Raw genomic sequence first — 57,671 nt, forward strand, 5'->3', positions numbered from 1 at the left:
AATGACTACATTTGGTAAACCACAATTTGTTATGGTGTTAAAGCTTGATGGTAGAAAGTTAGCATTGGCCGATGTTGAAAAAGTGAAAGAGGCATTAAATACGGTTGGATTTTATCTTCAAGTTCCACCGCCAGTGACTAACTTATTGGATCAATATAAAGCCGACAAAGCTAGCAGAGTTAATTAAGGTTATTATGCATAAGCGTTTAATATCGGCCGTTGTGGCCTTAGGATTAGGGATTTCCTCAACAGCTTTTGCTGCTGATGAAGGATTTAACGCATACATAAATAAATTAAAAGCTGAAGCACGTTCAAAAGGTATATCTGAACCTATTTTAGATTCTGCTTTTGATGGTATTACTTTTACGCACCGCGCAGTAAAAGCAGACAAGAATCAGCCTGAAAAAAAATTAACTTTAGATCAATATATTCCACGTGCTGTGCCTGATTGGAAAGTAAAACAAGCACGTCGTTTATATCATGAGAATAAAGAGACCTTAGATCGCATTGGTAAAAAATATGGTGTTCAGCCTCGCTTTATTGTTGCGTTGTGGGGTGTTGAAAGTAACTTTGGTAAATTACAAGGTAATTACCATGTTGTGGAAGCATTAACGACATTGGCTTATGAAGGTCGTCGTGAAGAGTTATTCCGTAAACAAGTTATGGCGGCATTACAAATTCTTCAAGAAGGTCACATTACTATTGATGAGATGAGAGGTTCGTGGGCTGGCGCAATGGGTCAGTGTCAATTTATGCCAACCTCTTATTTAACTTTCGCTGTTGATGGAAATAATGACGGTAAAGCGGATATCTGGAATACAAAAGCAGATGTATTTGCTTCTGCTGCGAATTACCTGAAGAAGTCTGGCTGGAATGATAAATATACTTGGGGACGCCAAGTGCAAATCCCATCATCATTATCTGACAGTTTAAAAGGTACTGATGCGGATAAAGGAAAAACGCTAGCACAGTGGCAAGCATTAGGGGTTCGTACCTTATCGGGTGCTAACTTACCACAAGAAGACATTGAAGCGTGGTTAGTTCAACCTGATGATAATCATGGTCGTGCGTATCTTGTTTACGGTAATTACCAAACGCTAATGAAATGGAACCGATCTCACTATTTTGCATTAGCAGTAAGCCATTTAGCAGATAAGATTTATTGATCTAAGTTAATTTCATTGTCATGTTAAATGTATTAAAAGCCAGGCATGTTTGTCTGGCTTTTTTATTGTTGATGTTGGTTTGGGTATTAAAATGGAAAATAAGGGAAAGGTAACTTATACCTTTAGACTATTTATATTTGGGGAGGCGAGATATAGATGCTTTTAACAAGTATAAAAAAAGCCCAACGAGGTTGGGCTTTTCAGTAATGCTTTTAGCGAATTAGATTTCGAAATCTTCTAAAGATTTACCTTCATCTAGTGCTTTCTTAAGTGCGCTTGGCGTACGACCTTGGCCTGTCCATGTTTTTTCTTCACCGTTTTCGTCGATGAACTTATATTTAGCAGGACGTGCAGCACGTTTTGCTTTTGGTGCTTTAGAAAGGCTAGCTAATAATTCTTCTGGGTCGATGCCATCAGCTAATAGCATTTCACGGTATTGAGCTAGTTTTTCATTACGCTCATTTTCTTTAGCTTGTTCTGCAGCTTCAGCTTCAGCACGTTCTTGAACAACGGTAGTTAATTTCTCAAGTGCTTCTTCTAGTTGCTCTAGAGTATATTCACGAGAAAGCGCACGAAGACTACGAAGGTTTAAAAGTGCTTTCATTGCATCAGACATTTTTATATTTCCTGTTATTTTTAACTAACTGTAAATAATAATAGCAGTGTCGAATCATTTATTACAATAGTAATACTTTTATTCTTTATGTCAAAACACTTTAATCGTTATTTCCCTTAATAGTTAATTAAAACAACAATCCTATTTATAAATAAAAGAATAGAGTGAAAAAGATAAATTGCTCGTTAAATAGTTACAAAATGAAACAGCTCATGCGCTTTAGTTCATAATATTTCATCTTCGTTGCTATAATTGAATAAAATTTATTTATGAAAGCAATGTTATTCATTGTGAGATGTTAAAACTTTTCTGTGATGTTGTTGCAAATGATGAAACATTACGTAGAATGTTCGCATCCTTATTGTAAGGTAGAGGTGCATTATCTAACAGTAATTAGCAAGAGGGTGAAACCGATGAGGGTTAATGAAAGGAGCTAATGCCGAAGTAAGCGTGACATCGAATCATCTTACTGGGGTTGCATTGAATAAGTGTAACACTGCCATAGTGTATACATCATATTAACTATGGAGCGCTACTGTGACGAAGGGAGCTTTAAGAGGCTCTTCATATATGGTGATAGCCATCTCCTACAGTAGATCTCCCACCTAATTCGGTTGTCGTTGAGATCATGAATTTAGTCGATTATTCCCATTCATTAGTATCAATCATTCCTCCTGTAGTTGCGCTGGTGCTCGCGATACTTTCTCGTCGCGTGTTACTTTCACTTGGCGCAGGTATATTATTAGGGGCTCTTTATTTAAATGATTTTTCATTTAATCATTCTGCTTCTTATTTAGGAGGAACAATAAAAGGCTTATTCATTTCTGATGGTGGGGTAAACACCTGGAACATGAGTATTGTATTATTCCTCATTATATTAGGGATGATGACAGCACTGTTAACCTTGTCCGGTGGTACACGTGCGTTTGCAGAATGGGCACAAACAAAAATCAAAAGTAAACGTGGTGCCAAGTTACTAGCTGCTTTTTTAGGCGTGTTTATTTTTGTTGATGATTACTTTAATAGCTTAGCGGTCGGTTCTATTTCACGACCAGTAACCGATCGTTTTTATATCTCACGCTCTAAGCTTGCTTATATATTAGATTCAACGGCAGCGCCGATGTGTGTATTGATGCCAGCATCAAGCTGGGGTGCTTATATTATTACTTTAATTGGTGGCATTTTAGTTACCCACGGAGTAACTGAGTACACGCCACTAAGTGCATTCTTAACGCTAGCGCCAATGAACTTCTATGCGATCTTTGCTTTAGCTATGGTGTTTGTTGTGTCTTGGTTCCAGTGGGATATTGGACCAATGAAAAAGCATGAGATGGCCGCCATGCATGGTCGTGGCTTTGATGAGGGCGGTGATGTTGATGAGCAAGCAAAAGATCTCACCGAAGAATTAGAAATAACGGAGAGTGAGAAAGGTAAAGTCGGCGATTTAGTGTGGCCTATTATTATTCTGATTGCCGCTACTTTCTTCTTTATGATTTTCACAGGCTATCAAGCACTTGCAGCAGACGGTAAATCTTTTGCTATTCTTGGCGCATTTGAAAATACTGATGTGGGTAAATCACTTTGTTTAGGTGGTTTATTTGGTCTTGTTGCTGCGATTATTCCAGTGTTCCGTCAGCGTATTGTGTTTAAAGAAATTGCTCGAACATTATGGATTGGTGCTAAATCCATGTTCGGAGCGATTTTAATTTTATTATTTGCTTGGGCGATCGGTAGCGTTATTGGTGATATGAATACAGGTCGTTATTTATCGACCTTAGTTCAAGGCAATATTAGCCCAATGTTATTACCTATGATCCTATTTATCTTATCGGGTGCAATGGCATTCTCGACAGGAACATCATGGGGTACGTTTGGTATCATGTTACCGATTGCAGGGGATTTAGCTGGCGCTACAGATATTGCGTTAATGCTACCAATGTTAGCAGGCGTATTAGCAGGCTCCGTATTTGGTGATCACTGTTCGCCGATTTCAGATACCACCATTTTGTCGTCAACAGGGGCACGTTGTCACCACATTGATCACGTAGCAACGCAATTGCCATATGCGATGTCGGTTGCTTTTGTCTCTATGATTGGCTATTTGGTATTGGGGATGACCGATTCATTACCTGTTGCGTTTATTGCAGCGATTACTACATTCATTATGGTATGTGTGTTCTTTGCGTGGTTGTCTCGTCGAACCTATCAACCAATAGTGAAAAGCTGATTTTTAATACGATGTAGTGAAAGCCCATACAATGTTATGGGCTTTTTTGTAACTAATGTGTAGTTGTTAAGTCTATCACTTTTCATTATGAGTGAATTTCTGTAGCATCGGCGCAGTTTTTTTAAAGCAATCGTATTACTAGGGAATTCTCATGGCCCAGATGTATTTCTATTACTCTGCAATGAATGCAGGGAAATCGACCACATTATTGCAATCTTCGTTTAATTACCGTGAAAGAGGCATGACGCCGCTTATTTTCACCGCTGCTATCGATAACCGTTATGGTGTGGGTAAAGTGACTTCTCGTATTGGTTTAGAAGAAGAAGCTGAGCTATTTAATTTAGAAGATGATTTATTCGAGCGAGTAAAAGCATTATCGAATAAAGGTAAAATTGACTGTGTATTAATTGATGAGTGCCAGTTCTTATCTAAAGCGCAGGTTTATCAATTAACGGAAGTGGTCGATAAACTCGATATTCCAGTTTTATGTTACGGCTTACGTACAGACTTCTTAGGGGAGCTTTTTGAAGGTAGTCGTTACTTATTATCGTGGGCTGATAAGTTAGTTGAACTAAAAACAATTTGTCACTGTGGTCGCAAGGCAAACATGGTGATCCGTCAAGATGAAACCGGTCGTGCTATTGCTGATGGTGATCAAGTTGAAATTGGTGGTAACGATCGTTATGTATCTGTATGCCGATTACATTATAAAGAAGCATTAGGTCGTTAATTATTTAATGATGAATAGGGATAGTCTTCTTTATTTAATCCAGTAATACGTAATTATTGCGAAACAAAAAGCCAGCTTATTTAGCCTGTCTCTTGATCACAAGTCATTGTGTTCAAGAGACTTAGCTAGTTCATATCCTTCAAGGATGGTTTGTAACCTAAACCATCCTTGCCATAATGTCTTTACAGAAGCGCGACCCGTCCGCTTGGTATCTTTCCAACCACCTAACCGTGCAATACTTTTGTAAGCCCACGATATATTTGGTGCTTCTTTGGGCAGCTTTTTCTTCTCCAATTTTAACCACATAAGCTTCCACGCTTTACCTTTTAACACCCGTTCACAACAGCTACTAGATAACTCTTTAGATTCGTTCATAAATCTTAACTGGAGTAAACGAGTAGCAATAAATGCCAAAATAACACTGAGCCTTTCTAAGTTATCTTTACTTTGCATTCTCAGTTGTTCAACTTGCGTGCCTTCACTTTTCCAAACCTTGTGAAAATCTTCTATCAGCCAACGACGCTCATAATAACTGACGATGTTAAGTGCTTCCTCTTTGTTCGTTACAGGCTCTGATGTCAGTAAATGCCATGCGAGCTTGTCGTCACTCTCACCTTGCTCTATACATCCAACATAGTAGAGAGAGATATTATCGAACTCTTTTTTATTAGCGGGAGACTTAAGTGTCACGGGAGCATATTTGATGTCTAGATGAGCCGTGCGAGACTTACGACCGCCTTTTTGCGGTATTTTTAGCTCTTTGCTTCATGCTGATAACAACTTGGAAGCGTAGTCATAAAGACGATTATCATGCTCCTCGATACAGCGACTTTGCATTGAGCGAACGATAAATCGTTGTTGTTGCTCGTGCTTGTAAGTGAGGTACTCGAATAAATCGGCTTCTCTATCACATACAGAAATAACCTCTGACATTTTCTCGCCTAGTCGCTCTGCAACATGGCGAGATGCTTGTTCCCATTTATAACTTTCTTTTTCTTTGTATGGTCGAGTTGCTGGTGTCTTTGACCACGTTTTTCAATATCTCGGGTCCAGCGTTGTTGTTCGATTAAACCAACTACAGTGTGAGTTTCGGGAGCAAAAAGCAATGTTGAATGAACGAACATTGCTCGGTGTCGATTACCTTGATTGGAATGCCCGAGTGTATCTTGTATGCTGTGATGTGAGTAACTTAGAGAAGTGGTATCTTCCAATGCAAGCAGTGTTTGTTGCTCTAAAGCTTCTTGTGCTGTGACATAGAATCCAGCTTCTGCAATATCTTCTGCTTTGATTTGGTCATTACGAATAAAGCGATAAGCCCCTTCCATATCGGCTGGGGAGATGATGAGTTTTGAGATAGGGATACCAGAGAGAGGTAGCTAGAGCAACGAGTCTTTGAGTGCGTCTTAGGTCATTAAGATCGGCTTGACCGAATTGTTTTTGAGCCCAAAGCGTTGGTTCTATATAGGTCATCATAATCATCCTTATCATTGCTTAGATGATCAGATCATGAAACATAAAATTAGTTCAAAAAAATCCCCAAGCATTGGCTTAGGGATTTGTGTATAAGAGACAGGCTTATTTAGCTGGCTTTTTCATAGTAACTGACTCTTGAATTATTGCTTATTGTGACGTTCTTGCAGTTTATTGGTCACATCTAACAACGATAAACCTTGATCTTGAAGCAGTACAAGTAGGTGATAGATCAAATCCGCTGATTCACATACTAATTCCGCCTTGTCACCCGACGTTGCCGCAAGCGCGACTTCAACGCCTTCTTCGCCCACTTTTTGCGAAATACGCTTGGTGCCACGGGCGTAGAGGCTCGCTGTGTAGGAAGACTCAGGATCTGCACCTTTACGACTCGCCAAGAGCTGCTCAAGTTGATGAAGGAAGACCAGTGATGGTGGTTGGGCACCGCTTTCATCAGAATCAAAACAGGTGGTTGTGTTTAAGTGGCAAGTTGGACCAATCGGATCGACTTGTACTAATAAGGTGTCTTGGTCACAATCCAGCTGAATACTTTTAAGTTGCAGCACGTTGCCTGATGTTTCACCTTTGGTCCACAGGCGCTCTTTGGTGCGAGACCAGAAGGTTACTTGCTTGGTATCAAGTGTCTTTTGAAGAGCATCTTCGTTCATGTAGCCAAGCATTAGCACTTGACCACTGGCATTATCTTGAACAATAGCAGGGATCAGTCCGGCTACTTTTTCCCAATTGATGTTGGTTAATAAACTCATAGTCGGATCTCCACATTTTGCGTTTTCAGAAATTGCTTTAACTCACCAATATTGATGATTTGTTTATGGAAAACAGAGGCCGCTAAAGCACCATCAACATTCGCAAGCTTAAAGGCATCGCTAAAGTGTTGCATTTCGCCTGCACCACCAGAAGCAATCAAAGGTACATTACATATACTGCGTACCATGTTGAGTTGTTCTAAGTCGTAACCATTACGGACGCCATCTTGATTCATCATGTTCAGTACGATTTCACCAGCGCCACGACGTTGAACTTCTTCAACCCAATCACGTGTTTGCCATTGGGTTGCTTTGGTGCGGCTTTCATCTCCTGTAAATTGATATACCTGATATTGACCTGTTTCAGCGTCAAAATAGGAATCAATACCGACCACAATACATTGCACACCGAACTTATCCGCCAGTGTAGTGATTAATGTTGGATCTGCCAGAGCTGGTGAATTGATAGAAACTTTATCTGCACCAAATTGAAGAATACGGCTCGCATCGTCGGCTGATTTAATACCACCTGCCACACAGAATGGAATATCAATCACTTCTGCAACGCGAGAAACCCAGCTTTTATCAACAACACGACCGTCACTTGATGCGGTAATATCGTAGAAAACCAGTTCATCTGCGCCTTCTTCAGCGTAACGTTTGGCTAGCGGTACAATGTCGCCAATGATTTCGTGGTTACGAAATTGGACGCCTTTTACAACCTGACCATCACGTACGTCTAAACAAGGAATAATACGTTTAGCTAACATTGTGGTCTCCTTAATTGTTCCAGCATGTAAAGGCTTGCTTGGCAGTAAATTTGCCGTCAAGTAGGGCACGACCGACAATCACACCAGCTACGCCTGAGCCTTTTAATGCCGAAATATCATCCAGCGAGCCAATGCCGCCAGATGATTGAAATTGTACTTGTGGATATTGACGACAAAGATCGACATACAGCTCGACATTCGAGCCAGCTAATGTGCCATCGCGAGAAATGTCAGTACACAGCACGTGTTTTAAACCCACTTTTAGAAAATCGTCGAGTAGGGCTTCAATAGTGACGCCTGAATCTTCTTGCCAACCAGAGACAGCAACAATGCGGTTACCGTCGTCATCAATATTGATATCCAGTGCCAATACAATGTGCTCAGCACCGTATTTTTCCATCCAACCTTTTACCATTTCTGGCTGTTTAACTGCGGTTGAACCTATCACTACGCGTTTAGCGCCAGCGCTTAACAGATCTGCGACGTCTTGTTCTGTGCGTACGCCACCACCAATTTGTACATTGGCTGGTGTGCTTTTGAGTAGTTTTTCAATTAAAAATAACTGACGGGCTTGTGTATCTTTTGCGCCCGTTAAATCAACCAAGTGGAGCCAGTTAGCGCCAGCTTGGTGGTAAAGATTAAATTGCTCTGCGGGATCGACTTTGTATTCTGTTACTTGTCCATAGTCGCCTTGGAATAGGCGTACCACTTGGCCTTCAATCAGATCTAATGCAGGAATAATCATAACAAGTCCTTTTGTTATCGTTATAGTTCGAGGAAGTTTTGAATGAGTTTCGCGCCAGCTTTACTTGAACGCTCTGGGTGAAATTGCACCCCGTAGTAATTGCCGCTTTGTACTGCAGCCGTAAAGCTTTGACCATATTGCGCGCTGGCGATGGTTTTGCCACCTTGCTGCGCGGTATGATCAAATACAGGCATGGCGTAACTATGAACGAAATAAAAATAGCTTCCCGCAGGAATACCTTTAAATAGTGGGTGATTATCTTCCGGTGTAATGGTGTTCCAACCCATATGTGGCAGCGGTAAACCCTCTGCTTGGATTTTCTCTACAGAAGCATCACACAAATCTAGGCAGGGAATAATTTCACTGCCATTTTGACCGTGCTCTTGTGATTCTTTACCAAGTAATTGCATACCTAAACAAATCCCCAACAGCGGTTTAGTCACTTGTTTTACTAAGCTAACTAAATCACGCTGTTGTAGGTTCTGCATTGCTTCACTGGCAGTACCTACACCCGGAAGAAAGAGCTTATCGGCAGCAAGTACAACTTCTGGATCTTTGCTGACTTTCACCTGATAGCCAAGACGTTCAATAGCAAAGCGAACAGAAGAGACATTGGCACAGCCAGTATCAATAATGACGACGCGCTGCTGAGTATTGGTTGCTGTCATTACAACACTCCTTTACTGCTTGGTAGCTCGTTACCTTCAACTTTAATCGCTTGGCGTAATGTGCGCCCGAACGCTTTAAATAGGCTTTCAACGATGTGGTGATCGTTATTACCTGATGACGATAAGTGCAGAGTACAAGCGAGCGTATCAGTTAAAGAGCGGAAGAAATGCGGCACCATTTCCGTTGATAAATCACCTACTTGATCACGACTAAATTGCGCATCAAATTTCAAATACGGACGACCAGATAAATCTAACGCACATTGGGCTAAGCATTCATCCATCGGTAGGCTAAAGCCAAAGCGACCAATGCCACGTTTATCACCTAAGGCTTTTTTCAATGCTTCACCTAACGCAAGTGCGGCATCTTCAACACTGTGGTGATCATCGATGTGTAAATCACCATCAACAGTTAAGGTCATTTGGAAACCACCGTGCGTGGCGATTTGATCTAGCATGTGATCAAAAAAGCCAAGACCTGTTGAAATGGTATTGCCGCCAGTTTGATCTAAATTCACTTTAACGCGAATGTCAGTCTCTTTGGTGGTTCGTATTACTTCAGCAATGCGAGGTTGGGTGGTTAAATCAGTTAAAATCTGCATCCAATTCATGGTTTCAGGATTGTACTGAATACCACGAATTGCCATGTTTTCAGCAAGCTGTAGATCGGTAATACGATCGCCAATGACCGCAGAAGTTTCGAAATCCACACGACCTTGCTGAAGGTACTCTTTGACAAGTCCAAGCTTAGGCTTACGACAACTACAACCTTCGTTATCAAAGTGAGGACAGATCAGTACATCGCTAAATACCACACCTTGTGATTCGAAGATTTCCATCATCATGTTATGTGGTGCGTCGAAATCCGCTTGTGGGTAGCTATCTGTACCTAAACCATCTTGGTTTGTCACCATCACTAGTTTGTAGCCTGCGCTTTGCAAAGCCAGCAGTGCAGGGATCACATTCGGTTCAAATTTAAGTTTATCTAAACGGTCTACTTGAAAGTCTACTGGCGGCTCAACAATTAAGGTGCCGTCACGGTCAATAAATAAAATCTTTTCCTTGCTCACAATCAACGTCCTTATTGTTGTTCTAATTGGCTACGAATAAAGGCGAGCGTTTTTTCACACTCATCACGATTACCTACACTGATTCGTATACAGTTTTCAATTGGAGAGCGGCGTAAAATAATGCCGTTATCCCATAATGCTTTAAATAGTTGATCCGCATTAGGGAATTTAACCAGTAGGTAATTACCGTAGCCATCAAATACGGTTACGCCATCTAACATGCTTAAACCCGCTTGTAAGTAAGCGCGGTTAGCGCTGATATCAAGCACTTGGAATTTTGTTCGTGCTCGACCTGCTTCTGATAGGGCTTGTACTGCAATTTCAGTCACAGGTACAGGCACTGGGTAGGGTGCAATCACTTTAAGCAATACATCAATGATGTCGCTATTAGCAATGGTAAAGCCACAGCGCAAACCCGCTAAGGCAAATGCTTTTGATAGCGTACGAAGAATGACTAAATTCGGGTAGCTCGACAGTAAATCGCTGGCACTTTCTTCTAGGCAGAAATCGATATAGGCTTCATCAACCACGACTAGGGCTGAGTTTGCTGTCATATCTAACAGGGCTTCAATGTCTTTACGTGCTAATAAGTTACCTGTTGGGTTATTCGGGCTACAGACGAAAACAATTTTCACACCATCAAGGTTTTGTGAAATGGCCTCTAAATCTAATTGCCACTTGCTTGTAAGCGGAACAACTTTCGCATTCACATCGTAAGTTTCAGAACTGATGGCATACATGCCATACGTCGGTGGACAATATAAAATACTGTCTTGGTTTGGCTCACAAAAAGCGCGGATCAAAAGCTCAATACCTTCGTCGGCACCCCGTGAGGTTAATACTTGCTCGGGCTTTACATTGGCATAGTCAGCGTAAGCATTGATAAGCTCAGGTGGCTGACATTCGCTATAGCGATTTAATCGTGCAAGGCTAATGTTGTATTCGTTATCAAACGGTGATTCGTTGGCGTTTAACCAAATATCACCGTTACCGCCTAATCGACGGGCTGATTGGTAAGGGGTTAATTCACGTACTGTTTTACGTGCGAGTCTTGCCATCGTCATGATTTATCCCTCACGATTTGCCATTAATTTTTCAACGCGGATTGTTACGGCACGTTTGTGGGCATCAAGACCTTCGGCATCGGCAATCGTTGTTACGGTGTTCGCTAAACCTAGCAGACCATCTGCAGACAGCTCTTGTACTGTCATGCGTTTAGAGAAATCTGCTAAGCCTAAGCTTGAATAGGTGCGTGTATAGCCATAAGTCGGTAATACGTGGTTAGTACCAGAGGCATAATCACCAACAGATTCTGGTGACCAGTTACCTAAGAAAATAGAGCCTGCATTGTCCAGTAATGGCACTAAATCACGTGGCGTACGGGTTTGAACAATTAAGTGCTCAGGCCCATAGTTATTTGAAATCGCAATACACTGCGGTAATGTTTCTGCCACAATTAACAGGCTTGAACCTAATGCTTCTTTTGCAATATCAGCTCGTGATAATTCAGCGAGTTGACGTTGAATTGCATCTGCTGTTTTATCGGCAATGACTGGATCTGGTGTAACCAAAATAACTTGAGAATCAGGGCCATGCTCAGCCTGACTCAGAAGATCTGCGGCAATGAAATCAGGATCAGCATTGCTATCTGCAATAACTAAGACTTCTGATGGGCCTGCTGGCATATCAATCGCAGCACCGCGAAAATCATTACTCACTTGGCGTTTAGCTTCGGTGACAAAGGCATTGCCAGGGCCAAAGATCTTATCCACTTTGGCAACGGTTTCGCTGCCGTAGGCCATCGCTGCAACAGCTTGCGAGCCACCGACGTTGTACACTTCATCAATGCCACATAATTTGGCTACGTATAAGATTTCATCTGCGATCGGTGGTGGAGAGCACAACACGACTTTTTGACAGCCTGCAATTTTAGCTGGCACACCTAACATCAATACGGTTGATGGAAGGGGAGCACTACCGCCGGGAATGTATAAGCCGACAGAGTTAACCGGACGGGTCATTTGCTCACAAATAATCCCCGGTTGGGTTTCAACCCGCAGTGTTTGTTGTTTCTGTGCTTTATGAAACGTACTGATATTGTCGAATGCCTGCTGCAGTGCCACTTTCATTTGGTCGCTGATTCGTGAGCATGCTGCGTCTATCTCATCATTACTCACTTTTAAAGACGCAGGACGAATACCATCAAACTTTTCTGTAAGCTCTAGTAACGCTTCATCACCACGACGACGAACATCATCAATAACACCAGTTACAATCGCACTGATATTGGCGCCATTATTAACGGCTGGTCGAGCAAGTAGCTTTTCTCGCTGACTCTCACTTAGAGATTGCCATACAACTGTTTTCATCGATTACTCCATCATCTTCTCGATTGGCAATACTAGAATAGAGCTTGCGCCTAATTCTTTTAGCTGTTCCATTGTTTCCCAAAATAGATTTTCAGAACTCACTAAATGGATAGCAACACGAGATTTGTCTTCAGCAAGAGGAAGTACCGTTGGATCTTCAGCGCCCGGTAGTAGTAATTTGATTTGCTCAAGGCGATCCGTTGGTGCATGTAGCATGATGTATTTTGATTCTTTTGCTTGAATCACACCTTGCATACGAGTTAATAGACGTTCGATAAGTGCTTGTTTTTCATCATCTAAGGTTTCTGTTGATTGGATCAGAACGGCTTTTGAACGCAGGATAACTTCCGCTTCCTTAAGGCCATTCGCTTCAAGTGTTGCGCCTGTTGAAACCAAATCACAGATTGCATCAGCAAGCCCTGCACGAGGAGCAACTTCCACTGAACCGTTTAGCATACATGTGCTGAATTTCACGCCAAGATCATCCATGTAGCGTTTAACTAGCTGAGGGTAAGTCGTTGCAATGCGTTTGCCGTTAAGATCTTGGGGACCGTTGTATTCGGCATCTTTATCAATGGCAATAGAAAGGCGGCAACCACCGAAATCAAGGCGACGTAGTTTCTTATAATCTGATGGTTCACCACGCGCCTGACGCTCAAGGCTAACTTCTTCTAATTCGTTTTCGCCAATCACACCTAAATCAACCACACCATCCATGATCAGACCTGGAATGTCATCATCACGAACGAGTAGTAAATCGATAGGCATATTTTCAGCGTGGACAACTAGACGCTCACCAACCATATTGAATTTCACACCACAGCGTTTAAGCAGTGTTTGACATTCTTTGCTTAGACGGCCTTTTTTCTGAATCGCAATGCGTAGTCGTTGTGTTTGCATAGTCATTTCCCTGTCCTAATTCACTTAATTCAAAATCTGGTATTAAAAAACCCTCGGAAGTCTATTTCTTCCGAGGGTCTGAATTTGATTATTCCTTGTGACCACTGGAAGAATATGTTGTCTTCCAGGGTGAGGCGTATCCTCCCGAAAGACTAGTCAGGATGGTGATGGATATGATTGTTAGCCATTTGGATACGCATAATTAAATCTCTCTAACGCTTGATAGTGTTATTTTCTTGTTATCCACACTAACTAAGTGTGTTAGATATTGCAACACTATTTTTAACGTTTTAGTGGATTTATTTTTCTTTCCAAAAAAGCTTACGGTGACGTCACAATTGTCAGGTTTTATTTTATAAGATGTTGAGTTTTAAATATTTAAATAGATTTGTATTGAAGATGTTGTCGAGGTGTAAGGTATGTCTTTTCACTATGTTTTTTAGAAAAATAGACATTTTTCGAAACAATAGGCAATAAAAAACCGATCTAAAGATCGGTTTTTTGTTAGTTAGCTGTTAATGGTGATTTTGGCGTAAGTGCTAATTAGCCACAACACTTTTTAAATTTTTTACCGCTACCACATGGGCAAGGATCATTACGACCGACGGTTTTCTCACTTTTAACAGGAGAAGGTGGGGCTGCTTGCTCTACTGGTGGCGGCTCTGGGTATTCACCATCAATGTAAAACCAACATGATTGCCCATTGATTTCTTCTTTTAAAAAGCGAGAGCGCTCTTGAAGAATATATTCACTGCCTGCTTCTTTGTACATGGCTTTAAATTCAACAAAACCTTCGCCACTTTCAGCAATGTCACTGTTAAGAACATCTAGCCCTAACCATTTTAAATTCACTGATTCTGCAATTGCATCACGGTGTTGTTCTGCTTCACAGCTAGGATGGTAAGTTTGAACAACGAAATCAACTAATCCCAGTACATGGGCACTATAACGTGCACGCATTAATTGTTCTGGATGTAATGCTTTAGCATGATCAAGGTGAATTGGTTTACAGCACTCAATCAGCGGTTTGTTACTACCACAAGGACACTGTGACGTATGTTTAGACATGTTTAATTTGCTAGCGTTTGCTCATATTCAGCCGACCATTTTACTGACTCTAAATAGTAATCTGCAATGCTAGATTCATTGATCTTTAATGCGTCACTGTATTTCTTCACTAAAGGCCAGTTAGCCTGATCGTAAGCATCAGTAAGATTTAAAATTGCGCCAAGCGGTCCTACGCGTTTAGTTAAGGCGAGTTTTACTTGCTCGCTTAACGGAAGATGTTTCAATAATTCATCTAATGGCTGGTCTAACAATGAATCTAATAAAGAGAATAGGCCAGTTAAAAATGCCTGATTGCCGTTATCTTTAGGGACTCGGGTGCGATAAAGTTGTTCACAAAAGTGTGCCCGTTGTAACGATAAGTTATACAGTGATGGTGGCTTATTCTCTACCGCATGAGAGGTTGCAACAAAGGTAATAAAGCGTCTTAGCTTTTCTTCACCCAAGAAGATCAGCGCCTGTTTAAATGAAGTAACGGGCTTTGATCGCGTTGATGTCATGGCATTAACGTGACGCAACAACTTATAAGATAAGGTGACATCTGTTGCGATGATTTCTTCCACTTTGTCGTAATCGACCTCTGCCACGCAAATCTCTTTAAATAAACGTAAGGTGGTAATAGAAGAAGGTTTTAAAGATTTACGTTGAATTAATTCAGGTTTGCTAAAAAAGAAGCCTTGGAATAGATCAAAACCTGCATCATAAGCTTGTTGATACTCTTCCTGAGTTTCGACTTTTTCAGCTAAGAATCGAAGTTTGGTTTTTTCTTTATAGAACTTAATAAAGCGAGCGGCTTTCTCTATAGAAATAATGCGGATATCAAATTTGATGATATGAATGTAAGGCATAAACCGATTCCAAGCCTCACTTGGAATAAAGTCATCTAATGCTAAGGTATAACCTTTTTGATGCAGTTGTTTTATCGCTTCAAATAGTTCATCTGTAGGAGAGCAACTTTCCAGAATTTCGATGATAAAGCTTTGTTTTGGGAAAAGAAATGGTGTTCCTGATACAAGTGAATTGTATGGGAAATTTACAAAGGCACGTTTACCTGATGTTAATTGTACCTCACCAGCCGTACTGAAAAAGTTATCGTTAAGAAGACGGTTGGTCGCTTGCTCATCACCAATATTAGGAAAGCAGTTATCCGGACCATCTCTGAACAATAGCTCATAACCGATAGTATGCTTATTACGATTTAAAATAGGTTGTCGAGCAATATATGAAAACATGTAATTCTACAGAAAAAGTTAAAAATTATTTATTTTTAATATTGTTATTATCGAGAAAATCATATCAAAAATTGTTAATTAGCAAAGTGATGGTTTTAACAATATTTAAATAAAATGCGTGCTACAAAAAAAGCCTCATTTAAATGTATGTTTTATGCTCAATCGGAGCTAAAAAGCCTAAGAATTTTTATTGTGAGTATTTGTTGAGCGAATAAAAATGGTCAGGGGTACGTTTTAGCGTCATAATGGCGACCACTATCGGATGCTTGTCATTTATTCTTGAGTTATCTGATTTACCCTTTGAATATACTGTTAAATCCTATTTGTGCAACTTATGTCTATATTTACCTTGATACAAGCGGGATTGCTTGTTGGTGGTAGTGTTTTTATTGTGATGCTGATTAGAGCATGGCGAAGAAACCGGAAGCAGGAAGCAGATACACGTATTATTCCCGTCGCCTTGATTGGTGGTTTTGCAAACTTCTGTGACACCCTTGGTGTTGGAAGTTTCGCTATTATGACAGCAGGTTATAAACAATTTAAGCTTATTGACGATCAGGTACTGCCTGGTACGTTAAATTGCCAAGCCGTTTTAGCGACGGTCGTACAGGCTCTCATATTTCTTACTGCTGTTAATGTCGACTCTGTTACTTTACTTAGTTTGGTTGTTTCAGCCTGTTTAGGTGCGACGGTCGGTGCGCGATTAGTATCGAACTGGGATCGCCAGCTTATTCGTATTGTAATGAGTGGTGCCTTGCTAGTGGTGGCAGGCTTAATGCTAGCGGGTCAGTTAAAGCTATTCCCGCTTGGCGGAACCAGTTTAGGCTTAACAGGATGGAAGTTGGCAGTCGGTATTGCAGGTAACTTCTTATTTGGCGCATTAATGACGGTAGGTATTGGTTTATACGCACCATGTATGACGATGATCTACATGTTGGGTATGAATCCGTTAGCGGCATTCCCTGTGATGATGTGCTCATGTGGCTTCTTAGGTTTCTTCTCGGCAGGTGGTTTCCTTCGCCGTAATAAGATCAATAGCCGAGCTTCTGTTGCTGTAGCAATTACAGGTCCTATTGGGGTGGTGATTGCTGCATATCTAGTGAAATCACTGGATATGAAGGTATTAGCATGGCTAGTGTGTGGCGTGGTGCTTTACACCTCAATTACTATGTATCGTTCTTGGGCTACTGATAGAAAGCAGCTGAAGAAAATGAATGTCGAACATAAGACAGCATAAAAGAAAAGGTACGCTCGATGCGTACCTTTTTTATTGGGACTGACTTTGCTCAAAAGCGCGTGTTTCTAGTTGATAACCATCAGGGGTTACCACAAGTACAGAGCCATGTTCGTACCAATCACCCAGCACAATACGTGTCGCTGGTTTATCATCAACGGTGAGTGAGTGAATATCAGGTCGGTGAGTATGACCATGGATCATTTGATCAACATGGAACTCTTCCATTACACGGACGACTTCACTAGCTGTCACATCCATGATGGATTGGCTTTTCATCTGATTATTTTTGCTACTGTTGTTTCTAAATTTCTCACCAATTTGGATACGTTTAGAAAGTGGGATACGGAAAAATAACCATTGAATAAACTTGTTGTGCACTTTCTTGCGATAACGTTGATACGCTTCATCTTCAATACACAGCGTATCACCGTGTAAGATCAGCGTTGGTTTATCATAAAGATCAACCACCGAGTGCTCAGGTAATAGTTGAACCCCTGTTTGCTGACTAAAACGTTTGCCGATCAGAAAATCACGATTACCGTGAACAAAGTAGCAGGGGATGCCCGAATCTGTCAGTGTTTTAAAAGCCTGTTTGATTTGCTGTAAGAAAGGCGACTCTTCATCATCACCGATCCACATTTCAAACAGATCGCCAAGCACATATAAAGCATCGATATTAGTGGTGTCTTCTGCCATAAAACGCAGAAAACAATCCGTCATATCAGGGCGGCTAGCACTTAAGTGCAGATCTGAAATAAATAGTGTTGTCATATGAAAAAAGGGTAGCAGATAGCTACCCTTGATAAATTAAGAAGACTTATTCTTCGATTGTTACGCTTTCGATAACAACCTCTTCAACTGGCACATCAGAGTGGTAACCGTGACGACCAGTTTTCACTGCTTTGATCTTGTTAACAACGTCCATACCTTCAACAACAGCACCGAATACACAGTAGCCCCAGCCACTCATGTTTTCGCCAGTGAAGTCTAGGAAGTTGTTGTCTTTAACGTTGATGAAGAACTGAGAGCTTGCAGAGTGAGGAGCGTTAGTACGCGCCATTGCAAGTGTACCAGTCTTGTTGCTAAGACCGTTGTTTGCTTCGTTCTTGATTGGTGCACGTGTTTCTTTTTCTTCCATACCCGGTGCCATGCCACCGCCTTGGATCATGAAACCATCGATAACACGGTGGAAAATAGTACCGTTGTAGAAACCATCACGGCAGTATTGAAGGAAGTTTGCACATGTCTCAGGTGCTTGTTCTTCGAATAGGTTAATTTGGATGTCACCAAAATTTGTGTGAAGGGTAATCATGATCTTTTCCTTAATGGAGTATTTTCTTTTAAGAGCCGAATATTAACTTACCATAGCCTGCTCAGACAAACATTACCCGATCAATCGATGACTAATTGCTAAAATAGCATTCATCAAAGGATTTTCCTTGCCAACAAAAGGCATAAAAGGTGTAATTACCTTTCTAAATTTGTACCCCCATAATATGAGTAATGAAGAGACATGTTAAAGATCTATAACTCGCTCACACGACAGAAAGAGGCATTCACCCCAATCCAGCCTGGTAAAGTAGGCATGTACGTCTGTGGAGTAACGATCTACGATTTGTGTCACATTGGACACGGTCGTACGTTTGTATCTTTTGACGTGGTTTCTCGTTACCTTCGCTATTCTGGTTACGATCTTACTTTTGTTCGTAATATCACAGACATTGATGACAAGATCATCAAGCGTGCTGCTGAAAATGGCGAAAGTTGTGAATCATTAACTGAACGTTTGATCGGTGAAATGCATGCGGATTTCGATGCATTAGGTATGAAACGTCCAGACGTTGAGCCTCGTGCGACACAGTTTATTGCAGAAATTATCGCACTTTGTGAGCGCCTAATTGAGCGTGGTTTTGCTTATGTTGCATCAAATGGCGATGTGATGTTTGAAGTGAGTAAGTTTGAAGATTACGGTCGTCTATCTAAGCAAGATCTTGATCAACTTCAAGCTGGCGCACGTGTTGATATCGAAACGGCGAAGCGTAGCCCACTAGACTTCGTACTATGGAAAATGTCTAAGCCAGGTGAACCTACATGGGAATCACCATGGGGTCCAGGTCGTCCAGGTTGGCACATTGAATGTTCAGCAATGAACTCTGCAATCTTAGGCGAGCACTTTGATATTCACGGTGGCGGCTCAGATCTTCAATTCCCGCACCATGAAAATGAAATCGCACAATCTTGCTGTGCGCACGATACTCAGTATGTAAATACTTGGATGCACAGTGGCATGGTAATGGTTGATCGCGAGAAGATGTCTAAGTCATTAGGTAACTTCTTCACGATTCGTGATGTATTAAACCACTATGATCCTGAAACTGTACGTTACTTCCTAATGTCTGGTCACTACCGTAGCCAGCTAAACTACAGCGAAGAGAACTTGAAACAAGCACGTTCTGCACTAGAGCGTCTATACACATCACTTCGTGGTCTTGATACGTCTGTTGAAGCGGCTGGTGGTGAAGAGTTTGTTGCTCGTTTTAAAGAAGCAATGGATGATGATTTCAACACACCTGAAGCTTACTCTGTGCTATTTGATATGGCGCGTGAGATCAACCGCCTGAAAGCTGACGACGTAGCGGCGGCATCGGTATTAGGTGCACGTATGCGTGAGCTTGCTGATGTGCTAGGTCTTCTATCTCAAGAGCCTGAAACTTTCCTACAAGGTGGTGCAGGTGAAGATGATGATGTGGCAGAAATTGAAGCATTGATCCAACAACGTCTTGATGCGCGTGCAGCAAAAGACTGGGCAGCAGCGGATGAAGCGCGTGATAAGCTAATGGCAATGGGTATCATCTTAGAAGATGGTGCACAGGGCACAACATGGCGTCGTAAGTAATTACAGCGATTAATAAAAAACCGAGCGAGATGCTCGGTTTTTTTATATCTGAAATTTATGCGCTCTTTAGTGCAATCGTTGGTGGCTTAATGCCATTACGCGCAAACTCTTCCATTACACGCAAAGTAATGTCGGTTTCAAATAGCTTTTCATACTTAGTATCAACCACATAGGCCTTACAGGTCAGCATGATAGCTAAATAGTTATCCGTAATAGTTTGCTTCACCAATACTGTTACAGGCTTTGGTAAGTGAATGTAACGGCTTGATGATGCGGCTTCTTGGATCAAATCACGAGCAAGGCGAATGTCTTGATCCATGCTGATGTAAAACGGTATTACTACCTGCATATCTAACGCACCATAGTTACCACTCACCGTCACTTCACTTAAGAATTTGTTGTTCGGGATAGTGATAATATCATCGGTCAGTGTGCGCATACGTACGGAACGTAAACCGATCGTAATAATGTCACCATAGTTACCTTCAAAGGTCACGCGATCACCGACTTGGAACGGACGGTCAATCATTACTGTTAAACCTGCAATGAATGAGGCGGCCAAGTCTTTTAAGGCGAAACCTACCGATACCGCAATCGTACCGCCAATTAGCGCGAGAATACGATCATCGACACGGAAACTCATCATAAATACGGCGATACCTGTCGACATATAAATGAAGAATTGGAAGAAAGATTGCAGCTTTTGTAGCAGCATTCGACGTTGAGCAAACTGGCTACTAATACCGTCTACCACCGATTGGATAAAACGTAAAAATAGCCATGCAGCACTAACAGTTAAGACTGAAAATAATACGCCACTCCAACGGATCAAGCTTGCAAACTGTTGAAAGCTTTCGATGTTTGGCATGTCATCGGCAAATACTGCTGGAGAAAAACTAAGCAGTAGTACACTGAATAAAAACAATAAACGCTTCATTTATTTCACCAATAAGTGCTGACGGTGGAGGACATTAGTAATATGACGGAACCAGTGATCAGACACTTTTGCCTTATCATCAGACCATTCAATAAAACCACGGCTTTGGAAATAACGCAGGGTACCGATCACTTCAGAAATACTCAGCTGGGTACACTCTGATAGCTCTTTAGGTGAAGCGACTTCCAATTGAACGATAGAGCGTAATACCGCCAACATTGGTTTTGGCATTTGCTCCAGATCGTCAGATTGTGGTGCTTTAAATAAACGTACCAGCACTTTGTTTGTTTCTTTATCGCGTTGAAGTGAGAAACGGAAAAAGCGCACTGCAACCGTTGGGTTACCGTCAGAGTAGTCCCATAAAATACGGAAGAAGCCACGTTGTGCGCGCTCTTCTTCGGTAATATCATCTTCATCCCACTGGCGAGGCAGCACTAAGCCTTCAAAACTAATGGCGTATTCACCTTCTGATGAAATACGTGTTTTTAGAAGATCTCCGATTTGTTGTTCGCTCCAGCGTGGCATAAATGTGACTAAATCAAACAATAAACGCTCGCCACGGGCACGATCGACAAAACGCCAGCATGATTTTTCAATCGCAAATAGTGCGCGGTGGCTCTTTCGACTACGACGCATTAAATCAGTGATCTTCATTAAATCGTTCAAGCCACCCACTTTCGGGGTCACTAAGCGTTGGGCGTTATCAATGGCGAATAAATACGTTTCTTCACTACTACGTAAGAAATCGAGGATCGTTGCTTCATCACTGTTTGCGGCTAAGCCAAGTTCAGTGGCTAATTGTTGCAATAGCTCTGAATAGCCATCGTATGGACAGTTAATGTAAATCGGTGTTGCGTTCTTTACTTTATGTAATAAGCGGCGAAGTAGGGTTGTTGTACCTACGCCACGTTCACCTGATACCACACAAACCGCAGGCTTATCCGTTAATAAGTAACCTGATAGTTGCTTAATTTCATCAAGGGCATAGTCTTCAATAATCGGGCTATCATCACTACCTGGGATAACATAATCGTACGTAGCAGCACCTTTAATACGTACCATGTTTAACTGTTCACGCGCCGTTTCTGTTTGCTTGGCAACTTCAATACGGAATAAGTACGCTAAGGCATGACGGAAGAAAATGTACTTAGATAAATTCGCCACCAATGTGTGTTGGAAACGGCGTAATGTTAGCCATGCTGCACCTAGTGCTGTCGCTGGGATAGATAGTAAGAATTTATTTTTATGATTAACCGCCCACTTAATGGAGATAGGCATGTGTGGGGCATCTTCAAGACGCTTGAACACAATGTGTCGCCAACGGCGAAGTGTCACTAACGTTAGTAAAATAAAGCCAAAGAAAATTACTGACCAAATCCATGCGTAAATCGTACCTTGACCTAATGTACGCGCAGAGATCTGCAAAATTACGCCTGCTGCAATAAAGCCCCATACGTATTGACGAATGGTGGATAGGCGTAGCGCGACTACTTCGGCATCACTGTTATTGATACTGTTACGACGTGCGAACTCAAGAATAAAGCGAACAGCAATTGAGCCACCTAGGATCCACCAAGTGAAGATCTCTAAGTAAATTAAGTGATGCAAGCTCGGTAATTGAGAAACAATGCGTAGCGATAACGTGATTGCAATTAACCAACCAATCGGACGATGTGCACGGCTGATATACCAAATAGCACGGAAAATCAGATTAGGATGTGGATTGTTTTCTAATTGTGTTTCGCGGAAATGTTCAATTAAACGTGCACTGTTACGCTGCCACCAGAATAGCAGGAATAAAATACCGCAAACTTTTAGTGCCACCATTAACACAGGGACAGGCGAGATCCACATATCTTGTAGTAACCCTTGGAAACTACGTAGTTGGTATAGCGCCATATACCGCAAGTTAAGTGCAGTAATAGACAGCTCTAATTTGAACTGCTGGACACCAAATGGACCAAAACCTGTTATTTTGTCTTGAATGGCTGATGAGCTTAGATCAAGTAAACGTTCTTTATCTTGGCTAATACTGAGCAGTGAGCTGTAAACAGAAGACAGCTTCTTCCATGCTTGTTCTTTATCATCACTTTTATGATAAGCCGTCAATGCTGCTGCAAGTAATTTACGGTGCTGCGCCTGTTGTGACAGGGTTTTTGATAGCAGTGAATTAACTTTTCGAACATCATTTTTAGTAAATAAATGCTGATCGGGCAGCGCATCAATCGCGGTATGAATTTTCGTCGCAGCTGGCGTTAATTCCGGCTGATTATTATCAAAAAGCGTTAAGCTGGCTGAAGCTGGCGTACTGAAGAACAGTATCAAGCTACAGAGTAATGAATATATGGTTAATCGCATTAATCTTTACTATTTCCCAAATGATGAAGATAAATGTAGACCATATAAGACTATGATCTGATTGATGTTATAAAAACAAGGTTCAGATCACGTCTTATAGATCAAATGGTTAATGTGAAAGCCATTAGATATGGCTAGTGACAATAAAACTAAATTTGCTCCGGTAACTGTGTACCGCATTTCTTACAGTAATCGGCATCCAGTTCATGTCCGCTGGTAGCACAGTTTGGGCAGCGCCTTAAGTTACGCGTCGTTTTCATTTCTTGGTTAATTTCAGCGGTTAAAATACGCGTAGGTACTGCCAAGATGGAGTAACCAAGCAACATGGTGAGTGAGGCGAGTGCTTTACCCATAACGGTTTGCGGCACGATATCGCCATAACCGACTGTCGTAATGGTGACAATTGCCCAATAAATACTTTTTGGGATACTGGTAAAGCCATTTTCAGGACCTTCAATTAAGAACATCAAAGAGCCAAATACTGTAACCAGAATTAATACCGAGCTAAAGAAAACAAATATCTTGCGTTGAGCATGACGTAATGAACGCAAAAGGATATTGGAATCTTGTAAGAATCGCGCCAGTTTTAGAACACGGAAAATACGTAGTACACGGATCAAACGAACAATTAATAAGTAGTTTGAACCAGGAATAAAGAATGAAATATAAGCCGGGACAATAGCAATTAAGTCAATAATGCCATAGAAACTACGGGCGTAAGCAAGCGGTCTTGGCGAACAATATAGACGTAAAACATATTCAATTGTAAACAGAATCGTAAAGAACCATTCTGCCCCGAGTAAGGCGGTCGAGAATTTTGACTCGATACTTGAGACTGATGAAATGATCAGAATGAGTTCAGAGCTGATGATGGCAATGATTAAGCCAATATCGAATAGTTGTCCAGCACGAGTCGAAGTGCCAAAAATGATTTGGTAAAGGCGTTGTCTTGGTGTCAGTTTAATCATAATAGGGAGTCGGTTGATGAAATACTTAAGCCAATGTCTTTTTATTTTGTATGGCGTATTAAACAGCAGGCTAGTATAGCAAAATTAGATAGGACTATATGAGTAAATGACGTTGAGAAAGGCTGAGAAATGAAAAGTCCCGGAAATTCCGAGACTTTATCTTTAATTATTAACTTTTTTTAGTGATGTAATGGTGCGATTAAGCTTATACCAAGCCAGGTAACATCACTTTCAAGCCGTTAATGATAAATTCGATACCTAGAGCAGCAAGGATCAAACCCATAATACGCGTGATCACGTTAATGCCTGTTTGACCAAGGAAACGTACAATCAGAGGTGCTGAGCGGAACAGTAACCAACAGCCAAAAGCAAACACAACAATAGTAATAGCGATACCAATTGTCGACGTCATACCTGGGTATTTTGAACCGTAAACAATCGTTGAACTGATAGCACCAGGTCCAGCCATTAACGGCATTGCAAGTGGCACTACACCAACTTGTTCACGGATCGCAGATTCTGATTTCTCTTCTTTATTCTGTTTCACCTCACCAATCTTACCGCTCATCATCGAAAAGGCGATGCTAAGCAGTAGCAAACCACCAGCTACGCGGAAAGAGTCTATAGAAATACTAAATAAATCCAGCAAGTGCTGACCAGCAATCAAGGCGACGACCAAAATAATGGCGACAGCAACGTTGGTGGTAAGGGCGGTTTTATTTCGCTCTTCAGGTGTCATAGATCCTGTTAATGAAACAAAAACAGGCATGATCCCAACTGGGTTAACGGTCGCAAAAAGACCGACCAAAAAATGTAAAAATATTCCTATTTCAATGGCTTGCATGATTTTCTCTGTTGTTTGGCGCTAAGTGTAAGTCGTTAGAGATGTGTGAATGAATACACTTGATCTCTGCGTTAAATGGCCTCGTATATAAGGCATAGTTAATGGTTTCATCTTCAATCTGTAGTTAATTAGGCTTTGTGCTTTTAGGTAGTTAGCACAAATAAATACAAAGATTGCATATAGTTGATATTTTAATCTAAAACGTTTGCGTTAACTATAAATGAAGTGTTGATATTTATAAAAAAATAGGATTATTACTTCGGTTTGTTAATATTCTTTCATTCTTCAAAATATCTACTACTCTGGTTGATCAAGTTGCTTATCTATTAATGATTCAATATTGACCAATTGTCATATAAAAAGGTGATAACTATCACAACTGGGTGAATATGGGACTAGTAAATGTATTTTTATTACGTAATATTTCGTCTTGTGAAATAAGTGATGTAAATCTCGTTTGTATGAAATATTGATGAAAACACTTATATTACTTTATAAAGGGTTGATTTTTGTTCGATTTAAGTAAATTCCAGCATTAATTGAACATGTGGATTAATAGTGATCTAAATCAAATCTTTTTAAAATATGACTAAATATAATCAGTTTTGAAAGCAATTTACTAAGTATGTGTTTTCTTGACCTGAGAGGGTGAAGAAAGAAAGGAATCAAGCCGTATCCTTACTAAAAAGTTTTCAATCTTAAGGTAGGAGTCTACTATGCCTGTTACAAATATGACTGAACTAGATGCAATGGTTGCACGCGTTAAAGCAGCTCAGAAAGAGTTCGCTACTTACTCTCAAGAGCAAGTGGATAAGATTTTCCGCGCAGCATCTCTTGCAGCTAACAATGCTCGTATTCCTCTAGCTCAGCAAGCCGTTGCTGAATCTGGCATGGGTATCATCGAAGACAAGGTTATTAAAAACCACTTCGCTTCTGAATTTATCTACAACAAATACAAAGACGAAAAGACTTGCGGTATCTTGGAAGAGAACGATGAGTTCGGCACCATGACTATTGCAGAGCCTGTAGGTATTATTTGTGGTATCGTTCCAACGACTAACCCAACATCTACAGCTATTTTCAAATCTTTAATCTCTCTTAAAACACGTAACGCGATTATCTTCTCGCCACACCCACGTGCTAAAGACTCAACTAACGCTGCTGCAAAATTAGTACTAGATGCTGCTGTTGCTGCAGGCGCACCAAAAGACATCATCGGCTGGATCGATCAACCATCAGTTGAACTATCTAATGCGCTAATGAAGCACGATGACATCAACCTTATCCTTGCTACTGGTGGTCCAGGCATGGTTAAAGCGGCTTACTCTTCAGGTAAACCAGCTATCGGTGTAGGTGCAGGTAACGTTCCAGTTGTTATCGACGAAACTGCAGACATCAAACGTGCAGTAGCATCTGTGCTTATGTCTAAAACATTCGACAACGGTGTAGTGTGTGCTTCTGAGCAAGCAGTTATCGTTATGGATGAAGTGTATGACGAAGTGAAAGAGCGTTTTGCTTCTCACAACGGTTACGTTTTATCTAAAGAAGAAGCAGATAAAGTACGTAAAGTGCTACTAATCAACGGTAACCTAAATGCGGATATCGTAGGTCAACCTGCAACTAAGATCGCTGCAATGGCTGGCGTAACAGTTCCTGCTAACACTAAGATCCTAATCGGTGAAGGTGTTCAAGTTTCTGCTGATGACGAATTTGCACACGAGAAACTATCTCCAACACTAGGTATGTTCCGTGCGTCATCTTTCGAAAACGCAGTAGACCAAGCAGTAACTATGGTTGAAATTGGTGGTATCGGTCACACATCTGGCCTATACACAAACCAAGACGTTAACGCTGACCGTATCAAGTACTTCGGTGACCGTCTAAAAACTGCACGTATTCTTGTAAACATCCCAACTACTCACGGTGGTATCGGTGATCTTTACAACTTCAACGTTGCACCGTCTCTAACTCTAGGTTGTGGTTCATGGGGTGGTAACTCTATCTCTGAGAACGTAGGTCCTAAGCACCTTATCAACAAGAAGACAGTAGCGAAGCGAGCTGAGAATATGTTGTGGCATAAACTACCTAAATCAATCTACTTCCGTCGTGGTAGCCTTCCAATCGCTCTTAGCGACCTAGAAGGTAAGAAGCGTGCATTCCTAGTAACTGACCGTTTCCTATTCAACAACGGTTACGCTGATGAAGTAGTTAGCCTACTTAAAGCTAACGGTATGGAAGTACAAACATTCTTTGATGTTGAAGCTGACCCAACACTGTCTGTTGTTGAGAAAGGCGCTGAAGCAATGAAGAGCTTCCAACCTGACGTGATTCTTGCTCTTGGTGGTGGTTCACCAATGGATGCTGCGAAAATCATGTGGGTTCTTTACGAGCACCCAGAAACAGCATTCGAAGAACTAGCGATGCGCTTTATGGACATCCGTAAACGTATTTACAAGTTCCCTAAAATGGGTAAGAAAGCTGAACTAGTATGTATCACTACTACATCTGGTACAGGTTCTGAAGTAACACCATTTGCAGTTGTAACTGACGATAAAACAGGTGCTAAGTACCCACTAGCGGACTACGAACTAACGCCTCAAATGGCAATCGTTGATGCTAACTTAGTAATGAACATGCCTAAGTCTCTAACAGCGTTTGGTGGTTACGATGCCGTAACTCACGCACTAGAAGCTTACGTATCTGTTCTTGCTAACGAATACTCTGACGGTCAGGCACTACAAGCACTTAAGATGCTAAAAGAGTACCTTCCTTCAAGCTACGCGAACGGTGCGAATGACCCAATCGCTCGTGAGAAAGTACACAATGCGGCAACTATCGCTGGTATCGCGTTTGCAAACGCATTCCTAGGTGTGTGTCACTCAATGGCTCACAAACTAGGTGCTGAATTCCACATTCCGCACGGTCTAGCGAACGCACTATTGATTGCTAACGTGGTTCGTTACAACGCTAACGATAACCCAACGAAGCAAACAGCATTCTCTCAGTACGACCGTCCACAAGCACGTCGTCGCTACGCAGAAGTTGCTGAGCACCTAGGTCTAACGCAAGAAGGCGACCGTACAGCACAGAAAATTGAGCGTCTACTAGCATGGCTAGAAGAGCTAAAAGTTAACCTACAGATCCCAATGTCTATCCAAGAAGCGGGTGTGGCTGAAGCTGACTTCCTAGCGAAGATTGACGAGCTATCTGTAGAAGCGTTCGATGACCAATGTACTGGTGCGAACCCTCGTTACCCTCTAATTTCTGAGCTAAAAGAAGTACTTCTAGCGTCTTACTACGGTAAAGCATTCGTTGAAGGTGAAACTTTCGAAGGCACTACAGTAATTAAGAAGTCTGAGCCAGTTGCTGAGAAACCAGCAAAAGGTAAGAAAGAAAAAGCAAAAGCTTAATCTTTTAAAGATAAATGAAAAGCCCGCTAACTAGCGGGCTTTTTTCTTTTCTGCGTTTTTGTTTGCCGTATAAGCTGGATAAAAAGAAATACAGCTAAACCTAAATCTCTAACCTTCTAGGCGTGCTGTATTCCTATTATTAAACTGAATGATTAGATAGCAGATTCTGCCTCTAAAACCCTGCCATTAAACGATTCATTGCGGATCATATACTCAATACTACTGACAATCTCGTTGAGTAAAGCTGCATGAATTGGTGTGTTTCTGTTTGTGTCTGATGGTGAATCAATAGGGAATATCCCACCAACACGAATATTCATATCTGCTAACTCTTTTGACCAACTTTGGGTTAAGCCTTGAATAACACATTTACAGGTATTCGGTAATTGTGGCTGATGGTGTGACTGTGTACTTGCTAAGTTAATAATGAGTGCTTATTGCTTATGATGCTGCATAAATGAAATTGCAACCTTACCAAAGGCAAAGAAAGTCGTTGCACCGCTGCACATTACCTTAGTGAAGTCAGTTATCGCATTAGGATCTAACAGATTTGGAATATCCGCACTTTCTGCCTATGAATTAATGAGAATATTAAAACGCCCAAATCTTCGATAAATAGAGGTGAAAACCTGCTTTATTGTCTCTTGCTGTGTGTTTTCTAAATGAAAAAACTCAACGTCAGGGTGGCTGTAAATGCAGCCTTTATACGTAGTATGTAAAGCATTAAGGTTTGTATCAATGAGTGCGATTTTAGCGCCTAGAGAGGCGAAATGATGCGCAACTTTTCTCCCAATAGGAGAACCTGCCGCAGTAATGACTATAACGGATTCTTTAATATGCATAACGTTATCATCCAAGATCACTTATACCAAAATACACGCTGCACATATATTTGATGCAAGTGTATAAAACTACAGATATACGTAATCGGTAGCTAATTATTATGGTAGTCAATGACTAAACAATAGAATAATTAGATATGCTAGTATTTGACTATGTTCACGAAGATGCGTATTTGGTATGAGTACAGTGTTGAATATTTTGGTTTTTGTGCACTAGAGCAGGCTAGGCTGCGTGATAAAGCTCTGAGGTGCGCTTGGCATGGATCAACGACGCATACAAATTTTGTGGAGAGGCAGAAATTGGACGAGGCTCTTCTGGCGGCAGTTTACGACGCTCATGTACAGAGAGATTATGGAAAATATCTTCGGGTAAGCCTTTGGTGTTTTCCACTGGAAAAGTCAGAGCCGTTGGTTGTAGCCCTTGTAGCAAACGGGTGCTAACAATGCTGGCTTCGTGGAATGCTTTCGCTTGTTCAGCAGAGCGTTGATAGCAGTGCTCTGATGTTGTTAGAGGCTGTGGTGTCGGTAGCTCAAAATAAGCGCGAAGTTGTTGCTCTGATTGAACAGGCGCTTGGTCGGTGTCTTGTGGGGTGCTTTCCATTAACTCTGAAGATAATAATGCCAGCATTAATGAGAAATCAGCACGACGACCAGATTCAACTGCATGGTTGAGCCCTGTGCCAAGCTGGATTTCATTAATCAGCATATTGTCTAAAGAAATGGATTGCATTGCTTATCGCCTAAATGTTCTCAGTATTTCTTATATCGACACTGGTAGTAAAAGCTTTAATGTTTTATGCAATTTAATAATAAAAAGCCCCATCCGAAGATAGGGCTTTACAACGTTAAACTAGTAAATTCGCTTAGAACTCAGGCTTAACCCCAAATTGATGTGCCGCATAAGCAACACGCTCTTCTGGTGATGGAGTATGTGCAGTGGTACCCATGCTTTCAATATGGCGAAGGCGAGGTAACAAACCACAACCATTAGCAATTTGAATCGCAAGACCTGGACGGGCATTTAGCTCAAGAACCATCGGTCCTTTTACTTTATCCAATACCATGTCTGTACCCATGTAGCCCAAACCTGTCATTTCCCATGCACTTGCAGCAAGGGTTAACAGTTTGTCCCAGTTAGGTACTTGAAGCTCACTAAGTAAGCGATCAGTATCTGGATGGCGTTCAATAGGTTGGTTAAATTGCACTGCACGTATTGCTTTGCCTGATGCGATATCAATACCCACACCAACAGCACCTTGGTGCAAGTTTGCTTTACCGTCAGATGCTGATGTTGAACAACGCATCATTGCCATCACAGGGTAGCCTTTAAATACGATAACACGTACATCTGGCACACCTTCAAAGCTAAAGCCGTCAAAAACATCATCGAATTGAATCAAGTTTTCGACCATGGCAACGTCATTCTTACCACCAAGCGAAAACAGTCCAGCTAGGGTATTGGTAATATGACGCTCAACATCTTGTTTGTTAATTTCAGCGCCAGACGGTTTTACGTAAATCCCGTCTTTGTGCTTAACAATAACTAAGATGCCTTTACCGCCAGAGCCTTGCGCAGGCTTAATTACAAAGCCAGGCCAGTCTTTGACCATATCATGAATGTTCTTCACTGAACCTTGGCTATCGATAACACCGATCAAATCAGGAACGGTTGCACCAGCTTGTTGAGCGATAAATTTTGTTTTCAACTTATCATCAACAAGGGGATAACGGCTGCGATCATTATAGCGACCAATGTAGCTATGATTACGCTTGTTCATCCCCATGATGCCACGTTCTTTCAGCTTGCTTGGTGAAGTAAAACGTGAAAATAAATTCATCGATTAGTCCTCAGTCAGCGGCTTAAAACGACGAAGTTCACTTAAACGATAACCTGTGTAGTTACCTAGCATTAGGATGGCAGCTAGAATGATGAACTGCACACCAATAAAGTTAAATGTTAGGTGACGGATCATTGGGTTCGTCATTGCAAGGTACACAAGGATCGCTGTCAGTAGTGAGCCACCACCTTGTACGAAGACTTCTTTTGCACCTTCTTCTTCCCATAGGATAGACATACGTTCGATAGTCCATGACAAGATGATCATAGGGAAGAAGGTAATGGTTAGACCTTCAACAAGACCAATCTTAAATGCCACCACGGTGAAGATAGAAATGATCAATATTACCGTTATTATCACCGCGGATATCCGCGAGACTAAGAGTAAGTTCAGTTTCGATAAGTAGCTACGGATGATCAAACCCGTACCGACAATCAATAGGAAACCGACAATGCCGGTTAATAGCTGAGTTTGTACAAACGCTACGGCAATCAGTACAGGCATGAAGGTACCAGAGGTTTTCAAGCCAACGATTACACGTAGGAATACCACAATTAACGCACCGATTGGCACAAGCATGATGGTTTTAAACATCGCTTGCTCTTCAAGTGGTAAAGAGTGGATGGAGAAGTTTAATAAATCTTCAGCTTTAATCTTCTCTTCTGTTGCACGTTGTGGCGTGATGTCCTGAGCAATAATCGAGAAGCTAATGTTTGAGTTACGACCACCAACAACGTCTAGCATTGCGCTGCCTTGTTGGTTCCAGATCATCACATCCGATGGCTTGCCTTCTTCACCTGTGGTTAGGTTAAACAGTTTCCAGCTATCGTTGTCCCAAACTTCAACCATTGGCATCACAGTTTGACGACGACGACCATCTTCCAGCGTTAGACCACTTACGATACGAGAATGAATACCTTCAAGAGAAAGTAAGTTCGTGATCGCTTCTTGTGGGCTCATTGAATCAAGTAAAACAGAGGCATTCTGATTTTGCTTATCTTGCAACTGGCGAATAAGCTCACGGGTAAAGGTGGCGTTATTGGCTGATAAATTACGCGCCTGTGTCAAAAGTGCAGTCGCTGCTGTTTGTTGAGGGTTACTCAAGCTAACAGTTTCAGTTTCACCTTTTGGTGGCACTTCTTTATATTGCGCTTGATCATCAACTAATAGCTGAGTCTTGTAGTAAAGCACTTGTTTACCAATGGCAGTACGTGTAGCCCAGTCAGCTTGACGACCTTCTTTGGTATTGTGAATTACTACAGAATAACCTGGAGGTGACGATGTACTTTCATCAATTAGGGTAAAGCCTTCTTGTGTTTCAGGCGTAGCCATCTTCACTTCAACAGGATCACCAACCGCATCGAATTGTACTCGTGCTTCCACTTCCCATACAGCACGTTCTTCACCTGGCGTCCACGGCACACCGTAAACATCATGGCGATACATGCTAAGTCCTAAGCCTGCAATGATCAGCAGAGAAATTAGGATATAAAAAGGTACTCTAGACGTCATGACATCCTCATCAATTATTTGTTAGCGCTGACTGGCTCAGGTTTTGGCTCAGTCTTTCCTTGAACAAATTGCTTGCCAACATCAACAAGTGCGATGTCTTTAAAGAATTCACGACCTAATAAAACAGGGAAGTCCATCTTAGTTCGGTCTGCAAGGGTAAATTGGGCTTTCTCGTGTAAGCTGCCAAGTGTGATCCATGCTTCAATCACTGGACGACGAACCGCTTCTTCTGAAGTCGATTGACGAATACGAACCCAACGAACAATTGGCGCTTCAATCGTTTCAGGCGTAGCCTTATCGTTTTGCGCTTTTTCTGCTGGTGTATCTTCAGCCGAATCGTGGCTTAGATTAAAGCGCACCCATTCTTTGCCATCGCGCTCAAATGTTTGAACGTCAATAGCATTTAAAGAAGATGTTGTTGCGCCAGTATCGACACGAGCTTTAAAGAATGACTTTACAGAATCAATCCAAACCCATTCTTCTTGACCAAGGATCGCTTTACCATTCGCTTGCGTAGGATTCGCTTCAATCTTAGGCTCGACAGGTACACGAACAATTTGCTTTTCAACAATGACTTTAGGTTTTACTAAGCTTTTTTGCTTAATAAATTTTAGATCTTTAGAAATAGACGCTAATTTATTTTCTAGCTCAGCAATATATTGCTGCTGTGAATCCATTCGCGTAGATACAGAATCAAATTTGGTGTTGATGTTCTGTTCTACATTATTGATCGCTGCCATTGTTTCTTGATGATCTTGTGGCTGCGTGGTTGAACACCCTGTCAGTATTACTAATGTTAATAATGGTACGCTGAAGCGAAGCATCATATCTCCTATGTGCATCTATTTTCTAATGTCTACCGTAGTTTACCTTACAAAAAGGGATGCGAACAGCATCCCAGTGTCAGTTACTAGTCAGGATTACGAGCCACTAAAACGGCGCGTTTTGGTGCTGGATATCCTTCGATAGTTTTTGACGGATTTTCTGGATCCAAATATTCCGGAAGAGAATTATTTGTCATCCAATCGGTTGATCTTTGCTCATCAGTTGTCGTGGTATTCTCGTCAACAATACGGACATCAACAAAGCCACATTTTTCCATCCACACCTTTAATGCTTTCGCTGATGGGAAGAAATAAACGTTGTGCATCTGCGCGTAACGGTGAGTCGGAACTAACACGGCATTTTCATCACCATCGATCACCAATGTTTCAAGAATAACCTCACCACCTTTACGTAGTTGGTTTTTCAATTGAATAATGTGATCTAGCGGCGAACGGCGGTGGTACAGCACACCCATACTAAATACGGTATCAAACGCTTTTAGCTCAGGTAGTTGCTCAATACCTAATGGTAGTAAAAATGCGCGGTCATCGTTACCCATTAAGCGCTTAATCGCTTCAAATTGGATTAAGAATAGGTTTGATGGATCAATACCCACAGTCAGTTTTGCACCTTCGCCTAACATGCGCCACATGTGGTAACCGTTACCACAGCCGACATCAAGCACAGTACGACCTTTTAATGGGCTGATGTGAGGTAATACGCGATCCCATTTCCAATCTGAGCGCCATTCAGTATCAATATGAATGTCGTGCATCTTGTATGGACCTTTACGCCATGGGTGAAGCAAACGTAATAGGCTTTCTAAACGCTTTTTCTCACCGTCAGCGATAGGCACTTCATTACGCACGCTCACTTCATTTTTTAAATCAATGATGTCTGGCTTATCGGTTGGAAACTTCTGTAGGGCACGCATCCAACGACCCATATCACCATGCTCACTTTCTTCCCAATCACTTAATTGTTTAGGAAGAGTATTAAGCCATGGACGTAACGTATCGTGTTGTGCAATAAGCTGATAAAAATCAGAAAAACTAAACATATGGAACAAAAAACCTTATTTAATCGCGAACATTGAGCCGAAGTTGAAGCATTGGAACCATACTTCTGAGCTAGAGAAACCAATCTGATTGAAACGCGCTTTATGGGTTTCAATACTGTCAGGACGCATCACGTTTTCAATCGCGCTACGTTTTTGACTGATTTCCAGTTCGCTGTAACCATTCGCTCGTTTAAAATCGTGGTGAAGATCGATCAATAATTCATTCGCACGTTCATCATCGAAAATGTATTTCTCAGAGAGAATTAAAATGCCGCCAGGGCGCAAGCCTTGATAGATTTTCTCTAATAATGCTTGGCGATCTTGTGGGGCAAGAAATTGCAGGGTGAAGTTTAAAACGACCACCGAGGCATCAACAATGTCGACCTCTCGAATATCAGCTTCAATGACTTGTACAGGTGTATCAGAGCGATATGCGTCAACTAATAAGCGACAACGTTCAACCATAGCAGCTGAGTTATCAATTGCTAATATTTCACATCCTTCTTGCTGGATATGACGACGCATAGAGAGAGTGGCTGCACCTAAAGAGCAACCAAGATCGAAGATTTTAGAATGAGGCTTGGCAAAGCGCTCAGCTAACATACCAATGGCTGAAATGATATTGCTGTAACCCGGAACCGAGCGTTGGATCATATCAGGGAAAACTTCAGCTACACGTTCATCAAACGTGAAATCACCCAGTTTTTCAATTGGCGCAGCAAAAATATTGTCGTGGCCTGCCATTTCTCACGAACCTCATAATATATAAAGAACAGGGATCCTTTGTGTGTATTGAGTACCAAACCTTGCTGATACTCAGGCGATCCATCACCTTTGAAAGGTCGCGTATTGTAGAGAAAATAGCAGCATTTGTCTTTAATGTTTTCTGATTAGTTGCTTTATAAGAAATCTCTTCAAGCGAATCCGAAAATAAAAGGAAGTTACTTGGGTATACATGATCACAGTAACGATATTTGCGGTGTAACCATTTCCGTATTTGTTGGCATTGCCAGTTCAGGTAGAGGGCTCAAGCTCGGCTGTGTTTTTGCAATATGTTCACGTAACACGCCATATAACCGACGGGCAGATTCAGGCGCAGCATTGTTATCTGGGGTATGAATGAACAAATACGGTGTTTTACCTTCCGCTATCCACAGCGGTAAACGTTGTAGCCAGTTTTTGAAAAAAGGATCGTTACAAGCATCATCTGGGTGACCAATAAAACGGATCACCGGATTATCAGCGGTAGCAATGGCGTGAACAGGAACGTGAGGCTTCTTCTTTTGCGCATCAATAATCGCGTCAGTGTTTGGTGTGGCTGAAAACACTGGACGGCTATCCATAATGATTCTGTTGCTGCCTTTTTCTAATAGCATTCTATTGAGTGCTTTTTCTTCATCACCTTTGGCAAAAAATGCCGGATGACGCACTTCAACACCCGTCGTGACGTGTTTGGGGAATTGATCGAGAAAAGCATCAAGTAGTGGCAGATCGTTAGGTGCAAAACGGGCAGGGAGTTGGATCATCCAGCAACCTGTTTTTTCTTCAACAGGGGACATGGTATTAAGAAAATCCACCAAACTTTGATTACTGTGACGAAGCTGCTGCTGATGGGTGATGGTTTGAGGAATTTTAAAAGTAAAACGAAACGATTCTGGAGTGGCATCGTTCCAGTTTTTTACTGTTGTCATACTTGGGATGGCATAGAAGGTGGTATTACCTTCCACAGTATGAAAAACCTCAGCATAACGTGATAGGCGGTCGCTATTTTTACAGCCTTGGCCATACAAACTTTGTAGCCAATGATTATGTGACCATTGTGATAAGCCAAGATAAAGCGGCAGTGGTGGATGCATAGGTAAAGACATAGTGTTCGTTAAGGTTAATAAATCAGCAGCAAGACGTTAATGTAAGGTAATTTAGCAGGAAAACAGTGAAATTACTGCGCAAATAGACTAAAGAAATAGGGAAATAAACAGTCATGATCAATTGGTGAGGAATTACGTGGTGATGACTTCGCTTATTGAGGCTGTTTGGGTATAATGCCTCGTTATTTTTGTCTCTCGGCCTTCTTGCTATCCAATTTAGACGATAAATTAGACAGCAAGCGGTCGGGATTGAATTAGCCGACGTTTAGCGTAATCGACCCTAAACGCGGGAATGTAAAGTATATAGATTGGGAATTTCTTATGCGCACCCATTATTGTGGACACCTGAACAAGTCCCTTGCAGGACAAACAGTCGAGCTATGCGGCTGGGTAAACCGTCGTCGTGATTTAGGCGGCCTTATCTTTATTGATATGCGTGATCGCGAAGGTGTGGTTCAGGTTGTTATTGATCCTGATATGTCTGAGATCTTCACACTAGCAAACCAATTACGTAACGAGTTTTGTATTCGTCTAACGGGTGAAGTGCGTGAGCGTCCTGAAAGCCAATGTAATAAAGACATGGCAACGGGTGAAGTTGAACTGTATGCAACTGGCCTTGAAATCATCAACCGTTCAGACGTATTACCTTTAGACTTCAACCAAAAGAACTCTGAAGAGCAACGTCTAAAGTACCGTTACCTAGATCTTCGTCGTCCAGAAATGAGCGATCGCATCAAGCTACGTGCTAAAGCATCAAGCTTTGTTCGTCGTTTCCTAGATGACAATGCATTCCTTGATATCGAAACACCAGTACTAACAAAAGCGACACCAGAAGGTGCACGTGACTACCTAGTACCAAGCCGTGTTCACAAAGGTAACTTCTACGCACTACCACAATCACCACAGCTATTTAAGCAGCTGCTAATGATGTCTGGTTTTGACCGTTACTACCAAATCGTTAAGTGTTTCCGTGATGAAGACTTACGTGCTGACCGTCAGCCTGAATTTACTCAGATCGATATCGAAACGTCTTTCATGACAGCTGAAGAAGTTCGTGCTGTAACTGAAAAGATGATCACTGAAATGTGGAAAGAGATCCTAAATGTTGATCTTGGCACATTCCCAATTATGTCTTTTGAAGAAGCAGCTCGTCGTTTTGGTTCTGATAAGCCAGATCTACGTAACCCACTTGAGTTAGTAGATGTTGCTGACATCGTTAAAGATGTAGATTTCAAAGTATTCTCAGGCCCTGCAAACGACGAGAAAGGTCGTGTAGCAGTTATCCGTGTACCTGGTGGTGCTGAACTAAGCCGTAAGCAAATCGACGAATACACTAAGTTCGTGGGCATCTACGGTGCGAAAGGCCTAGCATGGATGAAAGTGAACGATCGCGCTGCAGGCTTTGAAGGTGTTCAATCGCCTGTTGCTAAGTTCCTTAACGAAGAAGTGGTTGCTAACCTTCTTGAGCGTACTCAAGCAGAATCTGGCGATATCATCCTATTCGGTGCAGACAGCAAGCGTGTTGTAACTGAAGCGATGGGCGCACTTCGTCTGAAACTAGGTGAAGATCTAGGTCTAACAGACAAGTCAGCATGGAAACCACTTTGGGTTGTTGATTTCCCAATGTTCGAAGAGAACGAAGATGGTTCACTATCTGCAATGCACCACCCATTCACTTCACCACTTAACCTAACACCAGAAGAGCTAGCAGCTAACCCTGCAGCAGCGCTATCAAATGCGTACGACATGGTAATTAACGGTTACGAAGTGGGCGGTGGTTCTGTACGTATCCACAACTCTGAAATGCAATCAACTGTGTTCGATATCCTAGGTATTGATGCAGATGAGCAACGCTTGAAGTTTGGCTTCCTACTAGATGCACTTAAGTTCGGTACACCACCACACGCAGGTCTTGCGTTCGGTCTTGACCGTCTTGTAATGCTACTTTGTGGTACAGACAACATCCGTGATGTTATCGCGTTCCCTAAAACAACAGCAGCAGCATGTCTACTAACTGACGCGCCAAGCCTAGCAAACCCAGCAGCACTAGAAGAGCTATCTATTGCCGTTAAGATTGCTAAGAAAGAAGAAGAAGCAAAAGACGCAGAATAATCTGATTTATTTGCTTTAATAAAAGCCGACTATTTATTTGCCTTTTTCATTTGAAAAGCATCTAAAGTGTCGGCTTTTTTGTTGTCTGCATTTAGATTGTTTAGCTTATTGCTCATTTGGTAAAAGTGTTTTGTTCGCTTTAACTGCTTATTTAGTTTATGTTTTCATATAAGTAACAAGTATCAACACTTTCCAACTGGAGATAATATGGCTGGACACAGTAAATTTGCCAATATTAAACATCGTAAAGCTGCTCAAGATGCCAAACGCGGTAAAATTTTTACGAAGTTAATTCGTGAGATTACCGTAGCCGCCAAAGAAGGTGGCGGTGAGGTTGATAACAATCCACGTCTGCGTGCTGCCATTGATAAAGCACTTTCTAACAACATGACTCGTGACACCATTAACCGTGCAGTGACCCGTGGTGCTGGTGGTGAAGGTGACGAAGGTGTAGAAACTGTTATCTATGAAGGTTACGGTCCTGCTGGTACGGCAGTAATGGTTGAGTGTTTAACGGATAACCGTAATCGTACTGTTTCAGGTGTACGCCATGCATTCTCTAAAGCAGGCGGTAATCTAGGTACTGATGGTAGTGTAAGTTACCTTTTCGATAAGAAAGGGGTGATTTCATACGCGGCAGGTTTAGAAGAAGATGCTGTAATGGAAGTTGCACTAGAATCTGGTGCTGATGATATTGAAACCAATGATGATGGTTCAATTGATGTTTACACTACACCGTCTGATTTCGGTATCGTGAAAGATGCGTTAGATGCGGCAGGTTTTACAGCAGAAAATGCAGAAGTAACCTTAGTGCCATCAACGAAAGCAGAATTAGATGCCACTACGGCACCGAAACTACTGCGCCTGATTGATGCACTAGAAGATCTCGATGACGTTCAAGAAGTTTACCATAACGGTGACATGTCAGATGAAGTAGCAGCAACACTTGAATAATTGCTCGCTATGGTTGTATTAAATGTCGATTATTTTAGGAATTGACCCCGGCTCTCGTATTACCAGTTACGGGGTTATTCGTCAGGTTGGACGAAAATTAGAATATTTAGGTAGTGGTTGTATTCGTACTTCTGAACCTGATATTCCTGGACGATTAAAGCAAATCTATGCGGGTGTATCGGAAGTGATCACCCAATTTCAGCCTGATTGTTTTGCCATTGAAGAAGTCTTCATGGGCAAAAATGCCAGTTCAGCAATTAAGTTAGGACAGGCCCGTGGCAGTGCCATTGTTGCGGCGGTGAATGCGGATTTACCTGTTAGTGAATATGCCGCACGTTTGATCAAACAAGCTGTGGTAGGTACAGGTGGTGCCGATAAAGCCCAAGTGCAGCACATGGTTTGTTCAGTACTGAAGTTGGCTGGAAAACCGCAAGCCGATGCTGCCGATGCATTAGCCGTAGCGATTTGTCATGCCCATACCCATAAAACGCTGGTGGCAATGGCAGGTAAAGCCACAGGTGCTCGCCGTGGTCGTTATCGATAAGTGATATACCCATTTCATTGGAAAAATAAAAGCAGCCTTGAGCTGCTTTTTTTCTGTCTAAATTTTAGTGAAGTAAAGCAATAAAGCGAAATCAGCTTGGCTCTCTAGTGATAAAGTGCTGGATATCCATCCAGCTCTTTACTATTCTAGTGCCAGTTTAAATTCAATATAGAGATAATGTTTTGATTGGTCGACTACGTGGAATAGTAATTGAAAAGCAGCCACCAGAAGTATTACTTGAAGTGGGCGGTATTGGCTATGAAGTTCAAATGCCGATGAGCTGTTTTTATGAGTTACCTGAGATCGGCCAAGAAGCCATTATTTTTACTCATTTTGTTGTTCGTGAAGATGCACAACTGTTATATGGCTTTAACAAGAAAAGCGAACGTGAGCTTTTCCGTGAAGTGATCAAAGCTAACGGTGTGGGGCCAAAATTAGGCTTAGCGATTCTATCTGCGATGACTGCAAGCCAGTTTGTTCGTAGCGTTGAGCTAGAAGATGTGACAACGCTGGTGAAAATCCCGGGTGTCGGTAAGAAAACCGCTGAACGTCTGGTCGTTGAGATGAAAGATCGCTTAAAAGGGTGGGGTGAAGGTGATCTCTTTACACCTGCACTTGATACCGCAGCATCTAACGCACCAATCCAAGATCCTACTAACCAAGCACGCGCTGAAGATGAAGCAGTAAGCGCATTAATTGCATTGGGTTATAAACCACAAATTGCCGCTAAAGTCGTATCGCAAGTGACACAGCCAGAAATGAGCAGTGAAGCGATTATCCGTGATGCACTTCGTTCAATGGTATAAACCAAGTATTGAGTAGACAGTAAACTATGATTGAAGCGGATCGACTGGTTTCGGGCAACTTCGAAACAACACGTGAAGATGACATTATTGATCGCGCGATTCGTCCAAAACTGTTGGATGATTATCAAGGTCAGGATCACGTGCGTGATCAAATGGAAATCTTTATCAAAGCAGCTAAATTGCGTGATGAAGCGTTAGATCACTTATTGATTTTTGGCCCTCCAGGTTTAGGTAAAACCACATTAGCTAATATTGTGGCAAACGAAATGGGCGTGAGTATTCGTACCACTTCAGGTCCGGTACTTGAAAAAGCAGGGGACTTAGCGGCACTTCTGACCAATCTTGAAGAAAACGACGTCTTATTCATTGATGAGATCCACCGTTTAAGCCCACAAGTAGAAGAAGTACTTTATCCTGCAATGGAAGACTACCAATTAGATATTATGATTGGTGAAGGTCCAGCTGCACGCTCCATCAAAATTGATCTACCGCCTTTTACCTTAATTGGCGCAACCACACGTGCAGGCTCATTGACTTCTCCGTTGCGTGATCGCTTTGGTATTACTCAGCGTTTGGAGTACTACAAAGTTGAAGATCTTAAAGACATTGTGAGTCGTAGCGCTAACTGTTTGGGCTTATCAATGGAAGAAGCGGGGGCGTTAGAAGTTGCAATGCGTGCCCGTGGTACACCACGTATTGCGAACCGTTTATTACGTCGTGTGCGAGATTACGCTGAAGTAAAAGGTAATGGTCATATTTGCCCGGATATCGCTAATAAAGCGTTAGATATGCTGGATGTTGATAGCAGCGGTTTTGACTATATGGATCGTAAATTACTGTTAGCGATCATTGAAAAGTTCATGGGTGGTCCTGTAGGTTTAGATAACCTAGCTGCTGCAATTGGTGAAGAGAAAGACACCATTGAAGATGTACTAGAGCCTTACCTAATTCAGCAAGGTTATTTGCAACGTACCCCAAGAGGGCGTATTGCAACACATCGCGCCTATTTACATTTCGGGCTCGATTTACCTGAAAATGGTAAATAAAGAATACTTGAGAAAAAAGCGAGGTTATATACCTCGCTTTTTTACAAGTAAATAGTTGAGTATTATTCTGGGTTATTCGTTACTGAATTTTATTTCTTTTTTATATGCGACTAATTAACACGGTCCATGTTTCTATTAGTTACCACTAAAAACGTTATAAAAGATTTCACTTTTAGATTTATTATGATTGTTAATTCTAATAATGAAGTTATTTATTAGTTATTGGCTTTAAATATCATTATTTAAAGCCAATAACTAACATAATGATCTAACATATAAAAATAAACATTATGATTTCTAATTACGATAATAATGCTTTGGGGGTAATATAGGAAATGTAAAATGGTGTTTGAAAAAATTTGCTAATCTCAATGTAAAAACTAACTAGCATTTCTTTGGTAGAAACCAATCTATGTACCTGACTCCGTTTAGTTTAGACTATTGAGGTAAATATGATTTCATATCAAGCAAATGTTATTAAATAAGAATAGGATATGAAGTGCTGTGTCATTATTCATAAACTTATTTTATCGTATTACATTCTAAAAATTTAAATTTCCTACCAAAAACCTCATTTAATTGATCTAAATCAAATATACCATCGTAGTGAGGGTCTAGCGCTGTTTTTATTGATATTTGTCAAAGCAAAACTTGTAATAAATTCTTTGAAGATTAGAACTAATATCTGTAATATTACCCCCGACTAAATTAGCTATAGATCAACGTTAAATTAAATTTATTTAAACAATATTGCAACATAATATGGGCGCTTGCTAATTATTAACAAGCGATCAGGAAGGTCGGCAAGATTGCGATGTCTTTTCTATATAAAAGCTAAACCCAATAAATCGGTACGTATGTAGTACTGTCGCCAGTCAGCTGGTGAATAAAGGAGTTATCAATGTTAACTGATGTCGTCGAACTATCGCGGTTACAGTTCGCTTTAACAGCGATGTATCACTTTTTGTTCGTTCCATTGACTCTAGGTATGGCTTTCCTACTAGCCATTATGGAGTCTGTTTATGTAATGACTGGAAAGCAAATCTACAAGGACATGACTAAGTTCTGGGGTAAGCTTTTCGCCATTAACTTTGCTCTTGGTGTGGCTACTGGCCTATCTATGGAGTTCCAGTTTGGTACAAACTGGGCATACTACTCTCACTATGTTGGTGATATCTTTGGTGCGCCTCTAGCTATCGAAGCACTAATGGCATTCTTCCTAGAATCAACGTTAGTCGGCATGTTCTTCTTTGGTTGGGATCGCCTATCTAAGCGTCAGCACCTTACTGTCACTTGGCTAGTTGCTCTTGGCTCAAACTTTTCCGCTCTATGGATTCTGGTTGCAAACGGCTGGATGCAAAACCCAGTAGGCGCAGATTTCAACTTTGAAACAATGCGTATGGAAATGGTGAGCTTTGCAGACGTAGTACTTAACCCTGTAGCACAGGTGAAATTCGTTCACACTGTAGCATCTGGTTATGTATGTGGTGCAATGTTCATTCTAGGTGTTAGTGCATACTACATGCTGAAAGGCCGTGATATTGCGTTTGCGCGTCGTTCATTTGCAATCGCAGCAGCGTTCGGTATGGCATCTATCGTTTCTGTAATGATCCTTGGTGATGAGTCAGGCTACGAGCTAGGCGACGTTCAGAAAACAAAACTAGCAGCAATTGAAGCTGAATGGCACACAGAGCCAGCACCAGCGGCATTTACTGCATTTGGTTTCCCTAATCAAGAAACCATGGAAACAGATTACGCAATTAAGATCCCTTACCTAATGGGTATCATTGCAACACGTTCTCTTGATACACAAGTAACGGGTATCCGTGACCTTAAGAAAGAGCACGAAGTACGTATTCGTAACGGTATGGTTGCATACGGCCTACTAGAGAAACTACGTGCTGGTGACAAGACACCTGAAAACATTGCAGCTTTCGACGAAGTGAAGAAAGACCTAGGTTACGGCCTACTTCTTAAGCCTTACACTGACAAAGTTGTTGATGCGACACCAGAACAAATTCAAAAAGCAGTGGATGACTCAATCCCTCAAGTATGGCCGCTATTCTTTAGCTTCCGTATCATGGTGGGTGCAGGCTTCCTAATGTTTGCAATCATTGGTGCTGCATTTATCCAGTCTTGTCGTCACAAGATCACAGGTAACAAGCTTGTGCTTAAAGCTGCACTATTTGGTATTCCACTACCATGGATTGCGATTGAAGCAGGTTGGTTCGTTGCAGAATACGGCCGTCAACCATGGGCTGTAGGTGAGATCCTTCCAGTACATATGGCAGCATCTAACCTAGAACCGTCACAACTATGGTTCTCACTAGCAGCAATTCTAGCGCTATACACAGCGTTCCTAGTGGCTGAAGTTTATCTGATGGTTAAGTTCGCTCGTCTTGGTCCAAGTAGCTTGAAAACAGGTCGCTACCATTTCGAACAAAATGATACAAAACAAGATGTGGTTTCACGTCAAGTTGAAGCGTAAGCAGGGAGAAACAAATAATGTTTGATTATGAAAGCTTGCGATTTATTTGGTGGTTATTAATCGGTGTATTATGTATCGGTTTTGCTATCACTGATGGTTTTGATATGGGTGTAGGTATCCTTTCTCATATCATTGGTAAAACAGATAGTGAACGCCGAGTAATGATCAACTCGATCGCACCTCACTGGGATGGTAACCAAGTATGGTTAATCACCGCTGGTGGTGCATTGTTCGCAGCATGACTACTAGTTTACGCAACAGTATTCTCTGGTTTCTACGTTGCAATGATCCTGACGCTAGCTGCACTTTGGCTACGTCCACTAGGTTTCGATTACCGTTCTAAACTGACTGATCCAAAATGGCGTAGCCTTTGGGATAAAGCCATCTTCGTAGGTAGCTTTGTACCACCTGTGATCTTCGGTGTTGCGTTCGGTAACCTAATGCAAGGTGTTCCATTTGAGCTAAACGAGTTCATGATCCCAACTTACAAGGGTTCATTCTTCGGTCTGCTAAACCCATTTGCCCTACTATGTGGTGTTGTTAGCTTACTGATGATCGTGACGCAAGGTGCAACATTCCTGCAAATGAAAACAACAGATGCAATCCATGCACGTTCACGTAACGTAGCTGCAGCTTCTGCAATTATCATGGCAGTTGTATTTGTTATTGCTGGTTTCGTATCTCAAAGCATCAACGGTTATGTGATCACATCTGAAATCGTGAAAAACGCGCCTTCAGATCCAACAACGAAAGAAGTAATGCGTCAGACAGGTGCACTATTCATTAACTACGCTAACTATCCAGCACTATGGATTGCGCCAATCCTAGCTGTAGTAATGCCGTTACTGACTGCACTATGTTCACGTGCTAACCGTGCAGGTTTTGCTTTCCTATTCTCAAGCCTAACTATGGTTGGCGTGGTATTAACGTTTGGTTTTGCAACATTCCCATTCATTATGCCTTCAAGCCTAGATCCAAACATCAGCTTGACTATTTGGGATGCAACATCATCTGAGTTAACAATGAAACTGATGACAGTAGTTGCCTTTATTATGGTTCCTGTGATCTTGGCTTACACCGCTTGGTGTTACTACAAAATGTTTGGTCGTCTTGATACTAAATATATCGAAGACAACAGCACTTCACTGTACTAAGGAGTAGAACAACATGTGGTATTTTGCTTGGATTCTAGGCATTCTTCTGGCTTGTTCTTTCGGTATTATCAATGCCCTATGGCTTGAAACGACTGAAGATATGGATAAAGACAGTGAGTAATATAGAGCGTGCGATAAAAGCAGTGCATGCACCGCTGATGAAACTTCCACTGAAACTACTAGCGATTGCAATGGCAGTGGCTGTTGCAGGGTTAGTGATGTGGGAACCTCATCAATTCGCTGAAGCTATTGGCGGATTTAATCCGGTGATCGCACCATTGATGATTTGGGCAACTTGTAGTGCCATGGTATTTGGTATGAGTTTTGTTCCTCATCGTTGGTATTGGCAGTTATTTTTCTCGCCAATTATCGCACTACCTATATTGATCTATATTCTAGGTTTGTACTTCTTGTAATAAGGCGTATAAACCCAAGAACAAAAAGCGGCTTGCTACCTCGTAGTGAGCCGCTTTTTTATAACTAAAGCATGAAACTTCGGCACCATTAACAGAACTGAAGATTACTGCGCATGGTATGTGAACAGAAATGTGATTTGATTGTCAGAATGAGCACCAGAGGGCTAAATTTCGGTAAAATAGCCGATGGAGAGCATCCGTCAGTAACAACCTCACATTAACTTGATGTATAGTAGCGACAGAATTTTTTTACTTATCTGGATGATAGGTACGCTGTGATGGTAATAAAATGAAACAACTTGATGTTTTTAAGTGGCAAGTAACCATTTACTATGAAGACACAGATGTTGGTGGGCTTGTTTACCATGCCAATTATTTGAAGTTTTTTGAGCGTGCTCGAACCGAATATTTGAGAACAATTGGGCTACATCAGCAGCAATTATTTTCACAAAATATCAGCTTTGTTGTTCGTAATGTGAACATCGATTTCCTACGAGGTGCAAAGCTAGATGATCAATTGATGGTGCATACCGTGTTACAAAATCCGAAAGGGGCATCCATCGAATTTCATCATGAATTAGTAAATAGTAGCAATGAAGTGTTGTGTAAGGCATTGGTGAAGGTCGCGTGTATCGACCCTACCAAAATGAAGCCAAGAGCACTTCCAGAACAGTTAAAGCTGGAGATAAATTAAGTGAACTCAGAACTGACGATTTTAGACCTTTTTATGCAAGCCAGTTTGCTTGTGAAAATGGTAATGCTTATTTTGCTTGGTATGTCGATTGCATCATGGGCAATGATCATTAAGCGTTCACAAGTCTTGTCTGAAGCAAGCCGTAAAGCAGCACAGTTTGAAGATCGTTTCTGGTCAGGTGTTGATTTATCTCAGCTATATAAAGAAGTACAAGGGCGTAAAGATGAGCTAACTGGCTCAGAGCAAATTTTCTATTCAGGTTTTAAAGAGTTTGCGCGTCTACACCGTAGCAATGACAAAGTGCCAGAAGCGGTAATGGAAGGTACAGGTCGTGCAATGCGTGTATCACTGTCTAAAGAAGTGGATGAGCTAGAAACAAGCCTGCCATTTTTAGCAACAGTAGGTTCAATCAGCCCATACATCGGTCTGTTTGGTACAGTATGGGGCATCATGACAGCGTTCATCGCACTAGGTGCGGTTAAGCAAGCAACACTAGCAATGGTTGCACCGGGTATTGCAGAAGCACTAGTTGCAACGGCAATGGGCCTGTTTGCCGCGATTCCTGCAGTTATGTTCTACAACCGCCTAACTAACAAAGTAGCGAAACTAGAGCACACTTACGCAACATTCATGGAAGAGTTTTCAAGCATTTTACACCGTCAAGCATTTGCCGCTAACCAGGAGCAATAAGCGATGGCTTATCAACCAAAAAAGCGCAAGATGACGGCAGAAATCAACGTAGTACCTTACATCGACGTGATGTTGGTACTGTTGATCATCTTTATGGTAACAGCACCGTTTGTTAGCCAAGGTGTGGACGTGGAATTACCACAAACCACCACAGCAGAAACAGTGGCTGATATGAATAAAGATAGCGACACGCCGCCAATCATTGTTGAAGTGGATAAAGACGGTCACTTGGGTGTGAGTATTGATAATGCTGACATGCAACGTGGTTTATCACTACAAGAAGTATTGGCACGTGTGAAAGCCCAAATGGCGGCGCAACCAAAAACATTAGTGATGGTGGGCGGTGATGGTCGTACACCTTACGCTCATATTATCGAAACATTAGATGCCTTAAACCAAGCAGGTGTTGGCTCTGTTGGCTTGATGACTGAGCCTCTTGAGCAATAAGGTAGTCACGAATGAAAAATAACAATTACACAGGTTCCACCTTAATATCGTTATTTCTTCATGCGCTATTGATAGGACTATTGCTGTGGGGCGCTGATTTTACCATGCATAAACCAGAGACTGGCGGCAATACTATTCAGGCTGTTGTGGTTGATCCTGCCATGATCAACCAACAAGCAAAGCAAATTAGAGAGCAAAGAGAAGCTGCTAAACGTGCTGAGCAAGAACGCAAGAAACGTTTAGAGCAGCAAACTGAAGCCCTTGAAAAGCAGCGAAAAGCCGAAGCAGAGCGAGTTCGTCAGCTGAAAGCCGATAAGCTAAAAGCTGAAAAAGAAGCCCGTGAAGCAGAAGAACAACGTAAGCTAGTTGCAGAGCAGCAAAAGCAAGCGGCAGAAGAAAAGCGTAAAGCAGAAGAAGCTGCTAAAGTCGCGAAAGCACAAGCAGCGAAAGCCGAAGCGGAGCGTAAAGCCAAGCAAGAGGCTGCGGAAAAAGCCGAGCAAGTTCGTCAGCAAAAACTGGCAGAGCAACGTAAAGCGGAAGAAGCAAGCCGTAAAGCTGAGCAAGAACGTCAAAAGCAAATAGCAGCGAAGAAGAAAGCCGAAGAAGAGGCCGCGAAAGCAGAAGCTAAGCGTAAAGAGGCGGAAGCGAAACGTCTAGAAGCCGAGCGCAAAGCAGCAGAAGCGAAGAAAAAAGCCGAAGCTGAAGCAAAACGTAAAGCTGCTGAAGCAAAGAAACTTGAACAGCAAAAAGAAGCTGCATTGAATGATATGTTTGCAGGCCTTGAAGCTGAAAATGAACAACGTGGCGGTGCTCGTGGTCAACACATTGCCGATGAAGTTGCACGCTATGGCGCAATCTACAAACAGATGATTCAACAGAACTTATTAGTTGATCAAAGTTTTAAAGGTCAAGAGTGTAATTTGACCATGCGCTTATCTGCTGATGGTTTAGTGTTAGACGTTACTCAAAATGGTGGCGACGGTGCACTGTGTCGTGCAGCGAAATCTGCGGTGGTGAAGGTGAGTCAATTCCCGATGCCTGATGACCCAGATGTTGTGAAGAAATTAAGAGATATCAAACTAGCGGTAACGCCACAATAATACTGATTGTGGTGAAACATAAAATAGGAGCGATGGATGAAACGTTGGATAATGGGCTTATGTTTAGCTCTATTAAGCGTTAGTCAATTTGCAAATGCTGCACTTGAATTAGTGATCACCGATGGTGTCGACTCAGCGCGACCAATTGGTGTTGTGCCATTCCAATGGGAAGGCGAAGGTAAACTACCGACAGATATTTCTGCGGTAATTGCATCCGATTTACAAAGAAGTGGTAAGTTCAGCCCAGTGCCGATAAATAAATTGCCACAACTACCTCACAACGAAAGCCAAATTGATTACTCTGCGTGGAGTAAAATGGGTGTGGACGCTGTGGTGACAGGTACTATTACAAAAAATGCAGATGGTAATTACACTGTTAACTATCAACTCGTTGATATCGTCAAAGGTAAGCTAGCTGCGGGCACTGAAGGTGCGGCGAAAGGTGATTATCTGCTGCTGAATAACCAAGCATCAGTAAAACCAAATCGCATGCGTCAGTATGCTCACCGTATCTCTGATTTGATTTACCAAAAGCTGACTGGTGAGCGCGGTGCGTTCTTAACCCGTATTGCTTATGTTGATAACAACCAAGGGGCGAAATTCCCATACCAGTTACTTGTTGCTGATTACGATGGCTACAACGAGCGTGTCGTGCTGAAATCTAAGCAGCCGCTAATGTCACCAGCATGGTCACCAGATGGTAGCAAACTAGCGTATGTAAGCTTTGAAAGCGGTAAAGCACAAATCTTCGTGTTAGATATCTATACAGGTAAACGTGAAGTAGTGGCGGATTACCCTCGTCACAATGGTTCACCTCAGTTCTCACCAGATGGCAGCAAGCTAGCGATGGTGTTATCTAAGACAGGTAGCCTACAGGTTTATATTAAAGATCTTCGTACTAAGCAATTGCGTCAAATCACCCATGGTCGTGCAAACAACACGGAAGCGGTTTGGGCGCCAGATGGTCAGTCTATTTACTTCACGTCAGATCGTGGTGGACGTCCTCAGGTTTACCACATGGATTTAGCAACAGGTGATACTCAGCGTGTAACATGGCAGGGCAGTCAGAACATGGGCCCACAAGTAACACCAGATGGTCGTTACCTTGTTGTTGTTAACCGTTCAGACAGCGGTTACAACATTGCTAAACAAGATCTTAAAACTGGCGCGATGCAAATTTTGACCAAAGCTCGTCTTGCAGAATCACCAAGCATTGCACCTAACGGAAGTATGATTATTTATAGCTCAGCGCAGAATAATGGTACTTATGAATTATCTCTGGTATCTATCGATGGTCGTTTCCAAGCGCGTTTGCCGTCAAGCAGTAAACGTGTACGTGCTCCATCATGGGGACCGTTTTTATAATTAGAACTAGCTTAATTTGCCTTGTAGGTATCACTGAGTTTAAAAAGGAAATATAGATGCAACTGAACAAAATTTTAAAAAGTTTAGCTATTGTACTTCCAATGATGACATTGGCTGCGTGTAGCTCAACTGATAGTGCAGACAGCTCTGCGGCTAACCAAAATGGTACCAATGGTGGTAATTCTCGCCCTGATCAATCAATCGTAACGCCAGTTGATCAATCAGGTAGCATGAGCGAAGAGCAACTGTTAGAGCAACAACTACAGCAGCTTCGTCAAGAGCAAACAGTATTCTTCAAGTTTGATAACTCAGAAATCCAACCTGAATACCAAGCAATGCTAGAAGCACACGCCGCTTACCTACGTGACCATCCAAGTGTAAAAGTGATTGTTGAAGGTCATGCTGATGAGCGTGGTACGCCAGAATACAACATTGCACTAGGCGAGCGTCGTGCAACAGCGGTAGCACAATACCTACAAGCATTAGGTGTACCAGCAAGCCAACTTTCAATCGTTAGCTACGGTGAAGAAAAACCTCTAGTGTTAGGTCACACTGATGCTGATTACGCGAAAAACCGTCGCGCGGTTTTAGTTTACTAATCTGATTTAGGTAAACAAAAATATGAGCAGTAACAAAGTAATGCGAAAACTTGCATTAGTGTTGCTGATGAGTGCGGCGACCCAAGTGGTCGCCGCGCCTGTATCGGCAGCGAATTTAGATAGCCTAGAGCGCATGTTAGAAGCGCAAGGCCAAGTACAATTACAGATGCAACGTCGCTTAGAGCAAATGTCTTCTGATATTGATGAGCTACGTGGCAATGTTGAGCGTAACAGCTACGACATTAAGAAGATCGTTGAGCGTCAACGTGAAATCTACCGTGAAGTGGATAACTTAAGCCGTCAGCCTGAGAAAGCAGCGCCAGCAGAAGAGAAAAAAGAACCAGCGTCAACTGAAGCTTATTCAAGTAACGTTAGTGAAAACGCAGCGTACGAGAAAGCGGTTAATCTGATCTTAAAAGATAAAGATTACAAAGGCGCAACCAAAGCGTTCCAAAGCTTCTTAACCACATACCCAGATTCAGTATACAAGCCAAATGCAAGTTACTGGCTAGGGCAGTTGTTCTTCGCTCAGAACCAATTAGCGGATGCTGCAACGAACTTCAAAGTGGTTGCCGACACCAAAGATTCAAGCAAACGTGCCGACGCATTATTGAAACTTGGTGTGATTGCAGAGCGTAGTAATGACGTTGCAACAGCGAAAACCTATTACCAAGAAGTGGTGAAATCGTACCCGAACTCAACATCGGCACAACAGGCAAAAACAGCATTAGCTAAGCTGAAATAATCCTGTTAACTCAGTATGTAATCAAAAGCCTAGGTAGCAAAGTATCACTTTGTTCCTAGGCTTTTTTGTTATCGTTAGGTCGAAGCTGTGTTGGTTAAAGGTGAAATTTAGGAAATCCAGCGTATAATGTTCGGACACAAAAGGAATGCTAACGAGCAAGTGAATAATGAGTATTACATTTGATCCATCGGAGATGGTTTACCCGTTTCCACCTAAACCTGCGCCATTAACTGATGCTGAAAAACAAAATTATATTGAGCAAATTAAGCAACTGCTAAAGGAAAAAGATGCAGTGCTGGTGGCGCACTATTACACCGATCCAGAGATCCAAGCATTAGCAGAAGAAACGGGTGGATTCGTTGGTGATTCCCTTGAAATGGCACGTTTTGGTAACCAACACCCAGCAACAACCCTGATCATTTGTGGTGTTCGCTTTATGGGTGAGTCAGCGAAAATCCTGACACCTGAAAAGCGTGTATTAATGCCAACCTTAGAAGCTGAATGTTCACTAGACTTAGGCTGTCCTGTTGATGCCTTTAGTGAGTTCTGTGATGCTCACCCAGATCACACCGTTGTGGTGTATGCCAATACATCAGCAGCCGTAAAAGCACGTGCTGATTGGGTAGTCACATCCAGTATTGCACTTGAAATTGTTGAGCACCTAGATAGTGAAGATAAGAAAATTATCTGGGGGCCAGATCGCCACCTAGGCTCATATATTCAAAAGAAAACAGGCGCAGACATGCTGTTATGGCAGGGCGAATGTATCGTTCATGACGAGTTCTCTGCTAAAGCACTTCGTGACATGAAACACCTTTACCCAGATGCAGCGATTTTGGTTCACCCAGAATCACCAGCAAGTGTTGTTGCTTTAGCGGATGCGGTAGGTTCTACAAGTCAGTTAATTAAAGCTGCTAAAGAGCTGCCGAATGAAAAGCTGATTGTGGCAACTGATAAAGGCATCTTCTTCAAAATGCAGCAAATGGTACCTGAAAAAGAGTTGGTTGAAGCCCCAACAGCAGGTGCAGGCGCAACATGTCGAAGCTGTGCACATTGTCCGTGGATGGCAATGAATGGCTTAAAAGCGATTTACACCGGGTTATCTGAAGGTGGTGAACAACATGAGATCTTTGTTGATGAATCACTACGTGAAAAATCACTGATCCCATTAAATCGTATGCTAGATTTTGCCGCTAAATTGCAATTGAAAGTAAAAGGGAATGCGTAATTAACGTTTATCTCTAGCTAAGCACTAGCAAACAGCAAGATAACAGATACTAAAAAGGCGAACATCATGTTCGCCTTTGTTGTTTTTGCTTGCAGAGCTGCGTGATATTTACGCTTCTACTAGCTGAGCACCACGTTGGGTTAAGCCACATAGCATCGTTGGGATCGCATTGAAGATCTCTTCAAACTGCGCCAGTGCGTCAGCACCTTGCTCGCTTAATGCTTCTAATGCAGTTTCAGGATCAAACAATAAGCTGATTGAAAGTAATACGCCGCCAAGTAGGGCATTGTCTTCACTTTCAGGTGGCATAATGGTTTCCCAATCATCACGTGCTAATTGCCAGCCTTGAAGCATACCTTCACAGAAGTCGCTGGTCTCTTGAGTCACAATCTGACCATCATCAAGAGCACAGCCTTCAGGCCATTTCCACGTGCTTTCAAATAGGGCTTTACGCGCTTCATTCCAAATATCAATGATCGCGTTAGCGTACGCTTCTAATTCTTCATGAGTGCTAAAAGGTGAGATTTCATCACCGCCCCATAAAAATGCTAACCATTCAGCTGGATCAATAATGTTTGGCGCAGCAGCCATCGCAGTGACAAAACCACGTGTTTGAGATTCGTTAAGTAGCTGTTCGGCAAGGTGTTGATCTTGCAAAATGACGTTAAGTTGTGAAGACATAAACTATCTCTATTTAATCATTGTTAGGGTATTACTAGACGTATTTAACGATCAACGAAAGAGTAATAACGTTATACCAACCATTGTAACAGGCTAATTGCGCCAATATAGAGCAGGGTAAGAGATATTTTAACATTGATGATAATTTTGTTGTAAAAGTAAGCACTTAAAAAAGGGATTTCAGTTTTGTCTTGACCTTATACCCTTAGCACAATATAGTAGCCGTCCGTTGAGAGGCATAGCCTATCAACAAAAAGTGGTGAGGTGTCCGAGTGGCTGAAGGAGCACGCCTGGAAAGTGTGTATACGGCAACGTATCGAGGGTTCGAATCCCTCCCTCACCGCCATCTCTTATTTAATAAGAGATCACAATTTAGGAGAGATGGCTGAGTGGTTGAAAGCACCGGTCTTGAAAACCAGCATACGTTAATAGCGTATCTAGGGTTCAAATCCCTATCTCTCCGCCATATTAAAGAAGGCTGCTGAGTTAATTCTCAGCAGCCTTTTTGCTTTGAGTCATTTGACATTTTAAAAGCAGGGTTCAAATCCTCAAATACCCAGAACGACTCCGCGATATTAAAGAAAGCCGCTAGCGAAAGTTAGCGGCTTTTTTGCGTTTGAAGTATATAGATTTAGCTAATTTTTAACGTTTTAAATTTTAATTGCTAGCGAGCTTCTGTGGCATGGAGTTGGACAGAAATTGCTTATATTAACTGATCTACTTTCTTGAGTAGATATTAGAAAAAGTATGGATAGTTGTCGGCTGCACGACAACTATCCTTGTTTGTTAACCGTTTATGCAAAGTTCAACTTCTTAACCTTGTTAAACAAGAACTTACATGCCCATAAATACGGAAACATTGTTGAAAATAAAACAAAGTACTCAAACGAACTAAACCAAAAGTTAGACCACTTTAAATTAACGCCAACCAGTAAATTTAAAGTCACTAAGGGAAGTAAGACACCAAACACCATATTAAACATAATCAGGGTAATAACTTTGAGCGTTGTTTCTTTAACTCTAAAAGTTTCGTTGTAAGTATTGAAGCTAGAAATAGAGGAAGAAAGTAACGGAATCACATCCCTTTCAACAACATGCAATTTTTCAAAGTAACTAACAAAGATACCTTGAAAGTCAGTCACTCTATCAACATGAGGCTGATGAAATTGCTTCCAAATTCTCTCTTGCTCACTTTTAGGCATTTGCTCAGGCATATTGACCACCTGCTTTTCAAACATCTCTTTTTGTTCCTTCAATTGCTGTTGGCGAGTAAATTCCATACCACGACTTGCCAGCGTAATAAGAGAACGGTTGCTTGTACTCCAAGTCCAATTCAAATACCCGACGATCCTTTGCATTTCCTGAATACGCTTTGTATCAAATTCCTTTGAACACAACTGGTTAACACTATCAGTTTGTCCCTGAATGTGAACAAGATTATTATTCCAAAATGGGTAGGTTGTGAATATTGTTGTGAAAAGAGAAAAAAGCTCATTGCATACTGAAATCACCTCTTCGGGGCTAGGTTCTCTTTGGAAAGAGTTTCGCGGCACTCCATATTTTTCCTCGTAATCTAAATATGAATATAGCATTGTTGCTCTGCGTAACGTCTCCTTACCTCTATTGTCCCAATTCAAAGTTCCATCTTGATTCAAGTAAACATTGTTACCATTGAACATCATTGAATTGGGTGTGCTAACAGACATACTGTGCTTTAGAGCTTCATCTAACTTTTCTTTCGCATCGTTCACTTTTTGATACGCGTAAATAGCAAAAGCAGAAAAGAAAGCTGCTACTACACCAATCACAGTTACATGTAATGCAGGAAGAGCTTCTAATATTGGTGAACTCAATTTTATTCCTCTAGTTTTAAGTCTAATGGTGACGGCTAACAGCTTATTAAGAAGCATTAATACTTTCATACAAAATAATGCTCTTAATGCCCGACGATCATAATCAATTTAACTCATAAACATCATGAGCTTGATTGCATTATTTTGTTTCAAAGTGTTTTGGGAATGTGGAAAGTAATAAATGTATGAAATAAGTTTGGTTAATTACAAATAATGGTTTGAAATAAAACTAATCCAAAACACGAATAAGATATGAATGGTTATTAGGTACATTAAAAAACCGCTAACTCTCATTAGCGGTTTTTTACGTTTGGATAAATACTATCCTCAATATAAGTTTCTAGGCACTAGCTTAAAGCTGTTACGGTGCATATCCATTTCTAGGGATGCTTCACCGCGTGGAATGTGGTGCAAGGTTAGGTTGTACCACACCACAAAATATCTTTATTGTAAGGTATTAAAGCCACTGTATATTCGCGTGAAGGTGGTAAACCAACATGCCGCGGCAAAGATATAGGCGATGGTTGCAAAGTGCTGGGGTAGTAAGCAAAACAGCACAAAACAGCCGATAGTTTCTGTCCCTTCGGTTAATCCACTCATGTAATACAATGACTTATGTTTATAAATAGGGTTTTCGATACCTTGTTTACTCGCCATGATCGCAAAGGCAAGAAAGCTACTGCCTGTACCAATAAATGAAAATATCAGTAATGCGCCTGCAATGGCGTTCTGATCTGGGTTTGCCAGAATAAACCCAAATGGTACTAGCGAGTAGAACAGAAAATCCAAACTGATATCTAAAAAGCCACCAGCATCGGTAATACCTTCAATACGTGCGACTGCGCCATCTAAACCATCACAAAGACGATTGAATAAGATGAAAAACAGTGCCAGCAAATAATGTTCGGTAATTAAAGCGGGCAGGGTTAAACAACCGATAAGAAAGCCAAATAGCGTTACTTGATTGGCTGAAACACCGCAGTTATGCAGCTTAGTCGCACTTGTTTCTAACGGCGTTTTTAAGATTTTAATGCAGAAGCGATCAAGCATGTGGTGGCTCCTGTTGCCATTGGACTACCTGGCTATCGTTTGGAATATCTTGTTTATCGTGGGTAACCATGAGTGTCGGAATACTCGCTTGTTGAATTTGCTGAAATACCCAATCACGAAATTGTAGGCGCAATGCGCTGTCGAGCTTACTGAATGGTTCATCCAATAAAATTAGTTGCGGTTTTGCCATCAGCAGGCGAGTTAGGCTTATTCTCGCTCTTTGACCGCCAGATATTTGATGAGGGTAAGCGTTTGCTAACTCAGAAAGTTCTAATTGTGCTAACGCTGTGAGTGCTTGGTGTTTTCGCTCATTGCCTTTGATGTTATTTGGCAGAGCAAAGGCTAGGTTTTCCCACACGGTTAAATGGGGAAATAATAAATCATCTTGAAATAACACCCCGATATTGCGTAAGTGAGCAGGCACTTCGGTTATCGCTTGGTTATTTAACGTCAATGCTCCTTTGGCTGTAAATTCTGGGTTCAAATGACCTGCTAAGTAGTTGAGTAGTGTGGATTTCCCACAGCCACTAGGCCCCATTAAGGTCACGATTTCCCCTTTAGCGATATGTAAGCTAAATGACGCAAGTAATATGTCACCGTTGGGCTGAGTGATCGTGACGTTACTGATATGAAAGCTCATTATTGGTAGACCTTACTTTTCCTGTCGTTGAGGCGTTTTTATTATTTATTACGTGAGCAAATATAAAGAAACATAATGGGATCAAAGCTTGGCATAAGGCGTAAATCGCCGTGATACGCCTATCTGAGCCACTAGCCAGTGCTACAGCTTCGGTTGTTAATGTGCTGATACGTCCTGCGCCGAGCATTAATGTCGGTAGGTATTGTGCAAGGCTCACGCTAATGCCGATTACCCATGCAAATAATAAGGCACTAGCAATTTGCGGTAATTTGATTTTTAACCAAACATGGAGCGGACTTTTACCTAAGCTGAGTCCGATTTGAGTTAATCGTTGATCGTAACTGCGATAAACCCCATCAAGAGCCAAATACACATAAGGGAACACAAAGAACAAGTGCGCCCAGGTTACCCAAACACCGTAGTGGTGAATGTTGGTATATAAAGTAAGTACCTGCAAACCAAATAGCAGAGATAGCTGGGGCACTAACATCGGGATGGCAATAATGTAATTGGGAATATGCCATGTATGTTTGATGCGGTATTCATGGGCAACAATGGCAAAAACAAGTGCTATCGAGGCACTGATCAACGCAATCACCACGCTGACATTGATTGTGCTGAGAATGTTGCTCCATTCCTGTTGCCAAAAACGTTCGCTATAACGACTCG

Annotated in this window: 54 protein-coding genes, 2 tRNA genes, 2 pseudogenes, 1 riboswitch and 1 other annotated feature (2 of these 60 cut by a window edge); of the genes and pseudogenes, 26 read left to right on the plus strand and 32 right to left on the minus strand. The window is 41.7% G+C overall.

What is annotated here, in order from left to right; genetic code table 11:
* Both Q7674_RS12025 and Q7674_RS12030 read left to right on the plus strand, forming a co-directional pair.
* Positions 1–187, plus strand: the 3' portion of a protein-coding gene (locus tag Q7674_RS12025) for a YcgL domain-containing protein (RefSeq protein ID WP_305423851.1). It extends 92 nt beyond the left edge of the window; only the last 187 of its 279 coding nucleotides appear in the window; its start codon lies beyond the left edge, outside the window; it ends in the stop codon at positions 185–187.
* A gap of 7 nt (positions 188–194) precedes the next feature.
* On the plus strand, positions 195–1,166 hold the full coding sequence (locus Q7674_RS12030; RefSeq protein WP_045066159.1) for a lytic murein transglycosylase: 972 nt from the start codon (positions 195–197) through the stop codon (positions 1,164–1,166).
* A 220-nt stretch (positions 1,167–1,386) separates the two neighbouring features.
* Here Q7674_RS12030 and Q7674_RS12035 read toward each other — a convergent pair whose 3' ends face one another.
* Positions 1,387–1,782: an H-NS family histone-like protein gene (locus Q7674_RS12035; protein WP_008986577.1), complete on the minus strand. Its 396-nt coding sequence runs from the start codon at positions 1,780–1,782 to the stop codon at positions 1,387–1,389.
* A 361-nt stretch (positions 1,783–2,143) separates the two neighbouring features.
* A riboswitch (Lysine riboswitch) is annotated at positions 2,144–2,325 on the plus strand.
* Positions 2,326–2,410: 85 nt separating this feature from the next.
* On the opposite strand from Q7674_RS12035, the gene Q7674_RS12040 reads away from it, so the two are divergent.
* Positions 2,411–4,009 (plus strand): Na+/H+ antiporter NhaC family protein, encoded by a 1,599-nt coding sequence (locus Q7674_RS12040; RefSeq protein WP_045066157.1) that lies wholly within the window; start codon positions 2,411–2,413, stop codon positions 4,007–4,009.
* Between the two features lie 151 nt (positions 4,010–4,160).
* A complete protein-coding gene (locus Q7674_RS12045; RefSeq protein ID WP_023932960.1) occupies positions 4,161–4,739 on the plus strand; it encodes a thymidine kinase in 579 nt (192 codons plus the stop codon).
* Positions 4,740–4,835: 96 nt separating this feature from the next.
* Here Q7674_RS12045 and Q7674_RS12050 read toward each other — a convergent pair.
* The 11 genes and pseudogenes from Q7674_RS12050 to Q7674_RS12100 form a co-directional block, all read right to left on the minus strand.
* A pseudogene (locus Q7674_RS12050) lies at positions 4,836–6,209 on the minus strand (IS4 family transposase).
* A gap of 143 nt (positions 6,210–6,352) precedes the next feature.
* Positions 6,353–6,976, minus strand: a complete 624-nt coding sequence (hisIE, locus tag Q7674_RS12055; protein WP_045063983.1) for a bifunctional phosphoribosyl-AMP cyclohydrolase/phosphoribosyl-ATP diphosphatase HisIE — start codon at positions 6,974–6,976, stop codon at positions 6,353–6,355.
* Complete coding sequence (hisF, locus tag Q7674_RS12060; RefSeq protein WP_045063981.1) at positions 6,973–7,746, minus strand: imidazole glycerol phosphate synthase subunit HisF; 774 nt, start codon at positions 7,744–7,746, stop codon at positions 6,973–6,975. Before hisF ends, hisIE begins: the two co-directional genes overlap by 4 nt.
* A 10-nt stretch (positions 7,747–7,756) precedes the next feature.
* Entirely contained in the window at positions 7,757–8,491 is a 735-nt protein-coding gene (gene hisA / locus Q7674_RS12065) for a 1-(5-phosphoribosyl)-5-[(5-phosphoribosylamino)methylideneamino]imidazole-4-carboxamide isomerase (RefSeq protein ID WP_045063979.1), read from the minus strand.
* A 20-nt stretch (positions 8,492–8,511) separates the two neighbouring features.
* On the minus strand, positions 8,512–9,159 hold the full coding sequence (gene hisH, locus Q7674_RS12070; RefSeq protein WP_045063978.1) for an imidazole glycerol phosphate synthase subunit HisH: 648 nt from the start codon (positions 9,157–9,159) through the stop codon (positions 8,512–8,514).
* A complete protein-coding gene (gene hisB / locus Q7674_RS12075; protein WP_080892210.1) occupies positions 9,159–10,229 on the minus strand; it encodes a bifunctional histidinol-phosphatase/imidazoleglycerol-phosphate dehydratase HisB in 1,071 nt (356 codons plus the stop codon). The genes hisH and hisB overlap by 1 nt, the downstream gene beginning before the upstream one ends.
* An 11-nt stretch (positions 10,230–10,240) precedes the next feature.
* Entirely contained in the window at positions 10,241–11,287 is a 1,047-nt protein-coding gene (hisC, locus tag Q7674_RS12080) for a histidinol-phosphate transaminase (protein WP_045063987.1), read from the minus strand.
* A gap of 9 nt (positions 11,288–11,296) precedes the next feature.
* A complete protein-coding gene (gene hisD / locus Q7674_RS12085; RefSeq protein ID WP_045063976.1) occupies positions 11,297–12,598 on the minus strand; it encodes a histidinol dehydrogenase in 1,302 nt (433 codons plus the stop codon).
* Positions 12,599–12,601: 3 nt separating this feature from the next.
* The gene (gene hisG / locus Q7674_RS12090) at positions 12,602–13,498 is read right to left on the minus strand and encodes an ATP phosphoribosyltransferase (RefSeq protein WP_023932947.1); all 897 of its coding nucleotides are present in this window, start codon (positions 13,496–13,498) and stop codon (positions 12,602–12,604) included.
* 41 nt (positions 13,499–13,539) lie between these two features.
* Positions 13,540–13,675, minus strand: a sequence feature (His leader region).
* 366 nt (positions 13,676–14,041) lie between these two features.
* A complete protein-coding gene (locus tag Q7674_RS12095; protein ID WP_045063974.1) occupies positions 14,042–14,566 on the minus strand; it encodes a YchJ family metal-binding protein in 525 nt (174 codons plus the stop codon).
* A gap of 2 nt (positions 14,567–14,568) precedes the next feature.
* The gene (locus Q7674_RS12100) at positions 14,569–15,795 is read right to left on the minus strand and encodes an EAL and HDOD domain-containing protein (RefSeq protein WP_305423855.1); all 1,227 of its coding nucleotides are present in this window, start codon (positions 15,793–15,795) and stop codon (positions 14,569–14,571) included.
* 334 nt (positions 15,796–16,129) lie between these two features.
* On the opposite strand from Q7674_RS12100, the gene Q7674_RS12105 reads away from it, so the two are divergent.
* Positions 16,130–17,032, plus strand: coding sequence for a sulfite exporter TauE/SafE family protein (locus tag Q7674_RS12105; protein ID WP_045063973.1), 903 nt, complete (start codon positions 16,130–16,132; stop codon positions 17,030–17,032).
* A 30-nt stretch (positions 17,033–17,062) separates the two neighbouring features.
* Here Q7674_RS12105 and lpxH read toward each other — a convergent pair whose 3' ends face one another.
* Positions 17,063–17,803, minus strand: a complete 741-nt coding sequence (gene lpxH, locus Q7674_RS12110) for a UDP-2,3-diacylglucosamine diphosphatase (protein WP_045063971.1) — start codon at positions 17,801–17,803, stop codon at positions 17,063–17,065.
* Positions 17,804–17,849: 46 nt separating this feature from the next.
* Positions 17,850–18,344: a peptidylprolyl isomerase gene (locus tag Q7674_RS12115; RefSeq protein ID WP_045063970.1), complete on the minus strand. Its 495-nt coding sequence runs from the start codon at positions 18,342–18,344 to the stop codon at positions 17,850–17,852.
* Positions 18,345–18,545: 201 nt separating this feature from the next.
* On the opposite strand from Q7674_RS12115, the gene cysS reads away from it, so the two are divergent.
* Positions 18,546–19,928 carry a cysteine--tRNA ligase gene (cysS, locus tag Q7674_RS12120; RefSeq protein WP_045063968.1) on the plus strand — a complete coding sequence of 461 codons (1,383 nt, stop codon included), beginning with the start codon at positions 18,546–18,548 and terminating at the stop codon, positions 19,926–19,928.
* A gap of 55 nt (positions 19,929–19,983) precedes the next feature.
* On the opposite strand, the gene Q7674_RS12125 is transcribed toward cysS, so the two are convergent.
* The 4 genes from Q7674_RS12125 to Q7674_RS12140 all read right to left on the minus strand — a co-directional run bounded on the left by Q7674_RS12125 (position 19,984) and on the right by Q7674_RS12140 (position 25,035).
* Positions 19,984–20,865 (minus strand): mechanosensitive ion channel family protein, encoded by an 882-nt coding sequence (locus Q7674_RS12125; protein WP_008986594.1) that lies wholly within the window; start codon positions 20,863–20,865, stop codon positions 19,984–19,986.
* On the minus strand, positions 20,866–23,223 hold the full coding sequence (locus Q7674_RS12130) for an AAA family ATPase (protein ID WP_045063966.1): 2,358 nt from the start codon (positions 23,221–23,223) through the stop codon (positions 20,866–20,868).
* A 149-nt stretch (positions 23,224–23,372) separates the two neighbouring features.
* Positions 23,373–24,191: an ion transporter gene (locus Q7674_RS12135; RefSeq protein ID WP_305423857.1), complete on the minus strand. Its 819-nt coding sequence runs from the start codon at positions 24,189–24,191 to the stop codon at positions 23,373–23,375.
* Positions 24,192–24,396: 205 nt separating this feature from the next.
* Positions 24,397–25,035, minus strand: coding sequence for a YchE family NAAT transporter (locus tag Q7674_RS12140; RefSeq protein WP_008986597.1), 639 nt, complete (start codon positions 25,033–25,035; stop codon positions 24,397–24,399).
* Positions 25,036–25,751: 716 nt separating this feature from the next.
* Between Q7674_RS12140 and adhE the strand changes: the two genes are divergently transcribed.
* Complete coding sequence (gene adhE, locus Q7674_RS12145; RefSeq protein WP_045063964.1) at positions 25,752–28,445, plus strand: bifunctional acetaldehyde-CoA/alcohol dehydrogenase; 2,694 nt, start codon at positions 25,752–25,754, stop codon at positions 28,443–28,445.
* Positions 28,446–28,597: 152 nt separating this feature from the next.
* On the opposite strand, the gene Q7674_RS12150 is transcribed toward adhE, so the two are convergent.
* The 9 genes from Q7674_RS12150 to Q7674_RS12190 all read right to left on the minus strand — a co-directional run bounded on the left by Q7674_RS12150 (position 28,598) and on the right by Q7674_RS12190 (position 36,390).
* Positions 28,598–28,765 (minus strand): Rossmann-fold NAD(P)-binding domain-containing protein, encoded by a 168-nt coding sequence (locus tag Q7674_RS12150; RefSeq protein ID WP_305423859.1) that lies wholly within the window; start codon positions 28,763–28,765, stop codon positions 28,598–28,600.
* Between the two features lie 252 nt (positions 28,766–29,017).
* Positions 29,018–29,287: an SDR family NAD(P)-dependent oxidoreductase gene (locus tag Q7674_RS12155; protein WP_305423861.1), complete on the minus strand. Its 270-nt coding sequence runs from the start codon at positions 29,285–29,287 to the stop codon at positions 29,018–29,020.
* Positions 29,288–29,510: 223 nt separating this feature from the next.
* Positions 29,511–30,017: a VC2046/SO_2500 family protein gene (locus Q7674_RS12160; protein ID WP_008986600.1), complete on the minus strand. Its 507-nt coding sequence runs from the start codon at positions 30,015–30,017 to the stop codon at positions 29,511–29,513.
* 133 nt (positions 30,018–30,150) lie between these two features.
* Positions 30,151–31,125, minus strand: coding sequence for an alpha-L-glutamate ligase-like protein (locus tag Q7674_RS12165; protein WP_008986601.1), 975 nt, complete (start codon positions 31,123–31,125; stop codon positions 30,151–30,153).
* 3 nt (positions 31,126–31,128) lie between these two features.
* Positions 31,129–32,637, minus strand: coding sequence for an inactive transglutaminase family protein (locus Q7674_RS12170; RefSeq protein ID WP_008986602.1), 1,509 nt, complete (start codon positions 32,635–32,637; stop codon positions 31,129–31,131).
* A gap of 14 nt (positions 32,638–32,651) precedes the next feature.
* Complete coding sequence (locus Q7674_RS12175) at positions 32,652–33,461, minus strand: ATP-dependent zinc protease family protein (RefSeq protein ID WP_045063962.1); 810 nt, start codon at positions 33,459–33,461, stop codon at positions 32,652–32,654.
* Positions 33,462–33,547: 86 nt separating this feature from the next.
* A complete protein-coding gene (cmoB, locus tag Q7674_RS12180) occupies positions 33,548–34,522 on the minus strand; it encodes a tRNA 5-methoxyuridine(34)/uridine 5-oxyacetic acid(34) synthase CmoB (RefSeq protein WP_008986604.1) in 975 nt (324 codons plus the stop codon).
* A 15-nt stretch (positions 34,523–34,537) separates the two neighbouring features.
* Positions 34,538–35,266, minus strand: a complete 729-nt coding sequence (gene cmoA, locus Q7674_RS12185) for a carboxy-S-adenosyl-L-methionine synthase CmoA (protein WP_008986605.1) — start codon at positions 35,264–35,266, stop codon at positions 34,538–34,540.
* A 215-nt stretch (positions 35,267–35,481) separates the two neighbouring features.
* Positions 35,482–36,390: a DUF72 domain-containing protein gene (locus Q7674_RS12190; protein ID WP_045063960.1), complete on the minus strand. Its 909-nt coding sequence runs from the start codon at positions 36,388–36,390 to the stop codon at positions 35,482–35,484.
* 321 nt (positions 36,391–36,711) lie between these two features.
* Between Q7674_RS12190 and aspS the strand changes: the two genes are divergently transcribed.
* The 17 genes and pseudogenes from aspS (at position 36,712) to nadA (ending at position 52,778) form a co-directional block, all read left to right on the plus strand.
* Positions 36,712–38,502, plus strand: coding sequence for an aspartate--tRNA ligase (gene aspS / locus Q7674_RS12195; RefSeq protein WP_045063959.1), 1,791 nt, complete (start codon positions 36,712–36,714; stop codon positions 38,500–38,502).
* A gap of 207 nt (positions 38,503–38,709) precedes the next feature.
* A complete protein-coding gene (locus Q7674_RS12200) occupies positions 38,710–39,456 on the plus strand; it encodes a YebC/PmpR family DNA-binding transcriptional regulator (RefSeq protein WP_045063957.1) in 747 nt (248 codons plus the stop codon).
* Between the two features lie 22 nt (positions 39,457–39,478).
* Entirely contained in the window at positions 39,479–40,000 is a 522-nt protein-coding gene (gene ruvC / locus Q7674_RS12205) for a crossover junction endodeoxyribonuclease RuvC (RefSeq protein ID WP_305423866.1), read from the plus strand.
* A gap of 182 nt (positions 40,001–40,182) precedes the next feature.
* The gene (gene ruvA / locus Q7674_RS12210; protein WP_023932929.1) at positions 40,183–40,806 is read left to right on the plus strand and encodes a Holliday junction branch migration protein RuvA; all 624 of its coding nucleotides are present in this window, start codon (positions 40,183–40,185) and stop codon (positions 40,804–40,806) included.
* A 26-nt stretch (positions 40,807–40,832) separates the two neighbouring features.
* Complete coding sequence (gene ruvB, locus Q7674_RS12215) at positions 40,833–41,852, plus strand: Holliday junction branch migration DNA helicase RuvB (protein WP_008986611.1); 1,020 nt, start codon at positions 40,833–40,835, stop codon at positions 41,850–41,852.
* A 901-nt stretch (positions 41,853–42,753) separates the two neighbouring features.
* Positions 42,754–44,340, plus strand: a complete 1,587-nt coding sequence (gene cydA, locus Q7674_RS12220; protein WP_008986612.1) for a cytochrome ubiquinol oxidase subunit I — start codon at positions 42,754–42,756, stop codon at positions 44,338–44,340.
* 17 nt (positions 44,341–44,357) lie between these two features.
* Positions 44,358–45,494 (plus strand): annotated as a pseudogene (gene cydB, locus Q7674_RS12225) (cytochrome d ubiquinol oxidase subunit II).
* Positions 45,495–45,507: 13 nt separating this feature from the next.
* Positions 45,508–45,615 (plus strand): cytochrome bd-I oxidase subunit CydX, encoded by a 108-nt coding sequence (gene cydX, locus Q7674_RS12230; protein ID WP_042116804.1) that lies wholly within the window; start codon positions 45,508–45,510, stop codon positions 45,613–45,615.
* The gene (ybgE, locus tag Q7674_RS12235) at positions 45,608–45,910 is read left to right on the plus strand and encodes a cyd operon protein YbgE (protein WP_045063955.1); all 303 of its coding nucleotides are present in this window, start codon (positions 45,608–45,610) and stop codon (positions 45,908–45,910) included. Before cydX ends, ybgE begins: the two co-directional genes overlap by 8 nt.
* A gap of 289 nt (positions 45,911–46,199) precedes the next feature.
* Positions 46,200–46,604 carry a tol-pal system-associated acyl-CoA thioesterase gene (gene ybgC, locus Q7674_RS12240; protein WP_305423869.1) on the plus strand — a complete coding sequence of 135 codons (405 nt, stop codon included), beginning with the start codon at positions 46,200–46,202 and terminating at the stop codon, positions 46,602–46,604.
* Positions 46,605–47,294: a protein TolQ gene (tolQ, locus tag Q7674_RS12245; protein ID WP_042116807.1), complete on the plus strand. Its 690-nt coding sequence runs from the start codon at positions 46,605–46,607 to the stop codon at positions 47,292–47,294.
* Between the two features lie 3 nt (positions 47,295–47,297).
* Positions 47,298–47,741, plus strand: coding sequence for a protein TolR (gene tolR, locus Q7674_RS12250; protein WP_008986617.1), 444 nt, complete (start codon positions 47,298–47,300; stop codon positions 47,739–47,741).
* A gap of 11 nt (positions 47,742–47,752) precedes the next feature.
* Positions 47,753–48,841 (plus strand): cell envelope integrity protein TolA, encoded by a 1,089-nt coding sequence (gene tolA / locus Q7674_RS12255; RefSeq protein ID WP_045063954.1) that lies wholly within the window; start codon positions 47,753–47,755, stop codon positions 48,839–48,841.
* A gap of 36 nt (positions 48,842–48,877) precedes the next feature.
* Positions 48,878–50,206, plus strand: a complete 1,329-nt coding sequence (tolB, locus tag Q7674_RS12260; RefSeq protein ID WP_045063952.1) for a Tol-Pal system beta propeller repeat protein TolB — start codon at positions 48,878–48,880, stop codon at positions 50,204–50,206.
* Positions 50,207–50,262: 56 nt separating this feature from the next.
* Entirely contained in the window at positions 50,263–50,805 is a 543-nt protein-coding gene (gene pal, locus Q7674_RS12265) for a peptidoglycan-associated lipoprotein Pal (protein ID WP_008986620.1), read from the plus strand.
* A gap of 22 nt (positions 50,806–50,827) precedes the next feature.
* Entirely contained in the window at positions 50,828–51,550 is a 723-nt protein-coding gene (gene ybgF / locus Q7674_RS12270) for a tol-pal system protein YbgF (RefSeq protein WP_045063951.1), read from the plus strand.
* Positions 51,551–51,716: 166 nt separating this feature from the next.
* On the plus strand, positions 51,717–52,778 hold the full coding sequence (gene nadA, locus Q7674_RS12275) for a quinolinate synthase NadA (protein ID WP_045063949.1): 1,062 nt from the start codon (positions 51,717–51,719) through the stop codon (positions 52,776–52,778).
* A gap of 108 nt (positions 52,779–52,886) precedes the next feature.
* On the opposite strand, the gene Q7674_RS12280 is transcribed toward nadA, so the two are convergent.
* A complete protein-coding gene (locus Q7674_RS12280) occupies positions 52,887–53,459 on the minus strand; it encodes a UPF0149 family protein (protein WP_045063947.1) in 573 nt (190 codons plus the stop codon).
* Between the two features lie 258 nt (positions 53,460–53,717).
* On the opposite strand from Q7674_RS12280, the gene Q7674_RS12285 reads away from it, so the two are divergent.
* Positions 53,718–53,805 (plus strand) — tRNA-Ser (locus Q7674_RS12285).
* A gap of 29 nt (positions 53,806–53,834) precedes the next feature.
* A tRNA-Ser gene (locus tag Q7674_RS12290) sits at positions 53,835–53,925 on the plus strand.
* Between the two features lie 328 nt (positions 53,926–54,253).
* On the opposite strand, the gene Q7674_RS12295 is transcribed toward Q7674_RS12290, so the two are convergent.
* From Q7674_RS12295 to Q7674_RS12310, 4 genes are all read right to left on the minus strand, one after another.
* Positions 54,254–55,381 (minus strand): hypothetical protein, encoded by a 1,128-nt coding sequence (locus tag Q7674_RS12295; RefSeq protein WP_045063946.1) that lies wholly within the window; start codon positions 55,379–55,381, stop codon positions 54,254–54,256.
* Positions 55,382–55,756: 375 nt separating this feature from the next.
* Positions 55,757–56,362, minus strand: coding sequence for a CDP-alcohol phosphatidyltransferase family protein (locus Q7674_RS12300; RefSeq protein ID WP_045063944.1), 606 nt, complete (start codon positions 56,360–56,362; stop codon positions 55,757–55,759).
* Entirely contained in the window at positions 56,355–57,002 is a 648-nt protein-coding gene (locus Q7674_RS12305; protein ID WP_045063943.1) for an ATP-binding cassette domain-containing protein, read from the minus strand. Before Q7674_RS12305 ends, Q7674_RS12300 begins: the two co-directional genes overlap by 8 nt.
* Positions 56,983–57,671 carry the 3' portion of an ABC transporter permease gene (locus Q7674_RS12310; protein ID WP_045063941.1) on the minus strand. Its footprint extends 994 nt past the window's final position, so only the last 689 of its 1,683 coding nucleotides appear in the window; its start codon lies off the right edge, out of view; the stop codon is at positions 56,983–56,985. Before Q7674_RS12310 ends, Q7674_RS12305 begins: the two co-directional genes overlap by 20 nt.

The organism is Photobacterium leiognathi (genome assembly GCF_030685535.1).
Classification (GTDB): Bacteria; Pseudomonadota; Gammaproteobacteria; order Enterobacterales; family Vibrionaceae; genus Photobacterium; species Photobacterium leiognathi.

What these genes read in the sequence shown, in the direction of transcription:
- Q7674_RS12030 (WP_045066159.1), top strand. Translation starts at nt 195, where the DNA reads ATGCATAAGCGTTTAATATCGGCCGTTGTGGCCTTAGGATTAGGGATT.
- Q7674_RS12035 (WP_008986577.1), bottom strand. Translation starts at nt 1,782, where the DNA reads ATGTCTGATGCAATGAAAGCACTTTTAAACCTTCGTAGTCTTCGTGCG.
- Q7674_RS12040 (WP_045066157.1), top strand. Translation starts at nt 2,411, where the DNA reads ATGAATTTAGTCGATTATTCCCATTCATTAGTATCAATCATTCCTCCT.
- Q7674_RS12045 (WP_023932960.1), top strand. Translation starts at nt 4,161, where the DNA reads ATGGCCCAGATGTATTTCTATTACTCTGCAATGAATGCAGGGAAATCG.
- hisIE (WP_045063983.1), bottom strand. Translation starts at nt 6,976, where the DNA reads ATGAGTTTATTAACCAACATCAATTGGGAAAAAGTAGCCGGACTGATC.
- hisF (WP_045063981.1), bottom strand. Translation starts at nt 7,746, where the DNA reads ATGTTAGCTAAACGTATTATTCCTTGTTTAGACGTACGTGATGGTCAG.
- hisA (WP_045063979.1), bottom strand. Translation starts at nt 8,491, where the DNA reads ATGATTATTCCTGCATTAGATCTGATTGAAGGCCAAGTGGTACGCCTA.
- hisH (WP_045063978.1), bottom strand. Translation starts at nt 9,159, where the DNA reads ATGACAGCAACCAATACTCAGCAGCGCGTCGTCATTATTGATACTGGC.
- hisC (WP_045063987.1), bottom strand. Translation starts at nt 11,287, where the DNA reads ATGGCAAGACTCGCACGTAAAACAGTACGTGAATTAACCCCTTACCAA.
- hisD (WP_045063976.1), bottom strand. Translation starts at nt 12,598, where the DNA reads ATGAAAACAGTTGTATGGCAATCTCTAAGTGAGAGTCAGCGAGAAAAG.
- hisG (WP_023932947.1), bottom strand. Translation starts at nt 13,498, where the DNA reads ATGCAAACACAACGACTACGCATTGCGATTCAGAAAAAAGGCCGTCTA.
- Q7674_RS12095 (WP_045063974.1), bottom strand. Translation starts at nt 14,566, where the DNA reads ATGTCTAAACATACGTCACAGTGTCCTTGTGGTAGTAACAAACCGCTG.
- Q7674_RS12100 (WP_305423855.1), bottom strand. Translation starts at nt 15,795, where the DNA reads ATGTTTTCATATATTGCTCGACAACCTATTTTAAATCGTAATAAGCAT.
- Q7674_RS12105 (WP_045063973.1), top strand. Translation starts at nt 16,130, where the DNA reads ATGTCTATATTTACCTTGATACAAGCGGGATTGCTTGTTGGTGGTAGT.
- lpxH (WP_045063971.1), bottom strand. Translation starts at nt 17,803, where the DNA reads ATGACAACACTATTTATTTCAGATCTGCACTTAAGTGCTAGCCGCCCT.
- Q7674_RS12115 (WP_045063970.1), bottom strand. Translation starts at nt 18,344, where the DNA reads ATGATTACCCTTCACACAAATTTTGGTGACATCCAAATTAACCTATTC.
- cysS (WP_045063968.1), top strand. Translation starts at nt 18,546, where the DNA reads ATGTTAAAGATCTATAACTCGCTCACACGACAGAAAGAGGCATTCACC.
- Q7674_RS12125 (WP_008986594.1), bottom strand. Translation starts at nt 20,865, where the DNA reads ATGAAGCGTTTATTGTTTTTATTCAGTGTACTACTGCTTAGTTTTTCT.
- Q7674_RS12130 (WP_045063966.1), bottom strand. Translation starts at nt 23,223, where the DNA reads ATGCGATTAACCATATATTCATTACTCTGTAGCTTGATACTGTTCTTC.
- Q7674_RS12135 (WP_305423857.1), bottom strand. Translation starts at nt 24,191, where the DNA reads ATGATTAAACTGACACCAAGACAACGCCTTTACCAAATCATTTTTGGC.
- Q7674_RS12140 (WP_008986597.1), bottom strand. Translation starts at nt 25,035, where the DNA reads ATGCAAGCCATTGAAATAGGAATATTTTTACATTTTTTGGTCGGTCTT.
- adhE (WP_045063964.1), top strand. Translation starts at nt 25,752, where the DNA reads ATGCCTGTTACAAATATGACTGAACTAGATGCAATGGTTGCACGCGTT.
- Q7674_RS12150 (WP_305423859.1), bottom strand. Translation starts at nt 28,765, where the DNA reads ATGAATATTCGTGTTGGTGGGATATTCCCTATTGATTCACCATCAGAC.
- Q7674_RS12155 (WP_305423861.1), bottom strand. Translation starts at nt 29,287, where the DNA reads ATGCATATTAAAGAATCCGTTATAGTCATTACTGCGGCAGGTTCTCCT.
- Q7674_RS12160 (WP_008986600.1), bottom strand. Translation starts at nt 30,017, where the DNA reads ATGCAATCCATTTCTTTAGACAATATGCTGATTAATGAAATCCAGCTT.
- Q7674_RS12165 (WP_008986601.1), bottom strand. Translation starts at nt 31,125, where the DNA reads ATGAATTTATTTTCACGTTTTACTTCACCAAGCAAGCTGAAAGAACGT.
- Q7674_RS12170 (WP_008986602.1), bottom strand. Translation starts at nt 32,637, where the DNA reads ATGACGTCTAGAGTACCTTTTTATATCCTAATTTCTCTGCTGATCATT.
- Q7674_RS12175 (WP_045063962.1), bottom strand. Translation starts at nt 33,461, where the DNA reads ATGCTTCGCTTCAGCGTACCATTATTAACATTAGTAATACTGACAGGG.
- cmoB (WP_008986604.1), bottom strand. Translation starts at nt 34,522, where the DNA reads ATGTTTAGTTTTTCTGATTTTTATCAGCTTATTGCACAACACGATACG.
- cmoA (WP_008986605.1), bottom strand. Translation starts at nt 35,266, where the DNA reads ATGGCAGGCCACGACAATATTTTTGCTGCGCCAATTGAAAAACTGGGT.
- Q7674_RS12190 (WP_045063960.1), bottom strand. Translation starts at nt 36,390, where the DNA reads ATGTCTTTACCTATGCATCCACCACTGCCGCTTTATCTTGGCTTATCA.
- aspS (WP_045063959.1), top strand. Translation starts at nt 36,712, where the DNA reads ATGCGCACCCATTATTGTGGACACCTGAACAAGTCCCTTGCAGGACAA.
- Q7674_RS12200 (WP_045063957.1), top strand. Translation starts at nt 38,710, where the DNA reads ATGGCTGGACACAGTAAATTTGCCAATATTAAACATCGTAAAGCTGCT.
- ruvC (WP_305423866.1), top strand. Translation starts at nt 39,479, where the DNA reads ATGTCGATTATTTTAGGAATTGACCCCGGCTCTCGTATTACCAGTTAC.
- ruvB (WP_008986611.1), top strand. Translation starts at nt 40,833, where the DNA reads ATGATTGAAGCGGATCGACTGGTTTCGGGCAACTTCGAAACAACACGT.
- cydA (WP_008986612.1), top strand. Translation starts at nt 42,754, where the DNA reads ATGTTAACTGATGTCGTCGAACTATCGCGGTTACAGTTCGCTTTAACA.
- cydX (WP_042116804.1), top strand. Translation starts at nt 45,508, where the DNA reads ATGTGGTATTTTGCTTGGATTCTAGGCATTCTTCTGGCTTGTTCTTTC.
- ybgC (WP_305423869.1), top strand. Translation starts at nt 46,200, where the DNA reads ATGAAACAACTTGATGTTTTTAAGTGGCAAGTAACCATTTACTATGAA.
- tolR (WP_008986617.1), top strand. Translation starts at nt 47,298, where the DNA reads ATGGCTTATCAACCAAAAAAGCGCAAGATGACGGCAGAAATCAACGTA.
- tolA (WP_045063954.1), top strand. Translation starts at nt 47,753, where the DNA reads ATGAAAAATAACAATTACACAGGTTCCACCTTAATATCGTTATTTCTT.
- tolB (WP_045063952.1), top strand. Translation starts at nt 48,878, where the DNA reads ATGAAACGTTGGATAATGGGCTTATGTTTAGCTCTATTAAGCGTTAGT.
- pal (WP_008986620.1), top strand. Translation starts at nt 50,263, where the DNA reads ATGCAACTGAACAAAATTTTAAAAAGTTTAGCTATTGTACTTCCAATG.
- ybgF (WP_045063951.1), top strand. Translation starts at nt 50,828, where the DNA reads ATGAGCAGTAACAAAGTAATGCGAAAACTTGCATTAGTGTTGCTGATG.
- nadA (WP_045063949.1), top strand. Translation starts at nt 51,717, where the DNA reads ATGAGTATTACATTTGATCCATCGGAGATGGTTTACCCGTTTCCACCT.
- Q7674_RS12280 (WP_045063947.1), bottom strand. Translation starts at nt 53,459, where the DNA reads ATGTCTTCACAACTTAACGTCATTTTGCAAGATCAACACCTTGCCGAA.
- Q7674_RS12295 (WP_045063946.1), bottom strand. Translation starts at nt 55,381, where the DNA reads ATGAAAGTATTAATGCTTCTTAATAAGCTGTTAGCCGTCACCATTAGA.
- Q7674_RS12300 (WP_045063944.1), bottom strand. Translation starts at nt 56,362, where the DNA reads ATGCTTGATCGCTTCTGCATTAAAATCTTAAAAACGCCGTTAGAAACA.
- Q7674_RS12305 (WP_045063943.1), bottom strand. Translation starts at nt 57,002, where the DNA reads ATGAGCTTTCATATCAGTAACGTCACGATCACTCAGCCCAACGGTGAC.